Annotated in this window: 57 protein-coding genes (1 of these 57 running past the window's edge); 33 read left to right on the top strand and 24 right to left on the bottom strand. The window is 40.6% G+C overall.

The features are described 5' to 3' along the window. The 3 genes from cyoC to cyoE form a co-directional block, all read left to right on the top strand. A partial coding sequence (gene cyoC / locus B2727_RS02540) for a cytochrome o ubiquinol oxidase subunit III (protein ID WP_291347648.1) occupies positions 1 to 486 on the top strand: 486 nt, incomplete at its 5' end. Continuing rightward, positions 486 to 815 (top strand): cytochrome o ubiquinol oxidase subunit IV, encoded by a 330-nt coding sequence (locus tag B2727_RS02545; RefSeq protein WP_004806013.1) that lies wholly within the window; start codon positions 486 to 488, stop codon positions 813 to 815. The genes cyoC and B2727_RS02545, both read left to right, overlap by 1 nt. 10 nt (positions 816 to 825) lie before the next feature. After that, positions 826 to 1,704 carry a heme o synthase gene (gene cyoE / locus B2727_RS02550; RefSeq protein WP_241345132.1) on the top strand — a complete coding sequence of 293 codons (879 nt, stop codon included), beginning with the start codon at positions 826 to 828 and terminating at the stop codon, positions 1,702 to 1,704. Between the two features lie 158 nt (positions 1,705 to 1,862). On the opposite strand, the gene B2727_RS02555 is transcribed toward cyoE, so the two are convergent. Then, positions 1,863 to 2,357 carry a hypothetical protein gene (locus B2727_RS02555; RefSeq protein ID WP_033133676.1) on the bottom strand — a complete coding sequence of 165 codons (495 nt, stop codon included), beginning with the start codon at positions 2,355 to 2,357 and terminating at the stop codon, positions 1,863 to 1,865. A 173-nt stretch (positions 2,358 to 2,530) separates the two neighbouring features. On the opposite strand from B2727_RS02555, the gene rpsF reads away from it, so the two are divergent. The 7 genes from rpsF (at position 2,531) to B2727_RS02590 (ending at position 7,323) form a co-directional block, all read left to right on the top strand. Further along, positions 2,531 to 2,914 (top strand): 30S ribosomal protein S6, encoded by a 384-nt coding sequence (rpsF, locus tag B2727_RS02560; protein WP_004806006.1) that lies wholly within the window; start codon positions 2,531 to 2,533, stop codon positions 2,912 to 2,914. 11 nt (positions 2,915 to 2,925) lie between these two features. Then, complete coding sequence (rpsR, locus tag B2727_RS02565; RefSeq protein WP_000090661.1) at positions 2,926 to 3,153, top strand: 30S ribosomal protein S18; 228 nt, start codon at positions 2,926 to 2,928, stop codon at positions 3,151 to 3,153. A 12-nt stretch (positions 3,154 to 3,165) separates the two neighbouring features. Then, positions 3,166 to 3,612 (top strand): 50S ribosomal protein L9, encoded by a 447-nt coding sequence (rplI, locus tag B2727_RS02570; protein ID WP_004654410.1) that lies wholly within the window; start codon positions 3,166 to 3,168, stop codon positions 3,610 to 3,612. Positions 3,613 to 3,728: 116 nt separating this feature from the next. Continuing rightward, positions 3,729 to 4,028 (top strand): TM2 domain-containing protein, encoded by a 300-nt coding sequence (locus B2727_RS02575; protein ID WP_033133675.1) that lies wholly within the window; start codon positions 3,729 to 3,731, stop codon positions 4,026 to 4,028. A gap of 186 nt (positions 4,029 to 4,214) precedes the next feature. Continuing rightward, the gene (gene dnaB, locus B2727_RS02580) at positions 4,215 to 5,660 is read left to right on the top strand and encodes a replicative DNA helicase (RefSeq protein ID WP_004806002.1); all 1,446 of its coding nucleotides are present in this window, start codon (positions 4,215 to 4,217) and stop codon (positions 5,658 to 5,660) included. A gap of 57 nt (positions 5,661 to 5,717) precedes the next feature. Next, on the top strand, positions 5,718 to 6,791 hold the full coding sequence (gene alr, locus B2727_RS02585) for an alanine racemase (RefSeq protein ID WP_004805999.1): 1,074 nt from the start codon (positions 5,718 to 5,720) through the stop codon (positions 6,789 to 6,791). 61 nt (positions 6,792 to 6,852) lie between these two features. Next, positions 6,853 to 7,323: a DoxX family protein gene (locus tag B2727_RS02590; RefSeq protein WP_033133674.1), complete on the top strand. Its 471-nt coding sequence runs from the start codon at positions 6,853 to 6,855 to the stop codon at positions 7,321 to 7,323. Between the two features lie 49 nt (positions 7,324 to 7,372). Here B2727_RS02590 and B2727_RS02595 read toward each other — a convergent pair whose 3' ends face one another. From B2727_RS02595 to B2727_RS02610, 4 genes are all read right to left on the bottom strand, one after another. Next, a complete protein-coding gene (locus B2727_RS02595; RefSeq protein WP_004805995.1) occupies positions 7,373 to 8,107 on the bottom strand; it encodes a proteasome-type protease in 735 nt (244 codons plus the stop codon). Between the two features lie 16 nt (positions 8,108 to 8,123). Beyond that, positions 8,124 to 8,903 carry a transglutaminase family protein gene (locus B2727_RS02600; protein ID WP_033133673.1) on the bottom strand — a complete coding sequence of 260 codons (780 nt, stop codon included), beginning with the start codon at positions 8,901 to 8,903 and terminating at the stop codon, positions 8,124 to 8,126. After that, positions 8,900 to 9,502, bottom strand: a complete 603-nt coding sequence (locus B2727_RS02605) for an alpha-E domain-containing protein (protein WP_033133672.1) — start codon at positions 9,500 to 9,502, stop codon at positions 8,900 to 8,902. The genes B2727_RS02600 and B2727_RS02605 overlap by 4 nt, the downstream gene beginning before the upstream one ends. Positions 9,503 to 9,574: 72 nt before the next feature. Continuing rightward, positions 9,575 to 11,125 (bottom strand): circularly permuted type 2 ATP-grasp protein, encoded by a 1,551-nt coding sequence (locus tag B2727_RS02610; RefSeq protein WP_033133671.1) that lies wholly within the window; start codon positions 11,123 to 11,125, stop codon positions 9,575 to 9,577. A 212-nt stretch (positions 11,126 to 11,337) separates the two neighbouring features. On the opposite strand from B2727_RS02610, the gene B2727_RS02615 reads away from it, so the two are divergent. Beyond that, complete coding sequence (locus B2727_RS02615; protein ID WP_081406949.1) at positions 11,338 to 12,348, top strand: helix-turn-helix transcriptional regulator; 1,011 nt, start codon at positions 11,338 to 11,340, stop codon at positions 12,346 to 12,348. A 325-nt stretch (positions 12,349 to 12,673) separates the two neighbouring features. Here B2727_RS02615 and B2727_RS02620 read toward each other — a convergent pair whose 3' ends face one another. The 6 genes from B2727_RS02620 to B2727_RS02645 all read right to left on the bottom strand — a co-directional run bounded on the left by B2727_RS02620 (position 12,674) and on the right by B2727_RS02645 (position 17,972). Continuing rightward, positions 12,674 to 12,994, bottom strand: a complete 321-nt coding sequence (locus tag B2727_RS02620; RefSeq protein ID WP_033133669.1) for a putative quinol monooxygenase — start codon at positions 12,992 to 12,994, stop codon at positions 12,674 to 12,676. Between the two features lie 76 nt (positions 12,995 to 13,070). Further along, on the bottom strand, positions 13,071 to 14,390 hold the full coding sequence (locus B2727_RS02625) for an adenylosuccinate synthase (protein WP_004805984.1): 1,320 nt from the start codon (positions 14,388 to 14,390) through the stop codon (positions 13,071 to 13,073). Positions 14,391 to 14,447: 57 nt separating this feature from the next. Then, positions 14,448 to 15,614 (bottom strand): ATP phosphoribosyltransferase regulatory subunit, encoded by a 1,167-nt coding sequence (locus B2727_RS02630; protein ID WP_033133668.1) that lies wholly within the window; start codon positions 15,612 to 15,614, stop codon positions 14,448 to 14,450. Positions 15,615 to 16,029: 415 nt separating this feature from the next. Continuing rightward, positions 16,030 to 16,530 carry a GNAT family N-acetyltransferase gene (locus B2727_RS02635; protein WP_033133667.1) on the bottom strand — a complete coding sequence of 167 codons (501 nt, stop codon included), beginning with the start codon at positions 16,528 to 16,530 and terminating at the stop codon, positions 16,030 to 16,032. Positions 16,531 to 16,594: 64 nt separating this feature from the next. Then, positions 16,595 to 16,909: a hypothetical protein gene (locus tag B2727_RS02640; RefSeq protein WP_033133666.1), complete on the bottom strand. Its 315-nt coding sequence runs from the start codon at positions 16,907 to 16,909 to the stop codon at positions 16,595 to 16,597. Between the two features lie 37 nt (positions 16,910 to 16,946). Beyond that, positions 16,947 to 17,972 carry a type I glyceraldehyde-3-phosphate dehydrogenase gene (locus B2727_RS02645; RefSeq protein WP_004805974.1) on the bottom strand — a complete coding sequence of 342 codons (1,026 nt, stop codon included), beginning with the start codon at positions 17,970 to 17,972 and terminating at the stop codon, positions 16,947 to 16,949. 257 nt (positions 17,973 to 18,229) lie between these two features. On the opposite strand from B2727_RS02645, the gene alaS reads away from it, so the two are divergent. The 3 genes from alaS to csrA all read left to right on the top strand — a co-directional run bounded on the left by alaS (position 18,230) and on the right by csrA (position 22,768). Beyond that, a complete protein-coding gene (gene alaS / locus B2727_RS02650) occupies positions 18,230 to 20,920 on the top strand; it encodes an alanine--tRNA ligase (protein ID WP_171248657.1) in 2,691 nt (896 codons plus the stop codon). 66 nt (positions 20,921 to 20,986) lie between these two features. Beyond that, positions 20,987 to 22,267: an aspartate kinase gene (locus tag B2727_RS02655; RefSeq protein WP_004805971.1), complete on the top strand. Its 1,281-nt coding sequence runs from the start codon at positions 20,987 to 20,989 to the stop codon at positions 22,265 to 22,267. Positions 22,268 to 22,504: 237 nt separating this feature from the next. Further along, positions 22,505 to 22,768 (top strand): carbon storage regulator CsrA, encoded by a 264-nt coding sequence (gene csrA, locus B2727_RS02660; protein ID WP_004805969.1) that lies wholly within the window; start codon positions 22,505 to 22,507, stop codon positions 22,766 to 22,768. A 57-nt stretch (positions 22,769 to 22,825) separates the two neighbouring features. Here csrA and rnhB read toward each other — a convergent pair whose 3' ends face one another. Together rnhB and B2727_RS02670 are read right to left on the bottom strand one after the other, a co-directional pair. Then, a complete protein-coding gene (rnhB, locus tag B2727_RS02665; protein ID WP_033133664.1) occupies positions 22,826 to 23,392 on the bottom strand; it encodes a ribonuclease HII in 567 nt (188 codons plus the stop codon). 38 nt (positions 23,393 to 23,430) lie between these two features. Beyond that, positions 23,431 to 23,814: a hypothetical protein gene (locus B2727_RS02670; protein WP_004805966.1), complete on the bottom strand. Its 384-nt coding sequence runs from the start codon at positions 23,812 to 23,814 to the stop codon at positions 23,431 to 23,433. A 219-nt stretch (positions 23,815 to 24,033) separates the two neighbouring features. Between B2727_RS02670 and B2727_RS02675 the strand changes: the two genes are divergently transcribed. Further along, entirely contained in the window at positions 24,034 to 24,588 is a 555-nt protein-coding gene (locus tag B2727_RS02675) for a cytochrome b (RefSeq protein ID WP_005204736.1), read from the top strand. Between the two features lie 42 nt (positions 24,589 to 24,630). On the opposite strand, the gene B2727_RS02680 is transcribed toward B2727_RS02675, so the two are convergent. The 4 genes from B2727_RS02680 to B2727_RS02695 form a co-directional block, all read right to left on the bottom strand. Next, positions 24,631 to 25,629 (bottom strand): adenosine deaminase, encoded by a 999-nt coding sequence (locus B2727_RS02680; protein WP_005204754.1) that lies wholly within the window; start codon positions 25,627 to 25,629, stop codon positions 24,631 to 24,633. A gap of 125 nt (positions 25,630 to 25,754) precedes the next feature. Next, a complete protein-coding gene (locus B2727_RS02685; RefSeq protein WP_004805960.1) occupies positions 25,755 to 27,074 on the bottom strand; it encodes an NCS2 family permease in 1,320 nt (439 codons plus the stop codon). 325 nt (positions 27,075 to 27,399) lie between these two features. Continuing rightward, the gene (locus tag B2727_RS02690) at positions 27,400 to 27,585 is read right to left on the bottom strand and encodes a hypothetical protein (RefSeq protein ID WP_004805957.1); all 186 of its coding nucleotides are present in this window, start codon (positions 27,583 to 27,585) and stop codon (positions 27,400 to 27,402) included. 317 nt (positions 27,586 to 27,902) lie between these two features. After that, a complete protein-coding gene (locus tag B2727_RS02695; RefSeq protein WP_033133663.1) occupies positions 27,903 to 30,101 on the bottom strand; it encodes a TonB-dependent receptor in 2,199 nt (732 codons plus the stop codon). Positions 30,102 to 30,384: 283 nt separating this feature from the next. Between B2727_RS02695 and B2727_RS02700 the strand changes: the two genes are divergently transcribed. Continuing rightward, the gene (locus B2727_RS02700; protein ID WP_033133662.1) at positions 30,385 to 32,457 is read left to right on the top strand and encodes a TonB-dependent receptor plug domain-containing protein; all 2,073 of its coding nucleotides are present in this window, start codon (positions 30,385 to 30,387) and stop codon (positions 32,455 to 32,457) included. A 158-nt stretch (positions 32,458 to 32,615) separates the two neighbouring features. Beyond that, positions 32,616 to 32,837, top strand: a complete 222-nt coding sequence (locus tag B2727_RS02705) for a DUF6500 family protein (protein ID WP_033133661.1) — start codon at positions 32,616 to 32,618, stop codon at positions 32,835 to 32,837. On the opposite strand, the gene B2727_RS02710 is transcribed toward B2727_RS02705, so the two are convergent. The 3 genes from B2727_RS02710 to B2727_RS02720 are packed head-to-tail and all read right to left on the bottom strand — an operon-like array spanning position 32,834 to position 36,508. Continuing rightward, positions 32,834 to 34,303: a sulfite reductase subunit alpha gene (locus B2727_RS02710; protein ID WP_033133660.1), complete on the bottom strand. Its 1,470-nt coding sequence runs from the start codon at positions 34,301 to 34,303 to the stop codon at positions 32,834 to 32,836. The two genes, B2727_RS02705 and B2727_RS02710, sit on opposite strands and share 4 nt — an antisense overlap. Positions 34,304 to 34,312: 9 nt before the next feature. After that, positions 34,313 to 34,903, bottom strand: coding sequence for a PepSY-associated TM helix domain-containing protein (locus B2727_RS02715; protein WP_033133659.1), 591 nt, complete (start codon positions 34,901 to 34,903; stop codon positions 34,313 to 34,315). 33 nt (positions 34,904 to 34,936) lie between these two features. After that, the gene (locus tag B2727_RS02720) at positions 34,937 to 36,508 is read right to left on the bottom strand and encodes a DUF2271 domain-containing protein (protein ID WP_033133658.1); all 1,572 of its coding nucleotides are present in this window, start codon (positions 36,506 to 36,508) and stop codon (positions 34,937 to 34,939) included. Between the two features lie 315 nt (positions 36,509 to 36,823). Between B2727_RS02720 and B2727_RS02725 the strand changes: the two genes are divergently transcribed. The 3 genes from B2727_RS02725 (at position 36,824) to B2727_RS02735 (ending at position 39,555) form a co-directional block, all read left to right on the top strand. After that, positions 36,824 to 37,711 carry a DUF4198 domain-containing protein gene (locus tag B2727_RS02725; RefSeq protein WP_033133657.1) on the top strand — a complete coding sequence of 296 codons (888 nt, stop codon included), beginning with the start codon at positions 36,824 to 36,826 and terminating at the stop codon, positions 37,709 to 37,711. A 121-nt stretch (positions 37,712 to 37,832) separates the two neighbouring features. After that, a complete protein-coding gene (locus B2727_RS02730; RefSeq protein WP_291347811.1) occupies positions 37,833 to 38,834 on the top strand; it encodes an AraC family transcriptional regulator in 1,002 nt (333 codons plus the stop codon). A 97-nt stretch (positions 38,835 to 38,931) separates the two neighbouring features. Beyond that, the gene (locus B2727_RS02735; protein ID WP_241345134.1) at positions 38,932 to 39,555 is read left to right on the top strand and encodes a sterol desaturase family protein; all 624 of its coding nucleotides are present in this window, start codon (positions 38,932 to 38,934) and stop codon (positions 39,553 to 39,555) included. 63 nt (positions 39,556 to 39,618) lie between these two features. On the opposite strand, the gene B2727_RS02740 is transcribed toward B2727_RS02735, so the two are convergent. Together B2727_RS02740 and mnmG are read right to left on the bottom strand one after the other, a co-directional pair. Beyond that, the gene (locus B2727_RS02740) at positions 39,619 to 39,951 is read right to left on the bottom strand and encodes a DMT family transporter (RefSeq protein ID WP_005204777.1); all 333 of its coding nucleotides are present in this window, start codon (positions 39,949 to 39,951) and stop codon (positions 39,619 to 39,621) included. Between the two features lie 100 nt (positions 39,952 to 40,051). Further along, positions 40,052 to 41,932: a tRNA uridine-5-carboxymethylaminomethyl(34) synthesis enzyme MnmG gene (gene mnmG, locus B2727_RS02745; RefSeq protein ID WP_033133654.1), complete on the bottom strand. Its 1,881-nt coding sequence runs from the start codon at positions 41,930 to 41,932 to the stop codon at positions 40,052 to 40,054. Between the two features lie 252 nt (positions 41,933 to 42,184). Between mnmG and B2727_RS02750 the strand changes: the two genes are divergently transcribed. From B2727_RS02750 to B2727_RS02790, 9 genes are all read left to right on the top strand, one after another. Beyond that, the gene (locus tag B2727_RS02750; RefSeq protein ID WP_005204781.1) at positions 42,185 to 42,577 is read left to right on the top strand and encodes a hypothetical protein; all 393 of its coding nucleotides are present in this window, start codon (positions 42,185 to 42,187) and stop codon (positions 42,575 to 42,577) included. A gap of 176 nt (positions 42,578 to 42,753) precedes the next feature. After that, entirely contained in the window at positions 42,754 to 43,659 is a 906-nt protein-coding gene (gene prmA, locus B2727_RS02755) for a 50S ribosomal protein L11 methyltransferase (RefSeq protein ID WP_033133653.1), read from the top strand. A 14-nt stretch (positions 43,660 to 43,673) separates the two neighbouring features. After that, complete coding sequence (locus B2727_RS02760) at positions 43,674 to 44,537, top strand: DUF3426 domain-containing protein (protein ID WP_033133652.1); 864 nt, start codon at positions 43,674 to 43,676, stop codon at positions 44,535 to 44,537. A gap of 373 nt (positions 44,538 to 44,910) precedes the next feature. Next, complete coding sequence (fis, locus tag B2727_RS02765; protein WP_001086304.1) at positions 44,911 to 45,180, top strand: DNA-binding transcriptional regulator Fis; 270 nt, start codon at positions 44,911 to 44,913, stop codon at positions 45,178 to 45,180. Positions 45,181 to 45,262: 82 nt separating this feature from the next. Continuing rightward, positions 45,263 to 46,837, top strand: coding sequence for a bifunctional phosphoribosylaminoimidazolecarboxamide formyltransferase/IMP cyclohydrolase (gene purH / locus B2727_RS02770; RefSeq protein ID WP_033133651.1), 1,575 nt, complete (start codon positions 45,263 to 45,265; stop codon positions 46,835 to 46,837). A gap of 203 nt (positions 46,838 to 47,040) precedes the next feature. Further along, on the top strand, positions 47,041 to 48,327 hold the full coding sequence (gene purD, locus B2727_RS02775; RefSeq protein WP_033133650.1) for a phosphoribosylamine--glycine ligase: 1,287 nt from the start codon (positions 47,041 to 47,043) through the stop codon (positions 48,325 to 48,327). A 609-nt stretch (positions 48,328 to 48,936) separates the two neighbouring features. Then, positions 48,937 to 49,812, top strand: a complete 876-nt coding sequence (locus B2727_RS02780) for a MetQ/NlpA family ABC transporter substrate-binding protein (RefSeq protein WP_033133649.1) — start codon at positions 48,937 to 48,939, stop codon at positions 49,810 to 49,812. Between the two features lie 72 nt (positions 49,813 to 49,884). Beyond that, positions 49,885 to 50,913: a methionine ABC transporter ATP-binding protein gene (locus tag B2727_RS02785; protein ID WP_033133648.1), complete on the top strand. Its 1,029-nt coding sequence runs from the start codon at positions 49,885 to 49,887 to the stop codon at positions 50,911 to 50,913. Further along, complete coding sequence (locus B2727_RS02790) at positions 50,910 to 51,605, top strand: methionine ABC transporter permease (protein WP_033133647.1); 696 nt, start codon at positions 50,910 to 50,912, stop codon at positions 51,603 to 51,605. Before B2727_RS02785 ends, B2727_RS02790 begins: the two co-directional genes overlap by 4 nt. A 53-nt stretch (positions 51,606 to 51,658) precedes the next feature. On the opposite strand, the gene B2727_RS02795 is transcribed toward B2727_RS02790, so the two are convergent. Together B2727_RS02795 and B2727_RS02800 are read right to left on the bottom strand one after the other, a co-directional pair. Next, the gene (locus tag B2727_RS02795; RefSeq protein ID WP_033133646.1) at positions 51,659 to 52,525 is read right to left on the bottom strand and encodes a histone deacetylase; all 867 of its coding nucleotides are present in this window, start codon (positions 52,523 to 52,525) and stop codon (positions 51,659 to 51,661) included. Continuing rightward, entirely contained in the window at positions 52,519 to 53,505 is a 987-nt protein-coding gene (locus tag B2727_RS02800; RefSeq protein ID WP_033133645.1) for a hypothetical protein, read from the bottom strand. The genes B2727_RS02795 and B2727_RS02800 overlap by 7 nt, the downstream gene beginning before the upstream one ends. A gap of 360 nt (positions 53,506 to 53,865) precedes the next feature. On the opposite strand from B2727_RS02800, the gene gloB reads away from it, so the two are divergent. From gloB to metF, 4 genes are all read left to right on the top strand, one after another. Further along, positions 53,866 to 54,597, top strand: a complete 732-nt coding sequence (gloB, locus tag B2727_RS02805) for a hydroxyacylglutathione hydrolase (RefSeq protein ID WP_033133644.1) — start codon at positions 53,866 to 53,868, stop codon at positions 54,595 to 54,597. 298 nt (positions 54,598 to 54,895) lie between these two features. Next, complete coding sequence (locus B2727_RS02810) at positions 54,896 to 55,102, top strand: hypothetical protein (protein WP_004771531.1); 207 nt, start codon at positions 54,896 to 54,898, stop codon at positions 55,100 to 55,102. A gap of 566 nt (positions 55,103 to 55,668) precedes the next feature. After that, positions 55,669 to 57,051 carry an adenosylhomocysteinase gene (gene ahcY / locus B2727_RS02815; protein ID WP_005189859.1) on the top strand — a complete coding sequence of 461 codons (1,383 nt, stop codon included), beginning with the start codon at positions 55,669 to 55,671 and terminating at the stop codon, positions 57,049 to 57,051. Between the two features lie 72 nt (positions 57,052 to 57,123). Then, positions 57,124 to 57,671: the 5' portion of a methylenetetrahydrofolate reductase [NAD(P)H] gene (gene metF / locus B2727_RS02820; protein ID WP_033133643.1), read on the top strand. Its footprint extends 289 nt past the window's final position; the window shows 548 of its 837 coding nt (coding positions 1-548); it begins with the start codon at positions 57,124 to 57,126; its stop codon lies beyond the right edge, outside the window.

Consider the following 57,671-nt stretch of genomic DNA (forward strand, 5'->3'; position numbering starts at 1 on the left):
TTCGCTGTATTAAGCAGTCATATCCCGCCAGGAACCCCAAGTGCATATGACCTGTTCCATGATTCATTAGGCTTCGTGTTAACTGAAACATTTGCCTTATTGATTTCATCGGTAACATTTGGTTTTGCTGTACTTGCATCTTATAAAAAGAATGTAAATCAAGTGATCACTTGGTTGTTTGTTACATTCCTTTTTGGTGCATCGTTCATTGGTATGGAAATCTATGAGTTCCATCACCTTGTACACGAAGGCCATGGTCCAACTCACAGTGCATTCTTATCTGCATTCTTTACTTTGGTTGGTACACACGGTATCCACGTAACTTCTGGTTTAGTGTGGATGCTGGTATTAATCTACCAAATTAAAAAGAATGGTTTGACTTTACCGAATACACGTCGTCTTGCTTGCTTAAGCTTGTTCTGGCACTTCCTTGACATCGTTTGGATCTGTGTATTCAGCGTCGTTTACTTACTGGGAGTTCTCTAATGAGTAGTCATGACCATAATGCTGCAGGTGCGTCACACGGTAACTTTAAACAATACACGATTGGATTTATCCTATCTGTCATCCTTACCATCATCCCTTTCGGGATGGTGATGGCTGGTGGTTTTAGTCGTGGCATTTTAGTTACAGTAATTGCAATTACTGCTGTTGCTCAGGTACTTGTACAACTTGTGTATTTCTTACACATGAATACATCATCTGACCAACGTTGGAACCTTATTGCATTTATCTACACAATCTTATGTATCGCTGTACTTTTAGTCGGCTCTGTGTGGATTATGAATTACCTACACTACAACATGATGATCTAAACTGATCGTCATGTGGAAAAAGTACTTATTCCTGACTAAACCAGGAATTCTCTTCGGTAATTTTATTACCACCTTGGGCGGCTTCTTCTTAGCCGCCCAAGGCTCTATAGACTGCCTCTTATTATTACTTACTCTTCTCGGAACAACATTAGTGGTTGCTTCTGGTTGTGTAGTTAATAACGTAATTGATCAAGACATCGATCAGAAAATGCAACGCACCATGAACCGTGCACTTGTGACCAAAACCATTTCCCCTCCTGTTGCCATGTGCTATGCGCTGGTTTTAGGTGTGATTGGCTTTAGCATGCTCTGGTTTTATGTTAATGCTTATGCTTTTTTATTCGCTGTCATTGGTTTTGTCGTCTATGTCGGTTTTTATAGTTTGTGGAGCAAACGCACCACAATCCATCAAACCGTGATCGGTAGTATTTCTGGAGCGAGTCCACCTGTTATTGGTTATGTGGCTGTAAGTCATCAGTTCGATATGGCAGCCCTATTGATCTTTGTTGCATATGCTTTATGGCAAATGCCGCATTCATGGGCAATCGCAATTTATCGTTTTGACGACTATAAAAATGCAGGCGTTCCTATTCTACCTGTAGCCCGTTCAATCCTTAGAACAAAAATCGAATCACTGATTTATGTGGTTTTATTTACTCTATCGATGAATGCATTATATGTATATGGATACACCAATATCGTGTTCTTGGTCATCTGTAATATACTTTGCATTTACTGGTTCTACATTGCTATTTTAGGATTCAAGGCCGAAGATGATCAGCTTTGGGCCAAACGCTTTTTCCTTTTCTCAGTAATCCTCATTACTGTTATCAGTTTAAGCTTTAGCTTCACCTTTAAAAGCCCTGCACCATTCTTTCCTATTTTTTAAAAAGATAGAGAATGCTCTATCTTTTTATGCTCTCCCAATTTTTATCATTTCGTGCAATAAAAACATTTCGTTCTTTATTGCCTAAATGAAACAAGCCCAGACTAAATTCCAAATCAGTCGTTACATATAATCTTTAAAGATTAACCTGCAACACGACTCTAGCCAAAAAACTCACTGTCTGGCTCAAAACGTCTAAAAAATTGATCAATATTATGTGGATATTTTTGATCTAATTTTTGCCATACCTCTTGAGGTAACGGAATGAACTCCAAGGTATCGGACCCATCGGAAGCCACACAAAAACGGATTTCATAATCAGGCTGCAAAATTTGATTGAGTGCTTTTAAGGTGGTATCTCGATCTGCGCCCTCACCTTGATAAGGAATAATCAAAGTTTGATTCTGATAATAAACAGTAATGGTAAATCCTTGCAGGTTATCCGCATTTTGTATCTCTGCCCGCAAACTCCCCGTTTGTAAAATATTTTCGCAATATTCAATAATCGCCTCGTCCTCTTCACGCCAATCGACAATCATTAAGATTTGGTAAATGTTACCTTGGTATTGCTCAAAAGCGTCTAAATATGCCTCCTCAGTATTCGACTGCAAAATCGACTCAAGCAGGGCAACTGTCTTTATAAATTGTGGTTCCATTTTTATTGCCTATTTTTATTTAAAAAATATATCACAAAGACTATGGCAAATTTGCTTTATAGCGTCAATTTGCATATAATCCCCGCTTCGCAATTTGCGACATAACTTTTTAGTTATGACTCCTTGCTTCTAATTTTTTAATTAGGGGCTGCTTAAACCGTAAGGAGCTGACAATGCGTCACTACGAAATCGTACTATTGGTACATCCAGACCAAAGCGATCAAGTTGTAGGTATGGTTGAACGCTATATCTCTCAGATCAAAGAAGCTGAAGGTCAAATTCACCGTTTAGAAGATTGGGGCCGCCGCCAATTGGCTTACCCGATTAACAAAATTCACAAAGCACACTACATTCTTATGAATGTTGAATGTGGTCAAACGACGCTTGATGAGTTAGAAGAATTGTTCCGTTATAACGATGCAATTATTCGTAACATCATTATCCGTCGTGAAAACGCAATTACTGAAGAATCTTTGCTTGCTAAAAGTGCTGAAGAAAAACGTGCGCGTAAAGCTCAACGTGAAGAAGCACAACAAGCAGTTCCAGAAGCTGAATAAGGAGAACATCAATGGCACGTTTTTACCGTCGTCGCAAGTTCTGCCGCTTTACAGCTGAGAATGTTGCGTACATCGACTACAAAGATATCGACACATTAAAACAGTACATCACTGAAAACGGCAAGATTGTTCCTAGCCGTATTACAGGTACTAAAGCTCGTTATCAACGTCAATTAGCGTTAGCTATTAAACAAGCTCGCTATTTGTCTTTGATTCCGTACACTGACAACCATAAGTAAGTGAGGTGAGCTGTGGACGTTATCTTATTACAACGCATTAAAAACCTTGGTAAATTAGGCGACAAAGTATCAGTTAAAGCTGGTTACGGTCGTAACTTCTTGATCCCTCAAGGTAAAGCTGTAGCTGCAACAGAAGCAAACACTGCTGCTTTTGAAGCTCGTCGTGCTGAACTTGAGAAGCAAGAAGCTGAAGTATTAGCTGCTGCGAATGCACGTGCTGAACAATTGAACGAAGTTAACATCGTAATCACTGCGAAAGCTGGTGACGAAGGTAAACTATTCGGTTCTATCGGTACTCGTGACATCGCTGATGCTTTAACTAATGCTGGTCTTGTTGTAGACCGTGCAGAAGTTCGTTTACCAAACGGTGCGCTTCGTCACACTGGTGAATTCAACATCGCAATCCAATTGCACCATGATGTTGTTGCTGAAGTTCTCGTTACTATCGTATCTGAGTAATTTCTGCAAAGAAAAAGAGCATGTTTTACATGCTCTTTTTTTTTATCTCTAAAAAATACAAAAACATATCTAATTAAGTTTTAAATCTTATAATTTTCATCTCTATAGGACCACATATGCAAAATAAAAATCGTATCATCGCTTTGGTACTTGCCATGTTTTTAGGGTTCTTTGGCATAGATCGTTTCTATCTCGGAAAAAAAACCAGTGGCATTTTAAAATTAATTACTTTTGGCGGTTTAGGCTTTTGGTGGTTTATCGATACAGCCCTACTCCTGCTTGATGCTTTTCTCTATTCTTTAGGCAAAGACAATGGCTTTGTTAAAGATGCCCAAGAGAATAACCTTCGCTACGGCCTTTCAGCGTATCGCTTAAAAAATGGCAAATTTGTTCAGGACTGGTTTGTAAAACCTTAAAACAAAGTCTTTTATCTCAATCAATACATAAGAAGCACCATAACACTAGCTGTGATAGTAGAAGTGACTATCTATTATGCTATTGCATCACTTTCACAATTTTCACTGAATTAAATTGTGCCGACGACCTCCATTTGGATTAAGATAGTCATTCGGTTTTGTTTCATCTTTTTATTAGGTCTTGTTATGTCACAGGCGAATGCCAATTTTACAAAAAATTCTCCAAACACAGAGAGTAAAGTGAGTGACTCAGGTCAACTAAAAGAATTTCGCACTCCACCTCATAATCTTGCAATTGAGCAAGCGGTATTGGCAGCGTTAATGACGGTTGCTGAATCATTTGAACAAGTCAGCGACCTGCTTAAAGAAAATGATTTTTATGCGACACGTCACAAATATATTTATCGTGCCATCGAAAAACTAGCACAGGAAAACTCACCGTATGACGCTGTTTTGGTCAATGACTGGTTGCTCAAACAAAACCTGTTAGATGCCATTGGTGGTGAAGAATATCTGATGCAATTGATGGCAGACTCTCCATCAAGCTTCTACAACCTTGAAATTTATGCAAATAAAATCAAAGAGTTCTCAACTCTGCGTAACATGATCAAGATCAGCAGTGATATTTTACAAAATGCTTATGACACCAAAGGTCGTCCAGTCAGTGAAATTCTTGATTTAGCAGAAACCAGTATTTTCTCTTTGGCAGAACAGCACAATAACAATAAAAAAGATTCTGGGCCAAAATCAATCAGCTCTGTGACTGCTGACGTTATCACCAAATTAGATGAACTGTCTAAACTAGATGGCAACATTACTGGTTTAACCACAGGCTTCTTAGAGCTTGATAATAAAACATCAGGGATGCAGGCGGGAGATTTGATTATTGTTGCAGCACGTCCATCGATGGGTAAAACCACGTTCGCCATGAACCTGGTTGAAAGTGTACTGCAATACAACCGCCTACCTGCTCTCGTATTCTCTATGGAGATGCCAGCAGACTCGATTGCTATGCGTTTGATTTCAGCAATGGGTAAAGTCCATCAGGGCCATCTACGTTCAGGTAATCTCGATGCAGACGAATGGACCAAAGTCACTGGAACTATTCTTCAGCTACAAGAAATGCATCTCTATATCGATGACTCATCTGCCCTACCACCCACCGAACTACGTGCACGTGCGCGTCGTGTAGCTAAAATGCATGACGGTAAAATCGGCTGTATCATGGTCGACTACTTACAGTTGATGAAAGTCCCAGGCATGGGTGATAACCGTGTCGGCGAGATCTCGGAAATTTCACGAAGCTTAAAAGCTTTGGCCAAAGAAATGCAATGCCCTGTAATTGCACTGTCTCAGCTTAACCGTAGTTTGGAGAACCGACCAAACAAACGCCCAGTAATGTCAGACTTACGTGAATCGGGTGCGATCGAGCAGGATGCCGACTTGATCATGTTTATTTACCGTGATGAAGTCTATAACAAAGAATCTAAAGAAGCTGGTACTGCTGAAATCATTATCGGTAAGCAACGTAACGGTCCAATTGGTAGCGTACGTCTCGCATTTGAAGGTCAATATACGCGTTTTAGTAATCTCTCACCTGAGTTCTATGCTCAGTATGAAGATGACGAATAACATTCAAACTATTTCTATTTTATATACAATCCAAGTCGACCCAAAGGAGAACTCAGGGTGCGCCAAGCAACAGTTTATATTGACAGTGAAGCACTGCAATATAATTTAAACCGTGTTAAACAACTTGCTCCACATTCAAAAATCGTCAGTATGGTCAAAGCCAATGCTTATGGACATGGAGTCAAAAACTGTTTAGCCGCCCTTGAGGCCACGGACGCTTTTGGTGTCGCCTGTTTAGAAGAAGCACTGGAGATCAGGCAACTTGGATACACTCAGCCGATTACATTGATTGAAGGTGTATTTTCTGAAGATGAAATGACGCAAGTCATCGAGCAGAAACTTGAATGCATCGTACATCACAAACAACAAGTAGAATGGTTGATTCAACATAAAGCTGCTTATAATGCGTTGGGTTTAAAGGTTTGGGTTAAACTAAATAGCGGCATGAACCGTTTAGGTTTCAAAGTCGATGAAATCATTAACGTGATTCAACGTTTAAAAACTGAAGGTTTTACCTGTGTACTTGCCATGCATTTTGCCAATGCTGACGTAGACCACCCCTTAAATGAGCAACAAAAGCAACAATTCTTACAGGTAAAACAAGCCTGTGAACCGATCTTGGTATCTTGCTGTAATTCTGCTGCGATTTATAAATACCCTGAACTGCATTTTGATTTTGTTCGTCCGGGCATCATGCTTTACGGTGCATCACCCTTCGCGGATCGCAATGTACATGAACTCGATCTAAAGCCGGTAATGACTTTTAGTGCCGAAATTATTGCCCTCAATCAGATTCAACAAGGTGAGTTTGTCGGTTATGGCTCGACCTACTCAGCGTCATGTACGTCACAAATTGCCATTGTTTCGATTGGCTATGGTGACGGCTATCCACGCGCGTATATCGAGCAAAACTTTGTTGCCATCGATCAGCAACTTGTTCCTGTAGTCGGCCGTGTCAGCATGGATATGATCGCCATTGATATCAGCAATGTTAAAGCAGAAATTGGCACAAAAGTTGAGCTTTGGGGCCAATCTCGCCTGGTTGATGATGTTGCAGCAGCAAACGGAACTATCGGCTACGAGCTACTTTGCCGCCTCACCCAACGCCCAATACGTCAATTAGATAACTAAACATTACTTGATCAATTTTTGTGTTTTATCTCTAATAAGGTTTTAACCATTCAGATCCAGAATGCTCAAACTGATTTATGATAATCCGCTGTATAAAATGCCGATCCAGCAATTCGTGCTCTTTTTGATCCGAATTTCGATCGGCATTTTTTTCTTCACCACAGGCTTCAATAAACTTTTCGTTGAAAAAAATAAACTGATTATGCTGGAAACGATCATTGATGCAGGCATTCCATTTCCAGCAATCATGAGTAGCTTTGTGTCAGTCACTGAAATGCTTGCAGGTTTATTTCTGATTTTGGGCTTATTTACTCAGATCAGCAGTATTTTCTTGTTTATGATCTGCCTGACAGCACTATACACGGTTGGGATTCATACGATTCCAAGCGGCTTAGATCCGATAAGCTGGCTCAGTTGGTTCTTCTATATACATGACCTATTGTATATGCTCATTCTGGCGATATTGATTACATCTCGGCCAAGCATACTGTCGCTAGATCTTATTCTAAGCAAAAATATAACAACATCTTAGGATGATTCTCCCTCAAAAGGATCTATGCTTTTGAGGGAGTTTAAGGAAGTTATAAACCATAGTCCGCTGTTGGCTTTGGTAACTCTTGTAAACCACGGCGCAAGGTCTCAGACCACTGTCGACTAATCTGAGTAAAATAAGGATCATCCTCACCAATCCGCTTACCTTCTGGAATTTTAAAACTATCTTTATGGTAAACCAGTGCATCTAAAGGCAAACCCACTGAAACATTCGAGCGCAAAGTCGAATCAAAAGAAATAAGCGAACAGCGCAGTGCATCATCCAAAGGCATATCATAGTGTAAAGCACGATCTAGAATCGGTTTTCCGTACTTGCTTTCACCAATTTGGAAATACGGCGTATCGGTGGTTGCACAAATAAAGTTCCCTTGTGGATACACATTATAAAGCTGTATCTCCTCGCCTTGAATTTGCCCACCGACCAATATGCTACATGAATAATTCATCTGTTCTTGGGTGTCACTGGTAATATCTTCAAGCACTTTGCGTAGAGTTTTTCCAACCAATTCAGCCACTTCAAACATGGTATTGGCACTATACAAATTCGGCTCTTGATGCAAAGCCAAAGCATTCTGCAAATGCCCGATCACGGCTTGTGTCGTCGCCAAATTACCTGCTGTTTGCAAAGCAATAAAACGTTCACCTTCAACACCAAAGGTATGCAACTTACGAAATACAGAAATATGATCGACCCCTGCATTGGTTCGGGTATCACTAATCAATACCAAACCTTGCTCTAATCTTAATGCGCAACAATAGGTCATCTTTCTCTCTTTACATTCAACACGCCAAAACCTGCACCACAGACATCATACTTTCTACCCCGCCTTGCTCACGAATACCACGAACAGGCGCCACATCTAAATAATCACGTCCAACTGCAACGTATATATGGTTTTGGGGTGTAAATATCTGGTTACTTACATCGAAACAATACCACTCATTATCCACAAAAACCTCTGCCCATGCATGACTGGCGAGGTGTGGCTGATTTTCATCGTAGATATAGCCCGAAACGTAACGTGCAGGTAATTGTAACGCACGACACATGGCAATTAATATATGTGCGTGGTCTTGGCACACTCCCTGACCCGCATAAAAGGCATCAATAGCTGAGGTCGTAACCGAGGTACTTTCAGGTTGATAAGGCACTTGCTGTAAGATTTTTTCTGATAAAACAATCAAATGGTGGCGGTCTTTTACAGCAACAATCGAATGCGCAAAATCCGTCATGGTCAGGTCACAGCAGGTCATTGCCGTGCGTTGTAAAAACAGTAATGCTGAAATATCTGTCTCAAAATAACCCAACTCAGTCGCATGCAAATCCACTACACCCTGTGCCATGATCGTCAAATAACGATAATCATGGCGTTGCGTTGCTGTAATCCATAGGTTATTAAATGCATCACGTTGACACGAGTACTGTCCTGGCACACTAATATGCCAATTCTCTACACTCTGATGCCGTGAACTTTGTGGCATCATTTTGATGGATTGGACACTGTTCCGCGCAATCTCAGTATATTGATAATGCGTTTGGTGATTCACCATGAGTTTCATGAGGATACCTCAAATTGATTTTCCAATTTATAGGTAAATGCATAAAACTGATTTAAATATGGCTGTTCTTTTAATGTCTCCCAACACGGTTGTAAGTCTTGCCATCCCAAATGATATAACCGCTCAATGGTTGGATCAATCGCATCAAAAACAGCATGTGTATTGTGTTGAAATCTGAAATAGGTATCAATTTGCTCAATACATTGCCCAATATGAAAAAATAGAAAAATATCTTCTTGCTCAGCTTTCAGAATGTCGCAACAGCTATGCACCACATCCTGAATGGCTAATCCATCTGCTGCCACATTTTTGATCAGATAATTGAGTTCTGCATAGGCCTGTGCGGTTAATAATCCCCTCAACTCCTGAATATTGTCCCGCGCAATCTCAAGCTGACTCAATAAAGAATAAGGCTGCTGACGATCTAACATAAATTGATTCAAGTTTTCTGCATCATCAATATGCAAACAAAGTGCCTGTGCAAATTCTGATGCCTGATAATTATCATCAAAAGGCAAATGTCCAGCCACATGACCAATACGGAATAAATAACGTCCTAACCAATAAATATGTTGAGCGCTTGAGCTAAGTAAAAGCATAAATCTCCTCCCTTTTCTTAATCTTCAATCTCACAGCCCGCATTGTTATCATCTTCGGGCTGTGGATATGGTTCAGGAACGTAATGATTCAACCACCCATGTATCTTTAATTCCACCACCTTGAGAAGAGTTCACCACGAGAGAGCCTGCTTGCATGGCAACACGTGTTAAGCCACCCGGCACAATTTCAGTGCGATAAGGTGAGCTGAGTACAAAAGGTCTTAAATCAATATGTCGCTCAGCAACGCCTTCTGCTGTCATGGTTGGAGCAACGGAAAGTGCCAAAGTCGGTTGTGCAATATATAAATGTGGCGTCTCAATCAGTTTCTGTCTGAAACAATCAATCTGTTGTTGATCTGCTTGAGGACCAATCAACATGCCATAACCACCTGAGCCTTGTGCTTCTTTCACCACTAATTTTTCTAAATTACTAAGTACGTAATCCAGTTGCTCCGCTTCTCGACATTGATAAGTTGGCACATTATTCAAAATAGGTACTTCACCTAAATAGAACTGAATCATCTGATCGACATAAGGATAAATCGACTTGTCATCCGCCACCCCTGTTCCCGGTGCATTGGCAATCACAACATTGTGTTGTAAATATGCAGACATCAGTCCGGGTACACCCAAAGTGCTGTCAGGTCTAAAACTGAGTGGATCCAAGAATTCATCATCAACACGGCGATAGATAACGTCTACCTGCTGCCGACCACGAATAGTTTTGACAAAAACCTTATCATCTTCTACATACAGATCTCGGCTGGTCACTAGCGGTACATCCATTTCACGCGCTAGAAATGAATGTTCATAATAGGCACTATTAAAACGCCCAGGTGTTAGCACCACAATTAATGGCTGATCGACATAAGCATTTTCTTCGAGAATTGCTTTTAACAGACTTGGATATTGCTCAATCCCCTGTAAATTATTACTGCTACAAAGATCTGGCATCAATTTCTGACTGATTTTACGACTTTCCAGCATATAAGACACACCTGATGGTGTGCGTAGGTTATCTTCCAACACAAAGAAATCACCTTGCCCATCACGGATGATATCGATACCACTAATTTGTGAATAAACCTTGCCTTTCAACTGGTGCTTTAGCATATGCGGCTGGAACGCTTCGTGCGCAATCACCTGTTCTGCAGGAATCAAACCTTCTTTTAAAATATGCTGTCCATGATAAATATCATCTAGAAATAAATTTAATGCTTTGACTCGTTGTGCACAGCCCGTCGCGATCTTTTCCCATTGCTTCTTTTCAATCACACGCGGTATCAAATCATAAGGAATGGTACGCTCAGCACCCTCCTGATCACCGTAAACATTAAAAGTAATGCCTTGATATAAGAAATGCTGTTTTGCTTGTGCTTCTAGTGTTTTTAAATCATCAAGACTACGAATACTCAACCATTGCTCAATTTTTTTCGATGCTTCACCGTTAAAACTTTTGTCATCTAACATTTCATTGAAAAATTGTGATTTAAGTTGCTCAAATAAATTGGTGGTCACATTGAGCTGCGAAATAAATGTAGAGGTATCAACGGATGCTGCTGGATTGGGTTCTGGTGCGTAATAATCTGTGCTGATATGTAGGTTGTGTTCTTGTTCTGACATAGAAACCTCGTCTCATCATTTATTTATATCTAAAGGAAGCAATTTCAATGCCACTTATACAAAATGATCAATTTTCAACCAGACTTAGAATATTTAAGCAAAACTAGGGTCATTTCAGTCGTAAATACGTAATCTAGATAGGATGGACTTGATAATTAAGTATAGTTTTTTTATTGTGTCTGCTTTAGACCATTGAATTATGTATTTCGCTTATGTCATCCATACAAGAAAAAGAAACATCCAATAGCCTTTATCGCCAATGGCAAATCTTATCCCGCCTTTCTACTGGGAAATGGATGGGCACACGCGAATTACAAGAAATATTAGAACGCGAAGGCATTGATATCAGTCTGCGTACCATTCAGCGTGATTTAAATCAAATTGCTCAGCGTTTCCCAATCGAGAGCAATAAAACCGTACCACAAGGTTGGCGTTGGCGTTCAGATGCACCAATTCAAAGCTTGCCCCACATGACCAGCTCGCAAGCGGTTACGTTTATGATGGTCGAAGAGCATTTACGTCACTTGCTTCCACCAAGTTTATTAGAAGAAATGACACCTTGGTTTGATTTGGCCAAACGTAGCCTATCGACACAAAATAATGTTCGACAATGGATCAACCGTGTTCGTATTGTACCGGCGACACAACCCTTGATTCCGCCTGTTGTCGACAAACATGCACAACAAGCGATTTATGAAGGTTTATTACAAGACAAACAGATCGAATGTATTTATCTCGCCCGTACCCATCAAGGCGAAGATAAGACCTATATCCTCAATCCGCTGGCTTTGGTTCAAAAAGGTGCAGTGATTTATTTAATCTGTACCCGAAATGATAAAACTGAAGTACAAACCTTCGCCTTGCACCGCTTTAAAGCAGCAACGGTATTGGAAAGTCGCGCCTTACATCCTGTGAACTTTGAAATTGATAATTATATTGAATCAGGTGCATTGGGTTTCCGTGTTGACTACAGCAAGCCAACCGAACAAATTCATTTAAAACTGACCATGACCGAGAGTACAGCCAAGAGTTTCTACGAAAGCCAGCTGAGTAAGGATCAAATCATCCAACATCTAGAAGAAAACATTGTCGAAGTCTCTGCAACTGTTCCATTTACCTCACAACTGGTGTGGTGGCTCAGAAGTTTTGGTAAGAAAATGCTGAATATTGAACCCGCTGCCGTTTATAACGCAGTGAAAGAGATTGAAGAGCAAGCCCAATAAAAAAGAGAACCTTTCGGTTCTCTTCGATTTTTTATAAATTTTATTATCAAACACTCAATATTATTTTTATTGTTTAAATGTTCAAACCAACCTCTCTCCCCGCCTTGATCAAAATTGGTTTGTACCTTTTTAAGCGCTTAGATTTAAATTAACATCGGCACGCTAATTCATAGCCATTGTAGCGGATTCTCTTTTTGGTCATGGTTAAACCCTCTTTGTTTGAACGTAGAATCACTATAACGAGGATTTTTTAGACTGTGAAATAACAAAGATTGGAATCAAAATCTAATTTTTTGCTATCGCTGATCTTTGCGTCAAAATCAACTTATTCATCTTCTTTTTTATCAGATAATAAAACTTCGAAGCGATGCAAATGGGTAAAACGCCCAGCCTGTATTTGATATTGATCAATCTGAGGCACTAATTTCCGGAAATGCTCCGACTGTACATGTAAATCTAGTGCTTCACGATCAACCCATTCTTCGATAAAAACAAAATGCCCTTTTTGTTTATGGTCATGATAAAGATCATAAGCAATGCATCCTGCCTCGGCTTTAGTTTTCTCTACCAACTCTTGATAAAGCGCTAACACCTCATCAATTTTGTCTGGCTGGATATAGTCTTCAGCAATCAGTTTTAAGGTCATTTACCTCGCTCTCCCTAAATATTTCCCATAAAAAAAGCTCTCAAATTCATGAGAGCTTTTTTGTCATCAATTCAGCTTATGCTGAAAATGGATGACGCAATACGATTGTTTCTGCACGGTCAGGACCTGTTGAAACGATATCAATTGGGCAACCAATTAAAGTTTCAATACGACGTACATAGGCCAATGCATTTGCAGGAAGTTGATCAATTTGAGTCAAACCAACAGTAGACTCGCTCCAACCCGGCATGGTTTCATAGATCGGTTTCAAGCTTTCAAATGAAATCGCATCAGAAGAACCTGCACAGCCAGAATCTACATCTTCATAACCCACACAGATTTTTACTTCTTCTAAACCATCTAATACATCAAGCTTAGTTAGGCAAATACCAGATAACGAGTTCACATCAACCGAACGACGTAAAATCTCAGCATCAAACCAACCACAACGACGTTGACGGCCAGTAGACGCGCCAAACTCATGACCAACTGTACCTAAGTGACGACCAATCGCATCACCTGTATCTGTTGCTGCATCATAATGCAACTCAGTTGGGAACGGACCTGCACCTACACGTGTTGTATATGCTTTGGTAATACCCAATACATAGTCTAAATGCAATGGACCCATACCTGAACCAGAGCTTACGCCACCAGCAGTAGTATTCGAGCTTGTTACAAATGGATAGGTACCATGATCGATGTCCAGCAATGAACCTTGCGCACCTTCAAACATGATTGCCTTACCTTCTTTGCGGTAATTATGTAATACAGTCGTTACATCAATCACTAATGGAGCAAGAACTTCGCGCCATGCATCACAAAGAGCAAGTACATCTTCAAACTTAACTTCTTCAACGCCATAGAATTGAGAAAGTTGGAAGTTATGCAGCTCAAGCATTTCCTTGAGTTTTTCTTCAAGTAAAGCACCACCACGAATCAAATCTGCTACGCGTACAGCACGACGTGCAACTTTGTCTTCGTAAGCTGGGCCAATACCGCGACCAGTTGTACCAATTTTCGCGTTACCACGTTTTTTCTCACGTGCTTGGTCAAGCGCGATGTGGTTTGGCAAAATAAGTGGACAGTTTGGAGAAATACGTAAACGCTCTTTAACAGGTACGCCTTCTTGTTCCAAAATCGCCATTTCTTTAATCAAGGCTTCAGGAGAAAGAACAACACCATTCCCGATTAAGCACAATACGTTTTCACGTAAAATACCTGATGGAATGAGGTGTAATACAGTCTTCTTACCACCTACCACAAGCGTATGACCTGCGTTGTGTCCGCCTTGGTAGCGAACTACCGCAGCCGCTTGATCTGTGAGCAGGTCGACGATTTTACCTTTTCCTTCGTCGCCCCATTGGGTACCAAGTACCACAACATTTTTGCCCATAATAGCCTCATTACATCATGCTGTTAAAATTGGAAACCAAGTCTTAAAACTTGGCAATTAAATTTTTTCAATCACCCACTGCCCGTTTTGAGACACCAACTGATGGGTCGCATAAGGCACTGAGCTTAAATCATCATTACCCAACAACTGCACCACACGTGAACCTTTGCCACGTACATCTGCAATTGCATTTAATAAATCTTGATCATGGCCTTTCGGTGCAACCACAGTTTCAATTTCTACAAACTGAGTCGCGCCTAAAGCATATAAGTCACAACTAAATCCAGTTGCTGGACGCGCACGCCCAAAATGCTCACCAATACCATCATAACGACCACCTTGAGCCAGTGGTGCGGCACGATTCGGTGCATAAATGGCATACATCAAACCTGTATGATAGTGATAGCTGCGTAACTCAACCACATCTATCCCAATGTTCAGATTCGACCAACGTGACTGGATTTGCGCTAATGTAGATTTCAATGCATCTAATGCATTTTTGAAATCCGCATCATTTAAAATATCTTGGCTTAAATGCATTTCTAGTGCATCAAGGTCGCTTGCATAACGCCCTAAAGCATAAAAGTCCGCACCCATCGCTAAATCTTGCGTGAATTCTTCTAACTCTGGGAAAGCTTTACGCTGATATAAGTCAGAAAGTTCACTTTCGGTATTTTTATTTAAGCCAGCGCGTTTAACCAGACTACGGAATAAACCAACATGACCTAAATCTAAATGAGCGCCCTCTAAAGTATGAGTATGCTCAATTAACGCCAACATAACGTTGATCATTTCAACATCTGCTTCGATGCTGTCATGACCATACAACTCTGCACCTAACTGCAAAGGTGCACGGGTTGCATTGAAATTCTGTGGTTTGGTATGCAAGACTGAACCTGCATAGCAATAACGTGCTACACCTTCAATTGGTCGAACATGAGCATCTATACGCGCAACTTGCGGCGTCATATCCGCACGCACACCGAGTAAACGGCCAGATAGTTGATCAATAACTTTGAAGGTAACTAAATCTAAATCTTGATTAGATTCTGAAAGTAGCGAGAGCGATTCGATGTATTCAATAAATGGCGTATACACCAATTGATAACCTCGAACTGCGAGGAAATCTAACGCTTCTCGACGCAAGGTTTCAACCACTTGCGCTTGTTCTGGCAATACATCTGCTACCCCGTCAGGGAGCAACCATGTCTCTGAAATGGCCATGTTCCAAACCTAAAATCTGTTCAATGTGGAAGCATCCACACAAAAAGCAACCACATAAAAAAATCGGGTGAATGCCCGATTCAGCGTAGTGTAGCACGAAGATTTATGTGATGCACCTTCGAATTTGAATAAATCTTTCGGGTTTATTGATCAAATAACTTCACTAAGTAAGAAAAATTAACGAGTAGATTCAATAGATTGAAACTAATCACTGAGAGTATAAGTCCATGTTCTTGTCCCTAAGAACTGCCTAACATCTGAACTATTGCCCTGCTTGCAATTGATCAAGTTTGATTTTTACAACATTGATTGCTTGGGAGTCACATGCAAGACTGCCTGTCCGAAATTCCGAGCCTCTTAAGCAGCGATTACCCCAAATAAATGAAACACCTTAAGGTCTTGTTCTTAGTTTATATTAAAAAACACATTCCATTTTTTGATTTCTTTCACCTGAACTCAGGGCTAAAGATTCCCATTCAGGTATAAACACAAAATTGTGCCTAGAATATAAACACACTGCTCGCTCATTTTTTGGAGATACGCTTAATACAATCCTAGAATGACCTTTAGAAACGGCTAAATTCTTAATCGCAGAAATCAGCAGATCGGCTATACCACTGCCACGAAACATAGGATTAACCCACATCGCGATCACATTAAATTCACGTACAGCGTTTTGAGTTCCACCAATAATCCCAATTGCCCGATCCCCTTTAATTGCTAAAACATATCGAAATTTAGTCTTTTGTGAGGCACGGTCACGCCATTCTGATTCACTATATTTCTCTGTAGTCGCATAATTAGCAGCGAAAACATCAGGACTATCCAGTAGAGACTCTAAACGAACGGTTTTAAGGATTTTCCAATCCTCCTCGGTGGTGAGACGTACCACCAATTCCTCCAAGTCTGGACTCATTCAATACCTCTAACTTATCGCGAATCTGAATTTTTATAAAAGATTCTCAAAAATTAGCTTATATTTATTCAGTTCCTTTGCCGCCTTTTACTACGATTTCTAGCAAATTCACCATTTCAACATTTTGCTTTTCTAAAGCGGCAATATTTGCCACAGTTCGATCCAAAACCTCTTGTTGCACATGCATCTTCTTGGCCAGATCCTGCATGATTTCCAAACTCTTTTTTAGATGTAATTCTAAATGCACAACTTTTTCTTCAAGTTGCAAAACTTGAACATCTTGGTTTGGTACATCTACATTTTTAAACTGCAGCCAGAATAAAAATACAACCGCCGCCAATAAAATAGCAATTAATCCCCAAATCAACATCAATGTCATTCACTACTCCGAATTAATTTTTATATTATTTAAATCATTAATCACAAAAAGTTTCACACAAATCGAGTAAGCGATTTGCATATCCCCATTCATTATCATACCACGCAAAAACTTTCGCTTGATGTCCCACCACCATGGTTTGAGTTAAATCCACAATCAGAGAATAAGGCGAATGATTAAAGTCACTAGAAACCAGATCTTCATCTGTCACTTGCATGATCTGCGCATAATCATATTGCGCCGCCTTGCTCAAAACTTCATTGATTTTATGCACAGTAATCGGTGAATGCGAAACAAAAGTGAGATCAATGGCAGCCACATTAATGGTCGGTACACGAATGGAATAGCCATTGATCCGATCTTCCATTTTCGGCATGACTTGTTTCAATGCACCCAAGGCACTTGATGTGGTTGGAATAATATTTTGCCCAGATGCACGTGCACGACGTAAATCCCGATGCGCGTGATCCAAAACCGATTGATCGGCTGTGACCGCATGGATTTCTGTCATTAATGCGGTATCAATACCAAAGGCATCATCAATAATTTTAACCAACGGCACTAAGGCCTGTGTGGTACATGAGACACTGGAGATGATTTGATCTGTGGCCTTTACGTCATTATGATTAACACCATAGACAATCGCCGCATCCACAGAATCAAAAGGTGCAGCACCAATAATCACACGCTTTGCACCTGCCTCAACATGGCGTGTAGCATCAGCACGTGAACGGAATAAACCGGTACATTCAAGCACCACATCAATATCTAAGTCAGCCCAAGGCAATAATTCTGGCTGAGCCTGCTTAAAAACCTGTAGTTTTAACTGACGCTGATTGGACTGGATATTCAAAAAAATATGTTGATTTTCAATTTGAATTTCAACTTGACCTGCAAAACGACCATGCGTGGTATCGTATTTGAACAAATGCACCAAGGTCTGCACATCTGCGATGTCATTAATGGCAACAATATCAAACTGAAATTGCTTAGGACTCTCAAACCACGCACGTAATACATTCCGACCAATTCGACCAAATCCATTGATAGCGATACGTTGCATGTAGGGTCCTTATTCATCAAAACATCATCTTTTCTATGCTATATGGTAAAACATCAAGCACATTGTTGAATATAGATTTTTAGCTTAAACACAGTTTTATATGATATTGCTTGTAAAATCGTTGGTGAGGCAGGTATTTTCCGTTATAATTTAGCACTTTTAAAATCTATGCCACGCACTGGGTTCGATTGTAGAACGTTAGACACAACGTACCTTGTTGCATATAGCCAAATTCAAAATTATGGAGTGTCTTGGTTGTGAGTACTCGCTTTATGACATCAGCTGAAATCCGTGAAGCATTTTTGCGTTATTTCGAATCGCAAGGGCATACACGTGTCGCTTCGAGTTCTCTCGTTCCCGCCAACGACCCAACTTTGCTGTTTACCAATGCTGGTATGAACCAGTTTAAAGATTGTTTCTTAGGTTTAGAAAAGCGCGACTATGTTCGTGCTGTTTCATCTCAAAAATGTGTCCGTGCCGGCGGTAAGCATAATGACCTCGACAACGTAGGTTATACCGCACGTCACCACACTTTCTTTGAAATGTTAGGCAACTTCTCTTTCGGTGATTATTTCAAACAAAATGCACTGAAATTTGCTTGGGAATTTTTGACCAGCGAACAGTGGTTAGGCTTACCGAAAGATCGTTTATATGTCACGGTTTATCATACCGATGATGAAGCATTTGATATCTGGAACAAAGAAATTGGTATCGATGCTGAACGTATTATCCGTATTGGCGATAACAAAGGTGGCCAATACGCATCAGATAACTTCTGGGCAATGGGTGATACAGGTCCTTGTGGTCCTTGTTCTGAAATTTTCTATGACCATGGTGACCATATCTGGGGTGGCTTACCAGGCACACCAGAAGAAGATGGTGATCGTTTCATCGAAATCTGGAACAACGTTTTCATGCAGTTCAATCGTACTGCTGATGGTGTCATGCACCCTCTTCCAGCACCTTCTGTTGATACAGGTATGGGCTTGGAGCGTATTTCGGCTGTACTACAACATGTCAATTCAAACTATGAAATTGACCTGTTTCAACACTTATTAAAAGCTGCTGCTGAAATCATTGGTTTAGATACCACTGCCATTGAAGCTGAAGCAAAAGCACAAAATAAACCAGTTGAATATCCTGCATCGTTAAAAGTGATTGCTGACCATGCGCGTTCATGCTCATTCTTGATTGCTGACGGTGTTAACCCTTCAAATGAAGGTCGTGGTTATGTGCTACGTCGTATTATTCGTCGTGCCGTGCGTCATGGTAACAAGTTAGGTGCAACAGGTTCATTCTTCTATAAGATGTTACAACCGCTAATTGAAGTCATGGGCGATGCCTATCCTGAACTTGCAGCGCAGCAAGCACGCATCGAAGCACAGCTTCTTAAAGAAGAAGAGCAATTCGCGAAAACACTTGAGCAAGGCTTGAAGTTGTTAGAAGGTGAATTAGCACAACTGAAAGGCAATGTGATTGCTGGTGAAACCGTATTTAAACTATACGATACTTACGGCTTCCCGACTGACTTAACCGCTGATATCGCACGTGAACGTGATCTTACCATTGACGAAGCCGGCTTCGAAGTTGAAATGGCTGCGCAACGCCAACGTGCACGTGATGCAGGTAAATTTGCAGTTGACTACAACAGCATTGTCAAAGTTGAAGGCGAAACTCAATTTGATGGTTATGAAGCGACTCAAGGCCAAGGTCAAATCGTTGCGATCTATAAAGATGGCGTGCAAGTTGATGAAATCAACGAAGGTGACGAAGCACTGATCGTATTGAACCAAACCCCTTTCTATGCAGAAAGCGGTGGTCAAATCGGTGATACAGGTATCTTCAAAAACGATACTGGTATTTTTGAAGTTCAAGATACTAAAAAATCTGGTGGTGCATTTGTCCATCAAGGTATCGTGACCATGGGTAGCCTCAAAGCCACTCAAAATGTTGAAGCAACGGTTAAAGCAGACATTCGTGCAGCAACAGCGCGTAATCACTCAGCGACTCACCTTCTACATGCGGCTTTACGTCAGATTCTTGGTGAGCATGTACAACAAAAAGGTTCTTTGGTTGCCAGCGATATTTTACGTTTTGACTTTGCCAACGACCAACCTGTTTCGTTTGAACAATTGCAACAGATTGAGCGTTTAGTCAATGCCGAAGTCATTGCGAACAGCCCTGTAACAACTGAATTACTTGATATTGAATCAGCAAAAGCCAAAGGCGCAATGATGCTGTTCGGTGAGAAGTATGGCGAAGAAGTTCGCGTACTTTCTATGGGTTCTATTATTGAAGAAAAAAACTTCTCTATCGAACTTTGTGGTGGTATTCACGTTAAGCGCACGGGTGATATTGGTCTATTTAAAATCACTTCTGAAGGTGGTGTTGCTGCGGGCGTTCGTCGTATTGAAGCCGTGACTGGCACCAAAGCGCTTGAAGTGGTTCAAAAAGCAGAAACAGATATCCAAATCATTAACGGTTTGTTGAAAGCGCAAAAAGACCAAACTGTAGAGAAAGTTGAAGCAATTGTTGAAACTGCTTCTAGCCTACAAAAGCAAATCGAACAATTGAATCAAAAATTAGCGAGCTTCCAAGCGGCTGAGCTTTTAGATCAAGTCACAGAAATTGCGGGTCGTCAAACGCTTATCACATCGGTAAAAGGTTTAGATGCCAAATCATTACGCAATCTTCATGACAGCGTAAAATCAAAATTAGAAGATGCAGTCATTATTTTAGCTGGTGTTGAAGGTGATAAAGTGAGTTTAATCGCTTCCGTCGCTAAACAATACGCTGCAACTCTAAAAGCAGGTGACATCATCAAACACTTGGCTCAAGAGCTGGGCGGTAAAGGTGGTGGTAAACCTGACTTAGCACAAGGTGGCGCGCCACTTAACGAGAAGTTTGATCAAGTCATCGCAGCATTACCTGCTTGGCTTGCGCAATAATAAAGACTTCACTTTTGTGTAACTGACCCTGATGCCTCTCAGGGTCATGGCTTATATGGAACAACTATGGCTTTAATCGTTCAAAAATATGGCGGTACCTCTATGGGTACTCCTGAGCGCATTTTAAATGTTGCTCATCGTGTCAAGCGTTGGCATGATCATGGTCACAAGGTGGTCGTGGTTGTATCAGCAATGAGTGGTGAAACTAACCGCTTACTTGCGCTTGCCAAAGCCATTACTAGCACCCCTGACCCACGCGAATTAGATCAAATGGTGTCAACGGGTGAACAAGTAACGATTTCCATGTTAGCTATGGCACTTAATTCTATTGGTGTAGAAGCTAAATCATATACAGGTCGTCAAGTTGGTATCAAAACTGACAGCGCGTTTACCAAAGCACGTATTGAATCCATTGATACTGATGTAATGACCGCTGATCTAGATGCTGGTCGTGTCATCGTCGTTGCCGGTTTCCAAGGTTATGATGCCAATGGCAATATCACAACTTTAGGTCGCGGTGGTTCAGATACTTCAGGCGTTGCACTTGCAGCAGCACTAAAAGCAGATGAATGCCAGATTTATACCGATGTAGACGGTGTTTATACCACTGACCCTCGTGTAGCGCCTAAAGCAAAGAAAGTTGACCGTATTTCTTTTGAAGAAATGCTAGAAATGGCATCTTTAGGTTCGAAAGTTTTACAAATTCGCTCTGTTGAATTCGCAGGCAAATATCAGGTGCCATTACGTGTATTATCAAGCTTTGATAACGATAATGATGGCGCATTTGATGAAGATTTCAAACAAAACGTAGGTACACTAATTACGACTGAGGCGGAAGACGATATGGAACAACCAATCATCGCAGGTATTGCATTTAACCGTGACGAAGCAAAACTCACTATTTTAGGTGTTCCTGACGAACCAGGTATCGCATCTAAAATCTTATCACCGATCAGCAATGCCAACATCGAAGTGGATATGATTATCCAGAATGTTGAAGAAGACGGTACAACAGATTTTACTTTTACCGTGAATCGTAACGACTTGGCGAAAGCAAAAGCAATTTTAGAACAAACTGCAAACAGCATCGAAGGTTGTGAAGTTGTGACGCGTGATGACATCGTAAAAGTGTCAATCGTAGGTGTTGGTATGCGTTCTCACGCAGGTGTAGCGAGCAAAATGTTTACTGCATTAGCTGAAGAAAGCATTAATATTCTCATGATTTCTACATCAGAAATCAAAGTTTCTGTGATCATCGAAGAAAACTATTTAGAATTGGCAGTTCGTTGTTTACATACAGCTTTTGGCCTAGATCGTGAACACGGCGAAAGCAGTGCACGTGCTTAATTAATAGCTGCTTAAACATATTTACTCGCAAGTAAATAAGAAAAAAAACAGAGCCACTATAGTTTTTCTTATAGTGGCTCTGTTATATTAGCCTTGAGGTTTTTAAAAAGACTCTCACAGAACTTACGAAAAAAAATGTTTTTTACATATTTCTGTTAGAGTTTTCTGTATATTAGGCTGTGCTTTCAAACAATGAATTCCCTGTCGCAAGTTTAAGCGTTTAGCAAGGAGATAAACATGCTGATTCTGACCCGTCGTGTCGGAGAAACATTAATGATTGGGGATCAAGTCAGTGTTACTGTGCTTGGCGTAAAAGGCAATCAGGTGCGTATTGGTGTAAATGCTCCAAAAGAAGTTTCTGTGCATCGTGAGGAAATTTACCAACGTATCCAACATGAACGTGCCATGCATGAGCATCTGCAACATCTTGATCAAGATTATCAACATTCTTATGAAGAAGAGAATAATGATTTTTCTCAACATAATAACTTCAATCGTTAATATGCCGCATTCTTCTCGAATGATTAAAGCGACTAAAATTAGTCGCTTTAATTGTTTTTACAGCCCTAAAGCTTTCTTGACAGGCGCATAACTACGGCGGTGTTGATCAATGACACCATGAGCCGCAATCGCTTCAAAATGTGCTTTAGTTGGATAACCTTTGTGTTTAGCAAACCCATAGTCAGGATATTGCTGATCTAACTCATGCATCTGACGGTCACGGGTCACTTTCGCTAGAATACTGGCCGCACTAATTTCTGCATGGCTAGCATCCCCCCCCACAATCGCCTCACACGGAATGGTAATTCCTTTTGGAATCTGGTTACCATCTACAATTACTTTTGCAGGAGAAGCCGCTAATCCCTCTACTGCACGACGCATTGCAAGAAAAGTGGCTTGCAAAATATTCAATTCATCAATTTCAGCATGGCTTGCTTCAGCAATTGACCAAGCTAAAGCTTTTTCTTGAATCTCCAAGAACAGCTTTTCCCGTTTTTTTTCGGTTAACTTTTTAGAATCATTTAAACCCTCAATCGGATTATTCGGATCTAAAATGACTGCGGCAGCAACAACAGAACCCACTAATGGTCCTCGCCCAGCCTCATCTACACCAGCAACTCTCATATAAAATCTCTAAAGGCCGATGACTCAGCCTTATCTTATTAACCCGCTTTCTTGAAAGTTTCAGCCACACATGCATTTACAGTTTGAGAAACCACTTGAGTCACAATCGTCGCGCGTGCTGTTGGATCAATAGCTGCGGTAGCCAATTCTACTGCTGTTACGCTATTTGGTGCTTTTTCACTAACACAGCCACAAACTTCAGTTTGAATATTTTCACGTTGTTCTGCGGTCATTACACGTGTCGCTGTTTTCCACGCTGGCAGCGTATTAATTTCATTAATACATTTCGCATTTACAGCAACTTTCAATGCAGCCATGCCTAACTGTTGTGAAGTTGTACCCACTGAGTTATTTCCATCTGGAGTAACACAGCCTGTTAAAGCTAAAACAGCAGGAGCTACAATAAGTACCAACTTTTTCATGATTTCTATTCCGTATCTAAATTTTGGCAGGCGTATTGTGCCTAAATGACACGTTTTATGATATGACCCTGTGCTATCTTTACATAATATAACAATGATAAATGATTTATAAGTACTACAACGTTCCACTCATAAAACGCTCCGTTACATTTACACTGTATGAGTAGGAAAAAGCGCTATTTAAAATCAAAGAACTCATATCACAGCTAGGATGTTGCGATGCCAACCTCAGCACAATATTACACACGCACTGCGCAAGTTTTACATTGGCTCATGGCTGCTATTTTTATCATTGCGTGGCTTATCGGTTTTTATAGTGGTAATTTTCTTAGCTACGATGCCGATGGGAGTTTCAAAGGAACCGTCATTACCCTACATAAAAATATAGCAACCACCATTATCTTCTTAGTCGTTATCCGTATTTTTTGGCGCTATACCCACCCTGTACCTGAACTACCAAACACCATGTCGCCGCTGATGAAAATGTTGGCGCATGTTGGACATTTATTCCTTTATTTAATGTTATTAGCGTTGCCAATTACTGGCTGTTTATTTAGTTGGAGTGCTGGCCACCCTGCTCCAGTTTTATATTTATTCGAAATTCCACGTTTAGTACAAGACAATCCAGAATTACTAGCAATTGTTAAACCTCTACATATTTATCTTTCATGGTTCGCTGGCCTACTCGTTGCCGGACATGCTTTGGCTGCCATCAAACATCATCTGATTGATAAAGATAATGTCTTGCTCAGTATGCTACGCCAGCCCAAATAATTCTTCAGATATAAAAAAACCGCTTTACGCGGTTTTTTTAATTTAGATCTTTTTCACTTCTGCAATCCACTTTTGCTTTTCTTCATCCGAAATGAATGAAGCTTCAAAAGAGTTGATTGCCAGTTGCTTTAATTCATCATTGCTTAAATCCAAAGCTTGCTGAATCGCCACAAAGTTATCATTCATATAACCACCGAAATATGAAGGATCATCTGAGTTCACAGTAACATGTACGCCCTGCTGCAATAAACGGCGGATGTTGTGCTCACCCATGTCTTTTACAACACAAAGCTTTAAGTTACTTAAAGGACAAACTGTTAAAGGCATTTTCTCAGCGATTAAACGCGCCATTAAGCGCTCATCTTCTTCAGAACGCACACCATGATCAATACGGTTTACTTTTAACAAGTCTAAAGCTTCCCAAATATATTCTGGTGGGCCTTCTTCACCCGCATGTGCCACGATCAAGAAACCAGCTTCACGGGCTTTAGCAAATACACGCTCAAATTTTGCTGGAGGATGTCCAACTTCGCTTGAGTCTAAACCGATCGCAATAATGTCATCTTTGAATGGCAATGCTTGCTCAAGCGTTTCAAATGCTTTTTCTTCACTTAAATGACGCAAGAAACACATGATCAACTGAGAACTAATTCCTAGCTTTGCTTGTGCATCTGTACAGGCACGTTTTAAGCCAGCCAACACAGTTGCAAATTCAACCCCACGTTCAGTATGCGTTTGTGGGTCGAAGAACATTTCGGTATGTACCACACGATCTTCAGCACATTTCTCGAAATATGCCCAAGCAAGATCATAAAAATCTTGTTCAAGCACCAGCACATTTGCGCCCGCATAATAAATATCTAAGAAAGATTGAAGATTATGGAAGTTATACGCTTGCTTCACTTCTTCAACCGACTGATAGGGAATCTGAATCTGATTACGCTGTGCAATTGCAAACATCAGTTCTGGTTCAAAAGTCCCTTCAATATGCACATGCAATTCGGCTTTGGGTAAAGCACGAATCAGCTCGATTTGATTCATATTAACTCCACGTCTAAAGAAAAAAGGGTGTTATCGAAATAACGCCCTTTTAGGCTCTCTTCACAGAAAGAGCTGTTATTCAAACAGCTCACAAAGAGAATGATAAAATAATAATAACGATTTGCTTAGCCGCCAAATGCAACAAATTTAAACACCCACAGTGCCGCAATAATCCAAACCATATAAGGAACTGTCTTTGCTTTTCCTGTCAGTAGTTTCACCAATGCATAGCTGATAAAGCCCATCGCGATACCATCTGCAATTGAATAGGTAAATGGCATAAATACGATGGTTAAAAAGGCAGGAACAGCTTCAGTAATATCATCCCAATCGATATGTGTGATCCCTTGGATCATCAACACACCAATAAATAACAATGCGGGTGCTGTTGCAAAACCTGGAACTGATTGAGCCAATGGTGCCAAGAACAAGCAACCAATGAATAGGAATGCAACAACGACTGCGGTTAAACCCGTACGTCCACCTGCCGCAACACCTGAAGCTGATTCAATATAAGGTGTAGTTGACGATGTACCTAAAGCAGCACCCGCTACGATTGCAGTTGAATCTGCAAATAATGCCTTCTTCAAACGTGGTAATTTACCATCTTGAAGCAGGCCTGCGCGATGTGACACACCAACTAAGGTACCTGTACTGTCAAATAAATCGACAATAAAGAAGACGAAAATCACCCCAACCATACTGGCGGTAAATAGACCTTCGAAGTCCATTTGCATAAAGGTAGGTGCTAGAGAAGGAACTTGACCGACAACACCCTTGAACTCATTCAAGCCCATTGCAGTTGCAATCGCAGTCACAACCAGAATACTAAGAATGATCGCACCACGTACTTTAAACTGATGCAAAACTACTATCATTAAAAAACCAAATAAGGCCAATAAGACTGTTGGCTGTTTGATATCGCCTAGACCAACCAAGGTCGCTGGATTATCAACAATAATGCCTGCATTTTTCAGTGCAATTAAAGCAAGGAATAAACCAATACCACCACCAATTGCAAATTTCAGAGACATTGGAATTGCATTGACAATTGCTTCACGAATTTTAAAGAAGCTAATTGCAAGGAAAACCAACCCTGACACAAAAACTGCAGCTAAAGCAGTTTGCCAAGGCACGCCCATGCCTAAACAAACAGAATAGGTAAAATAAGCATTTAAGCCCATTCCAGGTGCAAGTGCGATTGGATAGTTCGCAATAATCCCCATGACCAAACACCCAATTGCCGCAGCCAAACAGGTTGCAACAAACACAGCACCATGATCCATGCCAGTTTCAGAAAGAATGAGTGGGTTTACAATGATGATGTAACACATCGTCAAGAATGTAGTTACACCTGCTAGAACTTCCGTTCTAAAGTTGGTTTTGTTTTCGCTCAGCTTAAATAAGCGTTCTAACAAACCAGCCGAAGCATTAGGCGTTGTCATAACATAGCACCTGTTGAAATCTAAGATCGTAGAATATGAAATCTATACGTTTGTGTTTGCAATCTTTTTTGAATGTACACAAAAAGGTATACAAGGCTAAAAGCAATCTATATGCCAGCTTTGCGCTTGTTACACAGAAGATATGTATAAATTCGATTCCGATATCAAAACGTAAAAAGCCGCATATCAACATGCAGCTTTTTATTTAATGGTAAATATTTTAACAGATTCTACTCAAAACTTGAGTATCACAATACAAAAAAAGCGTATTTCACGATCAAACTCAGATGATTGAATCAGCAATGCTCTTTATTGGCACATAAAACTACTGATTACGCTGATAAGAGGATAAATGCGTATGTTGATTATGCTGTATCGTATTCAAGCTGTTTTCGGCATCTTGAACAATTTTCATTAGCTCTTGGCGTTTCTTGGTTTGGGCATCAACATAGGTGACATAACCCAAAATAAATACAGAAAAAGCCAAAGCGATTGCAATCTTAATCTTCATTATTATTATCTCTATTATAAAGTTTTCTTTAATGCTAACAAAAAAGACTGAAAAGGAGAACAAAAACGCATATTAAAATCACAAATGATAACCACATCACAATTATACAGTTATTCTAATAAGTTTTTTGCTTAATTTTCACTCAATCAAATATTAGAATATTCCAGTTTTTTTAGCAATGACATTTTATATAATTCAATAAGATAGATATAAACTATATCTTTATAACAGAAAAAACTGTTCATTTTCAGCAGCTAAAAACAAGAAAGCACTTTTGTCTAGACAAAAGTGCTTAAAGTCACATTAACGTGTTTAGATTAGAACTGGTAGTTCAAACGCACCAAGAAGTTGCGTGGTGTACCTGGCATTGACTCTGAACGCCAATATTCTTTATTGGTCACATTATTGACAGCGAATGTAATGTTCCAAGGATCTGCACTATAGCCAATCGCAGCATCTAGTCGAGTAAACCCAGCAAAGTCAGTTGGTTCTCTATCTAGGTTTCCGTTTGGATAAATTTTGGCATCACCGACATAAGTTGCCCCCACTTCACCATAAATCTTATCTGTTGGTAGATAACGAACAAAGAGATTACCAGTATGGTGAGGCGTATTATTTAACTCTTTTCCAACATTTTGTGGCTTGGGATCTTTAGAAACCTCCGTGTCCATATAGCTATAACCACCACGTACAAACAGATTATCTAAAGCACGTCCAATAAAGCTAAATTCAATCCCCTTGGACTGGTGCTGCGCACCAACAGCCCACTTTTCTGGCTCATCTGGGTTTGGCTGGTAACGGATATTGTTCTTACGGATGTCAAATACAGAAAGCTGGGTATTTAAACGATCATTCAGCCAATCACTTTTTATACCAACTTCGTATTGTTCATTGTATTGTGGTTTAGCATCAAATGTATCTACATCTGTATTTGCTGAAACAACACTTACTCCCACTCGCCCACCAAATGGCGCGAAGCTTTTACTATAAGAGGCATAAAAGCTCTGACTTTCTACAGGTTGCCAAATAAAACCTATATTTGGGCTAAAGCTCTCACCATCAATACGACGATGATAGTCCAGAGACTCACGTGATTTTAAACGGTTGGTGGTTTCAGATTGATAATAGTCATAACGACCACCCAACATGACTTTAAAATAATCATTAAAACTAATGAGGTCTTGGATGAATACACCATAACCTTCACCTTGGTTATAGTTATGTGTATTTAATATTAAGTTACCCGAACCTCTAGAACTGCTGCGCTCACCAGTTAACGGATTTACATAGCCATAGATAGCACCACCATCTTTCTTATTGGCTAAAAGCGGCTCACGTTGTTCATAAGTCCAGTCTGCACCAACCAATAAATTATGTTTAATACTGCCTGTATCAAACTCACCACGGATATCAAAAGTATTGCTAGTGGTTTTATTATCGGTTTTCTGCCAATAATAAATTTGTGAGATATCACCGACATGGCCTTTACATGTTCCAGCATTAGTTACCGTTGTACTTTCTGTCGCACATAATCCACCCGCATAAAAGTGATCAAAGTTTTGCTCTGCTTGACGATAACTTAGTGCCCAATGAAAATTCCAATTTGGTGCAAACTCGTAATTCAGGTCAGAACGCGCAACTTGTAAAACATCATTTACATAGTCTCCATCTTGGGCAAAACCTGTTTTAATCGAGGTTCCCTTCGGAAGTGCTGTATAAGATGGTCCACGATCCGGCACACGATGTAATTTATCGTAGGTATATTGCATGGTCCAAGTTAAACCCTCATCATTTTTATAAGTAAAACTTGGTGAAAGCATTTCGATTTTATTTTCAATGCCTGAACGGAAACTATCTGACTCTCCATATTCTCCAGTTAAACGTACAGCAACGTTATCTGTGAGCACTTGATTGAAATCTACTGTTGTTCCATAGTTATCATATGAACCACCGTAGATACCCACCGAGCTTTTTGAATCAAAATTGGCGAATTTACTCACCATATTGATTACGCCACCACCCGAACTACGACCATATAGAACCGACGCAGGGCCTTTTAAGATTTCAATACGTTCGATATTTGCTGTGCTACGGCGAACCTGACCGCTTTCACGAATACCATCACGATAAATATCGCCTGTATCTGCATTAAATCCTCTTAAGTTAATCCCGTCACCGCGCATGTCATAACTGGTTGATACACCTGGTGTCCCCTGTAGCATGATACTCAGATCATTGGCGCCATAAATTTTATATTTTTGCACATCAATGGTATCGATGGTCTGTGGAATATCTTTTTTCTTAAGACCATTTCGGGTCACACTTGCCTGATCATAATCGATATAACTTTTGATCGGATCAAGCTCGCTCATTGCTTCGATCTTAATGGTTGGCATCACTGCTGTTGGTGTTGGAGCCTCATTGGCAAAAGCATACTGTGCTTGCAACAGCATCATGGTTAACAAGCTAAATTTGAAAATAGGCTTGTGATGCATATTTAAGGGTAAAGAACGCATAAAATTTCTCAAAAAACTCAGACAAAAATTAAAAAAATATTAAAAACAAAAAAACGCTACAATTTTAATAAAAATCATTCTCATTTTCATCATTTTTTGCATTAATTTTTAACTAAACAGGCCATTTATTATTCATTTAAAATTTATGCTTCATTTTCACCTTCAAAGACAATTCTGAAAATAATTTTTAAATCTTTGAGTTCTTAGGAATAAATTCCATTTTTCTACACAATTTTACATTAGGCTACACAGAAAATAATTTGATCATTTTTGGGGTTTGATAATGAAAATTTCTACGTGTTATGGAAAACTGAGTGTACTCAGCTCAGCTTTACTCAGTATAAGTGCATCAATTTATGCTACCGAACCCCAAAGTGAGACTCCCGCTTCCACGGTATCTGAATCAAGTACTCAGGTTCTACCTACCCTTTCATTCAAAGCTTCAGCAGAACCTCAAAAAGCCAAAGATGATGATATTAGTGCTGTACCTAAAACCATCATTACTCAAGAAGAAATGCTGCAATATGGCGACCAGTCGGTTATGGATGCTTTGCGTCGTGCTGCTGGTTTCCAGATACCAAGTTTTGGCCAAGGACCACGCGGCGGTGGTGGCGCTTCGGGCATGCGTTTTCGTGGTGGCGGCGCACCCACATTTTTGGTCAATGGCGAGCCCGTGCAAGGTGGCCCACGTGGTGGTATGTCGGTTATTGATACCATTACACCTGAAATGATTGAACGTATTGAAGTGGTCAAACAACCCAGCGTTGCCCAAGCCTCTGTTGCATCCTCAGCGGTAATCAATATCATTTTAAAAGAACCTCTAGATACCCGCTTAAATGGCTCAGTGAAGCTCGGCTATGGCTTACGCGATAGCGGTGAACAACAATCTGAACGCAAGCAAATCAACATTCAAGCAGACGGTCGTGAAAACCAGTGGTCTTATAGTGTCTCTGCCAATCAAATGTGGATGGACAACACCTCGATCACCAAAACTGAAACAGCAACTGGAACACGAGAACAACTCCGTACCGTAAACCGTACCATGCAGATGTTTTCGCCCCGTTTGCAATACGATCTCGATGATCAACAAAAGTTGATTGCAGAATTGTTCTATCGCAATATTAAAATGGATGGCTATTCATCCAATCAGACTCAAGATGACAAGAACGATAGTATTCGCTTAAACACGCGTTATGAACGTAAAGACAAAGATCTGAGTGATAAAATCCGCTTGTCTGTTGAACGTCAGACAGAAACACAGCTCACCCGCTCGCCACAAAACACAATTTATACCGATGAAACAGTAAATGAGTACGGTCTTGCCTATGATGGGGTCCGTAAATTAGATAAAGACCGTCAGATTAAATTTGGTTTTGATACTCGCAGTAATGAACTCGATAGTAATGTCAGCAAAAGTCTGGATGAGCAACGTTATGCTGTTTATGGTGAAGGTAGCTGGCGTTTTACAGACCGCCAAACGGTGACTTTAGGTGCGCGTCAGGAATGGCTGAATCGTTCAGGCTTGGTTGATTATCAAGATCAACATTTAAGTCCAGTTTTGGCTTATCGTTTTGACCTCACTGAGCAATGGTCAATTCAAACTAACTTGAGCCAAGCATTTAAAAGCCCAAATACCGATCGACTGGTTCCGAACGTGACTGTCTCTACAGACAGTGATGCAGGTAGCTTGAATAATCCTGATCGTGGTGGCAATCCAAACCTAAAACCAGAAAAAATCCGTGCAGCTGAATCCACCCTTGCCTATGATTCTGCGAGTGGTGGTGTGAGTGTTACGGCCTATCATCGTGAAATTAAAGATTACATCGAGAAAGTCATCGCACTTGAAGGCACACGTTATGTGGAGCGCCCACAAAACCAAGATCAAGCGACCACTTATGGCGTTGAGTTGTCTGGACGCTATGCACTCAAACAAACCGAAGCTGGACATGCGTTTATGCTCAATGGGCAAGTGTCAACAGTTCGTGCCAAAATCGAAGATGGGCAACACCGTGAACGCTTAGCCAGTGATGTTGCACCTTATAATACTAGTGCGGGCTTATCCTATAGCTATAAACCATGGCAACTCTCAACCAGCGTGAACGTCAGTTACACGCCTGAATTTACCCGCGCCTTAGATGGTCAACCCTATGATCGCACCACCAATGAACGTTTTAGTTTAGATTTGAGCGCAACCAAACGCTTTAGTCATGGCTGGGCAGCGAGTCTTAATCTCAATAACGTCTTGAGTACCCATTATAAGGAACGCCTCACCAATCAAACAGATGGCAGCTTATATCAGGCGAGAACCAATGAAAGCATTCCATCATTACAGTTCAGCCTTGAGAAAAAATTCTAATTTTCTTGCGCTTTAAAATGATTGAAGTACCGAAAGTCAGCTTAGCTCAAGCTGACTTTTTTAATTTCAAAACAAATATTAAAACTAAATGATGACAATCACTTAGGTTTAGGATGCTATGATCTGCACCAAATTCTGATTAACCACTTAAAAACAAGATGAAAACCGAATTAAAAGCGAAGATCGTTCATATCTGCGATGAAAAAATGGCCAAGAAAGGCAACAATGTCGGACTTTCATTTTATGCTTTCTTTGCCAATAAAAATGATGATCCTGAACTTCTCATGGAGGCTGCTAAATGGTGGATTATGGAGCATCGACTGGATCATTTTGAAAAAGCCAGCAAGATTAAAGCACTGGTTCTAGCTGAATCCGATTAATACACATCGCGTTGATAACGCTGTTGTTGTTTAAGCTGCTCCAGCAAATCAAGACCTAAAATCTCTTTTAAGGCATGATCAACGCCACCCGCCATACCCTTAAGGCTACCACAGACATAAATTGCTGCGCCCTGTGCAACCCAAGTCTGTAATCGAGTGGATTGTGCTTTTAAACAATCTTGTACATAGATTTTTTCGGCTTGATCACGGGAAAATGCATAGTCAACTTGATCAAGAAAACCATGCTGTTGCCAATAATGAATTTCCGTCTGATAAAGATGATCAAATTGCTGCTGTCTTTCACCAAAAATCAGCCAGTTTTGTTTATAACCCCAATGCTCTCTCTGACGTAGATGTGCCAGCAAACCCGCAATCCCCGTACCATTACCAATCAAGATCAAAGGTCGTGCATCATGCGGCAAATGAAAACTTGGATTATGACGAATATGAGCTTGTAAGATTTGGTCTTGCTGCAAGCCTTGTGTCAACCAGCCCGAACCCAAGCCTAAACCTGTTGCCGTACGTTGCTGTCTGACCACCAATTCAATAAAGCCGTTTTCAGCCAAGCTGGCAATCGAATACTCACGCTTAGGTAAGCGCTCAAATTGTGTTAACCATTGCTGAAAAGACTGCTCTGCTTTGCTCGGTAATTTTCTTAAATTCAGCGTGCTTAATTGAGCGATCAACTTAGCATTGATGGGCTGTTGCTGTGATTGCAAAAATGCCTCAACATCATCCAAATTGTTTTCGCATTGAATCTCTAAAATATCACCTGATGACCAAACCAAGTCCTCATCACCAATCAATTGAACTTTATAAATGGGTTCACCGATACTACCTTTATTTAAGCACTGCCGATGCGCAAACTTTAATTGCAGCCTCTGTTCAGAATGGGTTAAATCACTGAACTGCATTGAAGTTAGCTGCTCTAACCCATTCAACCATTGTTCTAAATCACGGCTATTCATTTGATCTACTAAAACCGTATTAAATAAAGCCTGCGCCTGTTGTTGAACTAACCATTGTTCCAGTCGCTGCCCAAACTGACAGAAGTGAGCATAGCGCCGATCTCCCAATGCCAAGATTGCAAAAGATAGATGGGATAAATCTAGGCCTTGAGTAAAAGCTTTATTGATAAAGGATTGTGCACTATCCGGCGCATCCCCTTCACCATAAGTACTGACCACCCATAGAATCCGTTGTTGCTCGCTTAAATCATGGAGACTTAGATCTTGAATATTTCTGACCGCAATCTGATCATCAACTAAACGTAATTGCTCAGCGGTGTGTCTCGCCCAGATTTCGGCATGTCCAGACTGACTGGCATAGACCACCAAATAAGCAGGATGCGATTGCAGCAGTGATTTTGAATTTCTTTGCTGCCAATATAGCCACACAATCACAAAAAGATGCAGACTCAATAATATTGCCAATATAGCAATAACGATCAGCACAGCCTGAGTCATGATGTCCCCTTAAATGGCAAACCAAATGAGTAAAATAATTGCCGCTAAACTGCCTGCTGTGAGCAGCAAATGCGTAATTAAACGGGTTTTAATGGTTAAAAATAAAATATAGCCCGCCAAGGACAATAAAATGATGATGATCGCACTAATATCAATGAGCCAATGCCATGTTGCACCGACATTTTTACCGCGATGTAAATCATTGAGCAATGAAACAGTGCTTGCTGGTTTTTGGGTAATTTCAACTTGACCTTCATCCATCAACACCCAGAGATCTGTTGAACCCGCAGGACTCTCTAAACGAATCATCACCTCCCCATCCATCACTTCACTGCTTTTATAACGCCCAATCAGCGGCTGCTTGTCTCGAACAAAATCCAGAATCGCCGGAGTTGGATTCTCTTGTTTTTGGATGGCACTGACAAAAGCAGCAGGTAAAGTGAGTTTTACAATTTGTTCATCGTTGGGTGATTTAAACCAATCGGGATTATTCAGTAATAGTCCTGTGGCAGCAAAAAAAATCAGTACGATGAAAGCAAATGCAGAGAGCCAGCCATGCACATAGCGTGCATGGCGGTAAAAATCACGGCGTTGATACAAGAGATAAGCCTCGTAAATAAGTAGGGCTTTTAATTAAGCACCACGTTGGAAGTTTAGTTTCAGCGTACCAATTTCTGCCTGTGCAGGAAGTGTTTTTGTTACCGCTTTCGGCCCGACTTCTAATTCAAAACTTTGGTATGAATGATCACCATGCTCACGAGAGGTCTCAATATGGATTAAATATTTACCTGCATCGACAGCTTTACCAGCTTCATCTTTACCATCCCAAGCTAAACGGTACTGTCCTGGTTGGCGTGATGGCTTAGCCACCGCATCCAAGTTTGGCATTTGACGACCATAGCGACGCCACCACACATAATTTGAATTGATCCATTTCTCATCTTTACCCCAAACCGCAAGGGTACGCACTAATTTTTTATCGCTATCCGTCACCCATACTGAAACATAAGGCGCGCGATAATTATCAACAGCGAGCTTAGGAATATTCACTTCAACTTGTGCCTGATAACCTTTAGGCCAAGCGGTTGCTGCACCATTAGCTGCCACATGTCGCATGATCGCAGGTTGATTGGCATCTAAAAGTGTAGACCAACCTGAGCTTTGATAACGACTGCCATCAGTCGCCACCAATTGCGCTTCAAAACCAACCAATTGTTCAATCAGCTGCATGCCTTCCTGAGGCGACATTGCGGTTAAAGCCGTTGCCAAAGCATCCGCATCTGCAGCGCATTGTCCTACGACGACACATTGCTCTACGGTTTGAATTGGCATACCTGTTTGCGGATTAAGCAAATGCGATTGGCCTGCCAACGAACGATAACCTTGCCCACTAAAAGCAACAGCTTGGTCTTTAATATTTAAAACTTGTGTTGGTGCTGTATTATCAAAGCGTTCATTTGGATTCTGAATACCAATTTTCCAGCCCGCTTGTTGTGGTGATTGACCCCACACACGCATATCGCCACCAATATCGATCAAAATCCCCTGTAAATGTGGCACAGCTTGTTTTGCCGCAATCAAGGCACGATCAATGACATAGCCTTTGGCATAGGCATCAGGTGCAATTTTAATGGCTGAATCGAGTTTAATCTGTCTGGTTTTCGGGTTTAACTCAATACTTTGAGTTTTTAATTGGCTTAATAAAGCTTCTTGCGTTTGATCATCCAGATTGTGTACCTGATGACTTTGTTCCCATAACTGAATCAATTGGCCTAAACGTGCATCAAAACCACCACAGCTCGCACTGCGCCATTGTTCACAAGCAGCAATTACCTCATAAAGTTCAGAGGAAGCTTCGATCTGTTGTTCACGATTGAGCTGACTGATTTCACTATCATCACGCCATACCGATAAAATCTGGTCCAATCGTGCCACTTCGTTCTGAATTGCCTGTAATGCCTTTTCTGCATCTTTTTGATGTGCAGTGGTCACAACCACATCCAAAGACGTTCCTAAAATATGATCTTGATGAAAGCTATAACTTGGTGTTTGAATGGGTGCTTGTAAGGTCTGAGCATCTTTTACAGTAGTTTCATTGGCCTGAACTATCGTGACTGGAGACATAAATACAGCAATGGCTGCCATCAACGGAGATAAACGAAATATGAGTAGAACGGGGCGAAAAATTTGTTGCGTTGATGACATCGTTAAGCTTCCATTTTCTAAGATTTAACTCGGCCGACCTACTGACTTTATGCACAGTCAATCGCTCGGCTTCTCACATGAATTACAGCCAAAAGAACATGGAAATGAAATGATTTTATTCTGAATAAAATCAAAAACATTTGATTCATTTGCGACACGCATTTGGGAGATAAAAAACTTCTTAATCTTTGTCTGCCCAATGGCATAAAAACGATTAAAATTTTATCGAAATAATATTGCAACTGATACTCGTTATCAAGTAAATTGTAGCAAATCTTTTGCATTTTTGTTTATTTCTCTTTTAAGGAATTCTTCATGCGTCATCTACTCACTGTTGCTCTATTTTCTGCGCTACCAACTCTGAGCTTTGCTCATACAGCAAGCCCTTTTTTATTGCCAGAAGTGTTCGACAGTAAGGCCGATAGCGTTAGCTTCCAAAGTGGAATTACCGTTGAAAAATTCTTTGTAGCAAGTCGCAACTTTAAAACTGATTATCAGGTGACAACGCCCGAAGGAAAAACCGAAACCATTAAAGCAGCAGCAGAATTAAAAAAATTCAATATTGCAGAAGTCAATTTAACCACGGATGGCACCTATCGTCTTCGTACTGAAAATGCGACAGGCAACCCAACCAAATATGCATTGATTGATGGTCGTTGGTTACGTGTTCGCCCTCAACGCCCTGCCAATGCAAACCCGATGCAGCCACAAGGTAATAATGCAGAGCAAAAAGCAGCTCAAGCACCAGCCAATCAACCGCCACGTTTTATTGCTGAAGACCAAATTCCTGCCAACGCAAAAACAGCACAAACTAGCAATACCTATATTGCTGAAAGTTTTATCACTAAAGGCAAACCAAGTGCTGTGCCTGCTGTGAGCAACAAAGGTTTCGAGTTTAAGTTCCTCACTCATCCAAATGAGTTGTTTGCAGGTGAATCTTTTAAAGCACAAGTGCTCATGGATGGTAAGCCTGTTCCAAATCTAGAAGTTGATGTGTTTAAAGGTGCTAGCAGCTATCAACCCAATGCAAAACGTGAACAACCACATGTTAAAACCAACACCAAAGGCGAGGTTGAAGTGAAGTTTAGTGAAGCTGGTATTTACCTGATTACCACCGCTTATCCTGAAACGAATGCTGACAACACCAAACCACCCATCGCGCAATCTTATACCTACAGTGTAACGGTTGAAGTGACTGAATAAGCCTTTTGACTAAGGTGCTTATCAACGTATAAGTACCTTTATCCTCTGATTTAGTTGCAATCTATTTCTATCTCAAAAAGAACAGCGTATATTGTTTTAAAACACATCTTTAGCCTGTTTTATGACTTCAAAAAAAACCAGTGATGCGGGCATCTTTTTATGGATGGTTTATCAAACCATGCAAAAGATGAATTTAGATGCCGCTGCCATCTTTGCGCGTGTTCATTTACCCGATCAGCCACCTGATAAGTTTGTCCGTCGTGACAACGCCACACAGCAACGCTTTTGGCAAGCCGCAGAACAAATTAGTCATGATCCCGATATTGGTTTACATGTTGGGCACAATGTTCCACCCTTTCGTGGACAAGTGATTGAATATCTTTTTCTCAGTAGTGCAACATTTGGGGAAGGCCTCAAACGAACCATTCGATATCAGGCCTTACTCACTGATGCCATGTCATTTAACTTAGAAATGATAAATGAACATAGAGTGATGATTTCAGGGCTCAATCATCCTGTTCGACACTATTTGGAATGTGCGATTGGTATTTTGCTTAATTTCTTTAAATATATTAGTGACGGAACTTTTACGCCGACTGAAATTGGCCTGCCATATCTAGACGGAGCGGATCAAGAGGAATACCAGAAAATCTGGGGATGTCCTGTCAAACTCGGGCAAGATAATGGCTATATTTGCTTTGATTCAGCACAATTAACGACGCCCTCTGCTGCTCATGAACCAGAACTGTTAAAAGTACATGAACATCATGCCGCCTCACAGCTTGAGCTATTAAACAGACACCAGCTTATAAACGAAATCGAAAAAATCTTGGCCAGTGGTTTATTAGAGTCTGGTGAATTTGATCAGAACATCATTGCCGAACATTTAGGACGTAGCGCTCGTAGCTTAAGAGCAGATTTACAACTATTAAATACCCGCTATGAAAAAGTCATTGCCCATTATCGTGAACGTCTTGCTCGTCGCTTACTTTCTCAAACCGAAGAAAGCATCGACCAGATTGTTTATCTGACTGGTTTTTCTGAACCCTCAGCATTTTCCAGAGCATTTAAACGCTGGACTGGTGAGACCCCAAGCGCATATCGACAGCGTAAACAGACGTAAATTGATTGGATAGGCAGCTTAAAACTGTCAGATCAGTCAAAACTTTTAGCCCTTCTCTTTTTAAAATCCGATCTATGTTAGACGAGGTAATCCAAGCATGATCGGTTTTCCAGTAGGTGTTTTTGTTGCAAATGGTATGGAGTGGTATTTCCACAAAGTCTGGTTACACGAATTTCCAAGCAAAAATAGAAACAGTCCGTTCTTTACCCATATTGCACATCACAAACGTGCTCGCTTAAATGGCTTTCATGATGAAGGCTATGCAGAGTCGATGTTTAAAAACTCTGAAATGTACAATGAAAAATCAGCGCTCATCGGCTTAGCTGCCGCATCCACCATTTTTCTACCGGTTGCGCCGTTCTTTACCGCAGGTCTGTACTACGGCATTTGGAATTATTGGAAGGTACATGCCAAATCACATCTCGATCCAGAGTTCGCTAAAAAACGAATTCCTTGGCACTATGATCATCACATGACCAGCAATCAAAATGCCAATTGGAGTGTGACTAAGCCATGGTTTGATTACATTATGGGAACGCGGGTAATGACCGATGAATCGGTAACAGAAACCAATCCATTGGCGATCAACATGCCGAAATGGCTAGAAAAAAGAGTGAATCGCGTAGCACGCCGTCTCTTACCAAAAGCCTATGCTCAAATTGATGCCAATACACAATTTGATCAACAGAATTTACGCCAAGGGATTGAGGTCGCGTTATAAATACGTTGAAGTAGAAGATTAATTCAAACCGAGTTATGCATGACTCGGTTTTTTGTGGCAAAGCTAATGCGAGCTGGTTTTAGACAGTAAATTAAGAATCAACACACCACTCATAATCAAGACTATCCCAATTATTCCCCAAATATCCAATTTTTGGTCAAATACAAACCAAGCCACAGTCGTAATCAAAACAATCCCAACGCCAGACCAAATCGCATAAGCAACGCCTACAGGAATCGTTTTTAAGGTTAGAGACAAGCAGTAAAATGCAATCACATAACCCACTACAACCACGATGGAAGCAACTGGTTTGGTAAAACCTTCACTACTTTTTAAGGCAGAGGTTGCGATCACTTCTGCAGTAATCGCAATGAATAAAATTATCCAATTGTTCATTTACTCATCCCCTTCAATTAAACAGAATTTGCTTAGCAGAAAAAAACACCCTTTGTAGAAGGGTGTTTTTAACATTTACGACAATAGACGAAGCAGGCAATTAAGCCGATTTCTTCGCCATATTGTTTTTACGGATCGTAATCATCAGTAACTGTACCGCAGCTGGTGTAACACCAGGAATACGACTTGCTTGCGCTAAGGTTTCAGGGCGAACCGTGTTTAACTTTAATGTGATCTCACGTGACAAACCCGAAATACCCTCATATTCAAAATCAGCAGGAATTCGGGTTTCTTCAAGACGTTTTAATTGTGCAACATCTTCATGCTGGCGATTAATATAGCCTTCGTATTTCACCGCGATTTCAATCTGCTCACCCACATGCTCAGACACTTCTGAACCTGTTAATTCAGCAATTTGGCTAAAATTGATATTTGGACGTTTCAGTAAATCGATCGCACTACATTCTTTACTGAGATCTGCACCTGTCATTTCAACGAACTTTTTACCCATTGGGTTATTTGGTGCAGCCCACAAATGTTGTAAACGAGAAGTTTCACGCTCAACCGCTTCCATTTTTTCGCTATATGCAGCCCAACGCTCATCATCAACTAGGCCAAGTTCACGACCAATTGACGTTAAACGCTGATCGGCATTGTCTTCACGTAACATCAAACGGTATTCCGCACGTGAAGTAAACATACGATACGGTTCTTTAGTACCCAAAGTGATTAGATCGTCGACCAAAACACCCATATAAGCTTGATCACGTTTTGGTGTCCACTCTTCTTGTTCCCACGCACGGCGTGCAGCATTCAAACCTGCAAGCAAGCCCTGTGCCCCCGCCTCTTCATAACCCGTGGTACCGTTGATTTGACCAGCAAAGTACAAGTTTTGAATAGCCTTGGTTTCAAGTGTGAATTTCAACGCTTGTGGATTGAAATAATCATATTCAATCGCATAGCCTGGACGCAAGATATGCGCATTTTCCATACCACGAATTGAACGAACCAAATTGAACTGCACGTCAAATGGCAATGAAGTCGAAATGCCGTTTGGATAAAGCTCATGGGTATCTAAGCCTTCTGGCTCCAAGAACACTTGATGTGAATCTTTATCGGCAAAACGATGGATCTTATCTTCAATTGATGGGCAATACCGTGGGCCAACACCTTCGATCACACCGGTATACATTGGTGAACGATCTAAACCGCCACGAATAATTTCATGGGTTTTTTCACTGGTATGCGTGATATAGCAATTCACTTGTTCAGGGTGCATAGATGCATCACCCATAAACGACATCACTGGCGATGGGAAATCACCCGGTTGTGGTGTCATGACAGAAAAATCAACTGTGCGTGCATCAATACGAGGCGGAGTACCTGTCTTTAAACGCCCAACGGGTAATTTAAGTTCACGTAACCGATGCGCTAAAGCAATTGATGGTGGATCACCTGCACGACCACCACTTGAATTTTGTAAGCCGACATGAATCACCCCACCCAAGAAAGTTCCTGTCGTCAATACTACCGTCTTGGTATCAAAACGGATACCCATTTGGGTCACAACACCTTTAACAGTATCGCCTTCAACAATTAAGTCGTCTGCAGCTTGCTGGAAAATATCCAAGTTCGCTTGATTTTCTAAAGTATCGCGAATCGCTGCTTTATAACGTACACGGTCCGCTTGCGCACGTGTTGCACGCACAGCTGCACCTTTACGAGAATTTAGAATACGGAATTGAATACCACCTTTATCCGCTGCGAGTGCCATTGCACCACCGAGTGCATCGATCTCGCGGACAAGATGTGATTTACCAATACCACCAATCGCTGGGTTACAGCTCATCTGCCCCAAAGTTTCAATGTTATGCGTTAACAATAATGTTTGTCTTCCCATACGTGCCGCAGCAAGTGCTGCTTCCGTACCAGCGTGACCGCCGCCAATTACGATAACGTCGTAAACTTTAGGATAGTGCATAGTGGTAAATGTGTATTCAAAAAATGACAGAGCATTATACAGGAGTTTTGCATTAAATTGCCAAAAACAGTCAAGATTGTTGAGGCTTGCAAGCCCCTGTTCTGACTACAGAACATACAAAAAGAAACCTTATGTTGCATTTTCCTCTTAGACTGCACACAGCGATTCATCACTATTAACTTGAACACCACTGTTTTATCTGCCCAGTTTCTTATCCTAAAAAGTGTATAAAAAATACTTTAGGACAATGATATGAACTCAAAGCTTTTATTTTCATCTCTAATTTGTAGTCTATGTTTTAGCGTAGCTGCGCATGCAGATACCAAAGCAAGCCAAGACCAACAGGCCAAGAAATATCAACAGGTCTGTAAAGGCAAAAAACAAGGTGATCCAGTTTCATTTGCATTTAAAGGCGTTGTTTTCAATGGTTCATGTGAGCCTAATGAAGCTGGTAAGTTAGCATTCCAACCACCAACACCTGCATCTAATGCTGCCGTTGAGACTCAAAGTCGTCTCTCAGAAACGCAATCGGCACCTCGCCCAGTCAGTAGTGCACCAGCAGACAATAGCACTGCACCTATGGAATCACCCGCTATCGCTCCTGCACCACCAGTAGCACCTGATGTCGAACAGACTGCACCTTAATGCATAAATGATATAAAAGAAGGCCTAATTTGGCCTTCTTTTATATAAAAACAATATAATAGATTGCATGAGGACAAAATATTTCATCTTAAAATTGTAATCTGTCTACTTTATAATCCCTTTAACAAGCACGAATCCATTACAATAAGCACAAATACATTTATTTAGGTTTTCCTGTGAACTGGCTACAAATTCATATTACTGTTGATCAAAACCAAGTCGAACTGACCGAAACATTACTCCTGTCATTAGGCGCGGTGAGCGTAACTTTAGATGATGCTGAAGACCAAGCCTTACTTGAGCCATTGCCAGGTGAAACGCCACTTTGGAATAAAGTCATCGTCACGGGGATTTATCAACAAGAAGAAGATGATCCAATTGATGTCGATACTTTAGAAGCCTTCTTAAAAGCACAACTTCCAGATGTACCAATGCGCCATGAATACTTGGAAAACCAAGTGTGGGAACGTGCTTGGATGGATTATTATGAACCGATTCAAATTGGTGAAAAATACTGGATCGTACCAGAATGGTTAGAACCACCTGAAGCTGATGCAACCAATATTAAGCTAGATCCAGGCCTTGCCTTCGGTACTGGAAACCATGCAAGTACCTTCTTATGCTTACAATGGCTAGGTAAAACTGATGTTAAAGACAAAGTTGTGATCGACTATGGTTGTGGCTCAGGCATCTTAGGTGTTGCGGCTTTATTACTCGGCGCTAAAAAAGTTTATGCGACTGATATTGACCCACAAGCGGTACTTGCGACAAAACAAAATGCAGAATTAAATGGTGTACTGGATCGTCTTTCTGTAGGATTACCCGAAGAGTTTGATCAAGAATTTAAATCACAACAAGCAGATGTCCTTGTCGCCAATATTTTAGCGGCACCATTAATGGCACTTGCGCCTGAATTCTCAACTTTAATAAAAAATGAGGGCGAGTTCGCACTTGCTGGTGTAATCGAAGAGCAAGTTGCTGATGTTTCTAGTGTTTACTCACAGTTTTTTGATATATTAGAGATCGAAAAGCGTGAAGAAAACTGGTGTCGCATTTCGGGAAAACGTAAAACAACAATTTGAGAACATTGTTACTTATGAGTGAAAAACAAACCCGCTGCCCTAAATGTTCAACTGTGTACAAAGTGACCCTTTCACAACTCAGTGTTGCACAGGGTATGGTTTGTTGTCCGAAATGTGTCATTAACTTTAATGCATTAACCAACTTATTAGAAACAGATAGTGAAGCGATTCCGACACCTGTCAATCGCTCACTTTTTTCTTCAATTCAACCTGACAGCTCGTTTGCAGAAAAACAAATGCAGATTTTGAGCATCTTTGATCAGAAAATTGAAAACTCAAATATTGATTTATTGACCTATCTCAACAACCTCAATTATTTCAATACCGAACCTGTTACTGCCCTACCTAATTTAAATCTGTCTGAAGATACTTTACAAATTGACCATGAGAATAATAATGATAAACAACATGGTTGGCTGTATTACACGCTTTGGGGGCTCGGTAATATTGCTTTAATTTTAGTATTTGCTTTTCAGATTTTATGGTTCAACCCAAAACTGATGCATGAAAGCCCAGCCTTGAATCAGATGTTTAATTATGCTTGCGGCATTTTCTCGTGCAAAACCAGTGATGAACAATATAAATATCTTAGTTTTGAAAAAGTAAAAATTAAACGTGGAGAAAAAGATGCTACTGTTTTTTCAGGTGTACTTCTAAATCATAATGAGAACAGCGTGGCACTGCCTCCTATTAAAGTCGTGCTCAAACAAAACGACGAAGCCGTTTTTAACGTAATGCTCAAACCACAAGATTATTTAGTTGACAGTTTGAAAACGATTCAACGCATTCCAACCAACAGCCCTTTTCGCTTCGAATTTACCCTTCCAAAAAGTAAAAATAGCTTCAATGACTATAGTTTAGAATTTGTACAGCCCTAAAAGCTCAAAAAAGTGACAAAAAAACAAAAAAAAGTGCAGTTAATTTGCTCACTTTTTCGCTGACAGTGGTATGATACGCGCCACGAATGCTTGACCTACTTACTCCTCGTAATTTATAGACAATAAAATCGTTAAACGAACTGTGCTTTTACCCAATAAGCGCATTGTTGGTTTTTTTGTTTTTAAAAGTAGGCGGTAACAAATATTTAACTATTGTTACGCTTATTTTTTACACAGCTCGAGGATTTGTGGCAAGCTAATAGTCCTTTTGTTTTAGAGTCACTGTTTTAGGATCTAAAACGGGGCTCAGTAATTTAGACCACATTTATATCACTTTACCCAAGTGATATTTTGATATTTCGGATTAACACGCATGAATAGCAAATCTCCTATTTTTACGGCTCAATCTGATGTCGCTCTTCGCATCCATGTAGATCGCGCAGTTCGTCATTATTTTGCACAATTGCAAGGTGAGCAACCATCTCAAGTTTATGACATGGTTTTAGCAGAAATGGAGAAACCTCTTTTATCTGTGGTCTTAGAATATACTCGCGGTAATCAAACACGTGCCGCTGAGATTTTAGGCCTTAACCGCGGAACTTTACGCAAAAAGTTAAAAGCTCACGGTTTAATGAGTGAATAATTGATAAAATGCTCACGTTCTCGTGGGCATTTTTTTTGCCTTTTATTTTTAATCTGTAGACTTCAAACTGTTGACTAAAATCATGACTATCAAACGTGCTTTAATCTCTGTATCTGATAAAACCGGAATCGTTGAATTCGCTCAAAATCTTGTAGCTCTAGGGGTAGAAATTTTATCTACGGGCGGTACATATAAGTTGCTTAAAGACAACAATATCGCCGTAGTAGAGGTTTCTGAACATACAGGTTTTCCTGAAATGATGGATGGTCGTGTAAAAACATTACATCCAAAAATTCATGGAGGCATCTTAGCGCGTCGTGGTCTGGACGAAGCAGTGATGCAAGAACACAACATCGATCCGATTGATCTAGTGATTGTAAACCTGTATCCATTTGCAGCAACAGTAGCAAAACCGAACTGTTCACTTGCAGATGCAATCGAGAATATCGACATCGGTGGTCCAACGATGGTTCGTGCCGCTGCAAAGAACCATGCTTCAGTAGGCATTATCGTGAATGCAGCTGACTACGACACAGTCGTTGCTGAATTAAAAGCAAATGGTGCGCTTTCTTACGAAACTCGTTTCGACTTAGCGGTAAAAGCATTTGAGCACACTGCACAATACGATGGCATGATCGCATCTTATTTAGGCGCACGCGTTGGCAAAACTGAAGGCGAAGCGGATCTGTTCCCACGTACCTTCAATACCCAACTGAATAAAGCACAAGATTTACGTTATGGTGAAAATCCACACCAAAACGCAGCTTTCTATGTTGAAGCGACTGCTCAAGAAGCATCTGTTTCTACTGCGAAACAATTACAAGGCAAAGAACTTTCTTACAACAATATTGCAGACACCGATGCAGCGCTTGAATGTGTGAAATCATTTGCGAAGCCCGCTTGTGTCATCGTTAAACATGCAAACCCTTGTGGCGTTGCTGTTTCATTGGACGGCATTAAAGCAGCTTATGATCTTGCTTATGCAACCGATCCTGAATCTGCTTTCGGTGGCATCATTGCATTCAACCGTGAATTGGACACTACGACTGCACAAGCGATTGTAGATCGTCAATTTGTTGAAGTGATTATTGCACCAAGCATTGCGGATGGTGTACTTGAAATCACCGGTGCGAAAAAAAATGTACGTGTGTTGGTATGTGGTGAGCTTCCAGCAATTGACGCTCGTGCAGCACAGCTTGACTATAAGCGCGTGAATGGCGGCTTATTGGTTCAAGACCAAGACCTAGGCATGATCACTAAAGATGATCTTAAAGTTGTGACCAAGCGTGCACCAACTGAGCAAGAAATTGATGATTTGATCTTTGCTTGGAAAGTTGCGAAATATGTGAAATCAAATGCAATCGTTTATGCCAAAAACCGTCAAACGATTGGTGTAGGTGCTGGTCAAATGAGCCGCGTCAACTCAGCACGTATTGCAGCGATTAAAGCGGAGCATGCTGGTTTAGTGGTTGAAGGAGCTGTGATGGCATCCGATGCCTTCTTCCCTTTCCGTGATGGTATTGATAATGCGGCTAAGGCTGGTATTAAATGTATTATCCAACCAGGCGGTTCAATGCGCGACGAAGAAACCATTGCAGCAGCGGATGAAGCTGGTATTGCCATGGTGTTCACAGGCATGCGTCACTTCCGTCACTAATACTACTTTAAAAATTCCGTCTTATTTACCTCCCTCTAAATCTCCCTCCTAAAAGGAGGGAGACTACACCAATATCAATATGGGTTCCCTGTCCTCTTAGGAGATGAGGAACGATTGTAGTTCCGCAAGGGAGAGGTTAAGAGGGACTTTTTTATTCTGAACAGGTATATTCTTAGATACTGAAAAAGGGAAATAACTTAATAATGAATATTTTAGTTTTGGGTAGCGGTGGCCGTGAACATGCACTTGCATGGAAAATCGCACAAGATGCAAAAGTCACTCAAGTGTTCGTTGCACCGGGTAATGCAGGGACAGCAACTGAAGACAAATGTAAAAATGTTGAGCTCGATATTTTAGACAATCCAGCGATTATTGAATTTGCCAAGGCAAATGATGTTGCTTTGGTCATTGTGGGTCCAGAAGCACCATTAGTGAATGGTGTGGTGGATGCAGCACGTGAAGCAGGCTTAAAAATCTGGGGACCAACCCAGTATGCTGCACAGCTTGAAGGCTCTAAAGCATTTGCCAAGCACTTCTTAAAGCGTCATAACATTCCGACGGCTTTTTATGATGTATTTACTGAAGTTGCTGCGGCTAAAGCCTATGTTGAACAACACGGTGCACCAATCGTAATTAAAGCAGATGGTCTAGCTGCAGGTAAAGGCGTGATCGTAGCAATGACCAACGAAGAAGCCTTTGCTGCGATTGACGATATGCTTGCAGGCAACAAATTTGGTGATGCAGGCTCACGTGTAGTGATTGAGCAGTTCCTTGCGGGTGAAGAAGCTAGCTTTATTTGTATGATCGATGGCAACAACATCTTGCCAATGGCCACCTCACAAGATCACAAACGTATTTTTGAAGGCGATGAAGGACCAAATACAGGTGGTATGGGAGCTTACTCTCCTGCACCAGTGGTAACGGCAGAAGTCTTTGAACGTGTCATGAAAGAAGTGATGCGCCCTACGGTTGATGGTATGGCTGCAGATGGTCATGTTTATACAGGTTTCTTATACGCTGGCTTAATGATTGATGAACAAGGTCAACCGCGTGTAATCGAATTCAACTGTCGTTTTGGTGACCCTGAAACCCAACCAATCATGATGCGTTTAAAATCATCTTTGGTTGATTTAGTGGAAGCAGGTATTGCAGGTAATTTACCAAGCGAAGCTGAATGGGATGAACGTAAATCGATTGGTATCGTGCTGGCCGCTGGCGGTTATCCTGAAACGGTTCGCAAAGGCGATGTGATTTCAGGTCTTGGTCAATCTCCAGAAGACACCAAGATTTTCCATGCAGGTACGGCAATGAGCACAGATGGTCATGTCATTACTGCTGGTGGTCGCGTACTTTGTGTGACTGCACTGGGTGATACTGTGCTAGAAGCGCAAATCAATGCCTTAGAAGTTTGTGGTCAAGTCACATTTACGGGGATGCAATACCGTAGTGACATCGGTTACCGTGCCATTGCACGAGAAAAAGCTGAATAAGCTTTGTTGAGCAAAAAAGCCTTCTTCGGAAGGCTTTTTTATTCCATAAACCGCATAAATATGAATTCTATATTCATTATTTAAATATAAAATTCAGAAAAATATATATTTATTATTCAATTGATTCCTCTCTCTATATTTTTGGAAAAATTCATAAAACTATCATTTATTTATATTTACTTAGACCATAATTATCTTCTAGCAAGTAGGTTATTAAGCTTCAAAGTACAAGCTGTTCCACTATAACCGCCCATAAATTGTTGCTATGATTGCCGAAATTTTAGATGTTGTTTTTATGTTAACTGTATATTCTTTTTCATTATTTTTAAATGTCTAGAATATTGAACCTAACAAAACAAATTGCAGCTAAATCCAAATTTGATTTGAAAATGAGATGAACAGTTGGTTCCTATCTGTATATACTGAATCGGAACATGAATATTCATCTACTTTTCGGATGTTGTAGATCTATCACACTTGTTCAAACTTTAAGAATAATTCAGGGATTGTTTTGAGTGCGATGTCAATTTACAACATACAAACCTATTGCAATCATTAATGCTAGAGAAATGATGATTTTCTCGCCATTTTTCCGATTAGGATTTATACATGAAAAAGCTGATTAGTCTTTTTTTAAGTGTATCTGTGTTATTACTTGCGGCATGCAGTAAACAACCAGATACCGCATCTACCGAACAAAAAGGTGATGCTGCTGCATTACAAACCGTTGTAATCGCTTCTACAGGTTCAGACGCTGATATTTGGCGTTATATCGCAACATTACCAGAAACTAAAGCCGCTGGACTTAAACTCGAAATCAAGAACTTCACAGACTACGTTGCAATGAACACTGCAGCCGCAAATAAAGAAGTTGATTTGAATGCATTCCAATCTTACGCTTACCTTGTCGCATTCAATGCTGCAAATAAAGACAAGATTGCACCTGTTTCAACCACTTATTTAGAGCCAATGGGTATTTACTCAAGTAAAGTGAAAAAGGTTGAAGAGTTTGCTGAAGGTGCAACCATTGCGATTCCAAATGATGGTGCAAACGAATCACGTGCATTATTACTTTTACAAAGTGCTGGCTTGATCAAGTTAAAAGCTGACTTCGATCCAGTCAAAGGCACGCCTGCTGATATTATTGAAAACAGCAAAAAAATCGTGATCAAACCAATTCAAATGGCAACAGCAGTTCGTGTTAAAGACGAAGTTGATGCAATTTTATTGGGTAACACGCTTGCGATGGAAGGCGGTTTAAACGTACTTAAAGACGCAATCTTCTATGAACCAGTGGACCAAAGCACTAAATTAAACGTAAACGTATTAGCAACTGCAGAATCTCGTAAAGATGATCCTGTGTTACAAAAAGTTGGCGCGCTTTATCATACTGAAGCAGTGAAGCAATATGTTCAAGAACACTTTGCTGGTACGAAAGTTGACGTGAACAAACCAACAAGCTACCTCACAGAAGCAAATTCGTAATATAATGCTCTCAAATAAAACAGGCAAAGTGATTTTGCCTGTTTTTTCTTTTCTGCCATAGTACTGACGAACATGATCCAATTTAAAAACATTTCGAAACACTATCAGTTGAAAGGTCAAACGATCAATGCACTGGACCAGATCAATTTAGAGATCCCGGACGGTAGTATCTTTGGCATTATCGGCTATAGTGGTGCAGGTAAAAGTACGCTGATCCGTTTGATTAATTTGCTTGAACGCCCGACGCAGGGGCAAGTCATTATCAATCAAAAAGACTTTACTGCTATGGACGCGCGAACACTTCGTCAAGAACGTGCAAATATTGGCATGATCTTTCAGCACTTCAATCTCCTTCAGACTAAAACCGTGTCTGAAAATATTGAAATGCCACTTAAATTACTTGGGCATAGCAAAGCTGAACGTGAAAAACGTCTGGCTGAACTACTTGAGTTTATCGATCTTAAACATAAAAAAGATGCCTACCCTGATGAGCTTTCAGGGGGGCAAAAACAACGTGTTGGTATCGCACGTGCGCTGGCAAATCATCCCAAGATTTTACTCTGCGATGAAGCAACTTCTGCCCTTGATCCACAGACCACAAAATCTGTTTTAGCACTATTAAAAAAGATTAATAAAGAACAGAACATTACTATTGTGATGGTCACCCATGAAATGGATGTCATCGAATCAGTATGTGATTATGTGGCGGTCATGGAGTCAGGTCATGTGATTGAAACTGGCCCGACACTGGATATTTTCAGTCAGCCACAGCATCCAACCACCAAAACCTTTATTCAAACGGTATTGCAACAACAGTTGCCGATCAATATTCTGAATAATCTTGAGCATAAGCATCACAATAGCATCTATAGCTTGCAGTTCTTAGGTACATCAGCACAAGAAACTGTGATTCAGGCAGCGATTAAGCAGTTTGATATCAGTTTGAATATCCTATTTGCCAACATGACCGAAATTAATGGCACGGTGATTGGCCAAATGTTTATCCAACTGCTAGGCGACCCGCTTATGATCCAAGAAACGGTAAAGTTCCTTGAGCTTCAAGGTGTGAAAGTTGAACAGTCTGGAGTGGTTAGCCAATGAGAGATTTAATTGTACAATGGCTGACTCAAATCACAGCACCATTTTGGCATAGTTCACTTTCAATTGACCAGTTTGTTACCGCCCTGCAAGAAACCTTTCAAATGGTGTTCTTTTCTCTGCTGTTTGGCTGTATTTGGGGACTTATCCAAGGCATTACCTTAGTGGTTACCCGCACAGGTGGTATTTTACAAAATCGCGCGATTTATTATTTCCTCAATCCGATTGTGAATGCACTGCGTTCCCTTCCCTTCATTATTCTGCTGATTGCCGTTATTCCACTGACCAAAATGCTGGTTGGCACTTCAATTGGAACATGGGCAGCGATTGTGCCTTTGACTATTTATGTGGGCCCATACTTAGGTCGTTTAATTGAAACTTCGTTACTTGAAGTGAATGAAGGCATTGTCGAATCCGCTCAAGCAATGGGTGCTTCACCTTGGCAAATTATCTTTAAATTTATTATCCCTGAAGCACGTAGCTCTCTGATTCTGAATTTAACTACGGGTACGATCTCGCTCATCGGTGCAACTGCAATGGCAGGTGCTGTTGGTGCTGGTGGTATTGGTGACTTGGCAATTTCTTATGGTTACCAACGTTTCGACACCAGTGTGGTGATTTTAACGGTCATCGTGTTATTACTGTTGGTTCAGATGGTACAAATGCTCGGTGATTGGTTAGCAAAACTGCGATAGAAAAAATAGAAAAAACGCTCAGCTGAGCGTTTTTTTATGTCTTGTATTTTTACTTAAGGAAAATAGATTTCATTCGCCGCTTTAAAAGTATTGACATGCAATGGCACTAAATCATCCAATGCTTGATATCCTCCAGCCAAAACGAACAGTATTGGAATCTTCATTTTCTTGGCCATCTCAAAGACAATTCTGTCACGTTCAAATAATAACTCAGTGCTAAACCATTTAGAGCCGTATTTATCATGTTGATGGCAGTCCATGCCTGCTTGATAAATAATTAAATCTGTATCCCAACGCGAAGCATATTGGAATGCCTCAAAGATCGCTTCACGATATAAATCGAAATTACCTTGTTTGGGGTGAATATAACGGGTCAAACTGCGCTCACTAGCCTTACAGCCAAAACGAATGCCAAAAATTCCAAAATTAATCAGATTGGTCATACGATTGGTGAAAATAGCTGTGCCATCTCCACCATGTTGATCACAATCCAAAACAAAGATTCGTTTTTCAGGATATTGCTTAGCAACCAGCGCTAAGCCATTAAAGGTACAATAGGCTGCACCAGATTCATAACTGGCATGATGAAAACCTTGAGCAATATTTGCTGCAATCCCCTCATTCAAAGCAATTTCAGCTCCAACTAACTGTCCAGCCTGAACCGATAAAATTGCATCTCTCAGTTGTTCATTCCACGGCTTAAATCCTTGTATGGTGGCAAATGCTGACTGTCCCGATAAAAACGCCTCCACATACTGTGGATTATGCAATTTCTTTAACAGCTCAACATCAATACTGCCAGGATCGATCAGTTCAGCCATCTGTTGAGCACGTAATACATCCGCAACAGCAGTGAGTTTTTCCATACTATTGGTATGCGTTCGTGCAAAATAGCGTGGAGAGTAACAGGCTTTTAGCATGGATGTCCTACGTAAATCTGATCACGCGCAATTTCCATCAGCTGACTCAATTCGGTTGTATCAGGTCTAAATAATCCATTGTCGACCTGTTGTTTAAAGTGATATCCAAATGCCCGAGCACGATTTTCAGGTGACACAGCCAAAGTTGTTAAACGTAAAAACCAAAAACCATTCATCTCGGCAATCGGGATCACATAGCCTTTATATTGCTTATTTTTATGCTTCTCGAGTTGCTCGATTTCATAATGTGTTGAAAACAGACTTCCGGCAGGTAAACGAACACCATTCATCATTAAGGGAACTAAGCTGATGCAAGAGTGGTTATCCCCCATATTTAACTTTTCCATCATGATGGGTTGATCATGCTCATCCACAAAAATATTGATTTCGCCCTGCCTTAATAAACGGTGGTGTGCAATACGCAAGAAGAATTTTTCTGCCATTGGACAAGAGCCGACCTTAGGCTTTTCCTCTAAAGCCTGACACTCAATCATGCCAATCTGCTGTGCTTTTTGCGGCAGAATAATATCGCTAAGAAGCTGACAAATCAGCTGACTTTCTTCAAGTTCTGCATATTGATGAATGGTTCTTAACTTGGCTTGAAACTCAACTTCCTGCTGTAAGCTCTGTGCAAAACTTTCTTGTGGATTTATACGCTGCAAGCATTGCTGGACGTTTAAATTGGTATCCAAATTACGCCATGTTTCTAACTCTAAACCATAAGATGAGCTTTGATTAAGAATATTACGCAAAGCTTTGGTCTCGTATTCTTCAAAAATACGCAAATCCTGAAACCCGATTGGATCCCGAACTTGAGAAACAAACTCTGCAATAACACGCGTCGCCTGCGTATAACCGCAACCCCGACGTTCAGTCTGATGACTAAAATGCTCATTCAGCATTTCTGTAAGTTTGGCAGAGAGCGGATATAAATACTTTTTAAAGATAACGACCACTTCATGATCGATCAGCTCAGACATAACGCCCCCTCTTGTTCTTCAGATTTATCACTTTTCACTCATCGCAAAAGATCTGTATTTCTCTTTTTAAATTTAATCATTGAAATTATTTAACTTTACTTCAATATTTTTATACGACTAAAGATAAATCATTAACTTATAAAACTTTTATCACATCTTTATTGAAAAAATAACACTTGTCAACGATTAAGATATCTATTGAAAGTGGCTGTCAAAATCTGCCCGATAAAGTCATTATTCAGCCCTATAAATCAGTAGGAATTTTGCACTGAACTGCATTTGCACTTACACTACAAATAGGCACTTATATGAGTACCCAAACCGTAATAACCTCACGAAACAAAGCTTTAGGATTCGGCTATGCATTATAAGATTCATGCAATTGACGTAAAAAATGCCTTAAAAAACTATATTTGGTTATTGGAAGATACAGATACACAAGAAGTCGTTGCCATTGACCCCACTGAAGCTGGTTTAGTTACTGATTTCTGTGAGCAGCATGGTCTACAACTTAAACAAATCTGGCTGACGCACTGGCACCGTGATCACACTGGCGGTGTTGAGGGTTTACTCGCCGATCAGAATATAATGGTCTACGGTCCGCGTGATGAGTTGAGTAAAATTTCACTCATCTCCAGCCCTTTGCAAAATGACGATCATTTTCATTTTAATGACCTCAAAGTTGAAATTATTGCGACGCCTGGTCATACCCTTGGCCATATTACTTATTTTATTGAAAAAATTGAAACGCTGTTTAGCGGTGACACCTTATTTGCAATGGGCTGTGGTCGTCTATTTGAAGGTACAGCGGAGCAAATGTATCACTCATTGAATCGGTTGGCTGCGTTACCTATTCAGACCAAAGTATACTGCACCCATGAATACACACTTGCCAATGCTGAATTCGCTTTAACTGTTGAACCAAATAATGTCGCGCTGCAAGAGCGCATGCAACAAGTCAAAGCACTAAGAGAAGCAGATCAAATTACCCTTCCAAGTACGATCGAATTAGAGCTTGAAACCAATCCCTTCCTGCGGACTGAAAGTGCAGAAGAGTTTGCCCGAATTCGTAGTCTGAAAGATCAATTTTGATTAAATCCCATCGCTTCGACTGATTCATTTTCTACTTTCACAGCAAAGTAGAAAATGAAATCATTTTTTACATTTGCTTCAAGAATATTTTCCCTAAAACTTGATTTTCACCACATTTATAAAAAATATTTTTTATAGTAAATTCAACAAACTAACAAAAACACAGATAAGATTCTATCTATAAAAATTACGCTAAATTTACATTACTTACATGTGGAAAAATAAATCTATGCAATCCCCCTTTAAAAAAATTTAACTGACCCTTATTAATAAATACATGTTCACAAGGAGATCTGTCATGAAAAACAGAGTTGTTAAAGCAAAAAACGTATTGGCTTTCCGTATTTGGTTAGAAAAATTAGGATATTCGGTTAAAAATCTGACAGATAACCGCGGTTTCACATTTAGCTTCAAAAAAGAATATGGTTTAGTCACAGGCGATTTATCTGGCAATGCTTTAGCAATGCAACTGGGTGAAGAGTTTGAAGATCATTTAAAAGCCTAATGGCAAATTTCCCTAGATATCAGGGTTTCAAAGGGATTTGGAATCCTTGATTGATGCTCATAAAAATAATTAAGACGTATCTCTCATTTAATCCTTCATTTTCTAACCATTTCAAACAAAATCCTAGGGTCTGCTGATGTTTCACAGATACTTGCGCCAGAGGATATTTTTTAGACGACACAAGGCGGGTTTTGCGTAACTTAGTATTCTAAGTAAGCGAAACGTAACGTGGTAGCGGCAAAAAATATCCCTGTCCCAAAGGGTTATTGGCTAAAACTTCCCTAAACTGTGTTATGAAACTTGACAAGGGGTCCGCCATTGCCAGCGTTTCATGCCTTGTTTATGTCGTTTTAACCAATAACGCAATGTATGGATGAAACTTCAGCAGCCCCTCTTGGAACAAACGCAATTTCCAAGTATCATTATGCCCAGTCGAGGGATGCTGCGACAATTGATCGGCACTAAAGATCAATTTGCCAGGCTCGACGATCGGTTAGACACTCGTTTTAACCAACAACGGCATCCGCGAACAGAATGATCCATACTATTTTTTCTAGGAGATCCTGATGAACGCGGTGAATGCTTCATTTACAGATTATAAAGTTGCTGATATTTCCCTTGCTGACTATGGTCGTAAAGAGATCAAACTTGCTGAAGCAGAAATGCCAGCTTTGATCGGTTTACGTAAACGTTATTCAGCAGCTAAACCACTTGCTGGCGCAAAAATCTTGGGTTGTATCCATATGACAATCCAAACCGCTGTTTTAATCGAAACTTTAGTTGAACTCGGTGCAGAGGTGCGTTGGACTTCTTGCAATATCTTCTCTACTCAAGACCATGCTGCAGCTGCAATTGCTGCAAGCGGTGTTCCTGTATTCGCGTGGAAAGGCGAAACTGAAGAAGAATATGTGTGGTGCTTAGAACAGCAAATCAATGTCAACGGTCAGCCTTGGGATGCCAACATGATCTTGGACGATGGCGGTGACTTAACTGCTCTTGTTCATGACAAATACCCTGCGCTTTTAGAACGTATCCACGGTATTACTGAAGAAACAACAACAGGTGTACAACGTCTGTTGGAAATGTGGAAAGACGGTTCGCTTAAAGTACCAGCGATCAACGTGAACGATTCGATCACTAAATCGAAGAATGACAACAAATACGGTTGCCGCCATTCATTAAATGATGCCATCAAACGTGCAACTGACATGTTACTTTCTGGCCGTCGTGCACTAGTCATTGGTTATGGCGATGTTGGTAAAGGTTCTGCGCAATCTTTACGTCAAGAAGGCATGATCGTTCGTGTAACTGAAGTTGATCCAATCTGTGCAATGCAAGCATGTATGGATGGATACGAAGTCGTATCTCCATATAAAAATGGCGTACAAACTGGCAAAAAAGAAGATATTAACCAAGACTTATTAGGCAATACTGATCTTGTTGTCACGACAACTGGTAACTACCATGTATGTGATTCTGCAATGTTAGATAGCTTAAAAGCGGGTGCTGTAGTGTGTAACATCGGTCACTTTGATACAGAGATCGACACTGCATACTTACGTGGTTACAAGTGGGTTGAAGTGAAGCCACAAGTACACCAAGTGTATCGTTCAGAAGACGAAAACAACTACCTCATCCTTCTTTCTGAAGGTCGTTTAGTGAATCTTGGTAATGCAACAGGCCACCCATCACGTGTGATGGACGGTTCTTTCGCTAACCAAGTGTTAGGTCAAATGCATTTATTTGCTGAAAAATTTGCTGACTTACCTGCTGAGCAAAAACAAGCAGCGATTCGCGTAGAAGTTCTTCCTAAAAAATTAGATGAAGAAGTTGCCGCTGCAATGGTCCTTGGCTTTGGTGGTGTGTTAACACAATTAACGCAAGTACAAGCAGATTACCTTGGCGTTCCTGTAGAAGGTCCGTTCAAATCTGACGCTTATAAATACTAAGAAAATCAGGGCAGACGTTTTACGGACTGCCCTTTTTTCTAAAATTCCAAGCGATTTTAAAAAGGATTTGAAATGACAAAACGTGTTCCTATTTCTTTTGAATTTTTCCCACCAAAAACTGATGCGGGCGCGGAAAAATTAAAAACTGTTCATCAAGAATTACAACGATTAAACCCAGAGTTTTTCTCGATTACCTATGGTGCAGGTGGCTCTACACGCGAACGTACTCTAGCTGCGATTAGTGACTTTAACGGCAAAGGTACACCAGTTGCGCCTCACCTTTCTTGTATTGGTGATGACAAAGCACGTATTGCTGAGCTCTTAGATTTATATAAATCTCAAGGGATTGATCGTATTGTCGCTTTACGTGGTGACTTACCATCAGGTCAGGTCGGTTTGGGCGAACTCCCTTATGCCCAAGACTTAGTTCGCTTTATCCGCGAGCATTCAGGCGATCATTTCCACATTGAAGTGGCTGCCTATCCTGAAATGCATCCACAAGCTGATACCTTTGATAGTGATATTCAACGTTTTGTTGAAAAAGTAAATGCAGGCGCGAATGCAGGTATTACTCAATTTTTCTTCAATCCAGATGCGTATTTCTATTTTATTGAACGTAT

This window comes from Acinetobacter sp. UBA991 (assembly GCF_002292065.1).
GTDB classification, from domain to species: Bacteria; Pseudomonadota; Gammaproteobacteria; order Pseudomonadales; family Moraxellaceae; genus Acinetobacter; species Acinetobacter higginsii.

What these genes read in the sequence shown, in the direction of transcription:
- B2727_RS02645 (WP_004805974.1), bottom strand. Translation starts at nt 17,972, where the DNA reads ATGCAACGTATCGCTATCAATGGATTTGGTCGAATTGGTCGGAATGTA.
- purH (WP_033133651.1), top strand. Translation starts at nt 45,263, where the DNA reads ATGACTATCAAACGTGCTTTAATCTCTGTATCTGATAAAACCGGAATC.
- gloB (WP_033133644.1), top strand. Translation starts at nt 53,866, where the DNA reads ATGCATTATAAGATTCATGCAATTGACGTAAAAAATGCCTTAAAAAAC.
- B2727_RS02735 (WP_241345134.1), top strand. Translation starts at nt 38,932, where the DNA reads ATGATCGGTTTTCCAGTAGGTGTTTTTGTTGCAAATGGTATGGAGTGG.
- rnhB (WP_033133664.1), bottom strand. Translation starts at nt 23,392, where the DNA reads ATGAGAGTTGCTGGTGTAGATGAGGCTGGGCGAGGACCATTAGTGGGT.
- B2727_RS02695 (WP_033133663.1), bottom strand. Translation starts at nt 30,101, where the DNA reads ATGCGTTCTTTACCCTTAAATATGCATCACAAGCCTATTTTCAAATTT.
- B2727_RS02750 (WP_005204781.1), top strand. Translation starts at nt 42,185, where the DNA reads ATGAACTCAAAGCTTTTATTTTCATCTCTAATTTGTAGTCTATGTTTT.
- B2727_RS02705 (WP_033133661.1), top strand. Translation starts at nt 32,616, where the DNA reads ATGAAAACCGAATTAAAAGCGAAGATCGTTCATATCTGCGATGAAAAA.
- dnaB (WP_004806002.1), top strand. Translation starts at nt 4,215, where the DNA reads ATGTCACAGGCGAATGCCAATTTTACAAAAAATTCTCCAAACACAGAG.
- B2727_RS02595 (WP_004805995.1), bottom strand. Translation starts at nt 8,107, where the DNA reads ATGACCTATTGTTGCGCATTAAGATTAGAGCAAGGTTTGGTATTGATT.
- B2727_RS02630 (WP_033133668.1), bottom strand. Translation starts at nt 15,614, where the DNA reads ATGGCCATTTCAGAGACATGGTTGCTCCCTGACGGGGTAGCAGATGTA.
- fis (WP_001086304.1), top strand. Translation starts at nt 44,911, where the DNA reads ATGAATAGCAAATCTCCTATTTTTACGGCTCAATCTGATGTCGCTCTT.
- B2727_RS02760 (WP_033133652.1), top strand. Translation starts at nt 43,674, where the DNA reads ATGAGTGAAAAACAAACCCGCTGCCCTAAATGTTCAACTGTGTACAAA.
- B2727_RS02575 (WP_033133675.1), top strand. Translation starts at nt 3,729, where the DNA reads ATGCAAAATAAAAATCGTATCATCGCTTTGGTACTTGCCATGTTTTTA.
- rpsR (WP_000090661.1), top strand. Translation starts at nt 2,926, where the DNA reads ATGGCACGTTTTTACCGTCGTCGCAAGTTCTGCCGCTTTACAGCTGAG.
- B2727_RS02780 (WP_033133649.1), top strand. Translation starts at nt 48,937, where the DNA reads ATGAAAAAGCTGATTAGTCTTTTTTTAAGTGTATCTGTGTTATTACTT.
- B2727_RS02795 (WP_033133646.1), bottom strand. Translation starts at nt 52,525, where the DNA reads ATGCTAAAAGCCTGTTACTCTCCACGCTATTTTGCACGAACGCATACC.
- cyoE (WP_241345132.1), top strand. Translation starts at nt 826, where the DNA reads ATGTGGAAAAAGTACTTATTCCTGACTAAACCAGGAATTCTCTTCGGT.
- B2727_RS02670 (WP_004805966.1), bottom strand. Translation starts at nt 23,814, where the DNA reads ATGAAAAAGTTGGTACTTATTGTAGCTCCTGCTGTTTTAGCTTTAACA.
- B2727_RS02810 (WP_004771531.1), top strand. Translation starts at nt 54,896, where the DNA reads ATGAAAAACAGAGTTGTTAAAGCAAAAAACGTATTGGCTTTCCGTATT.
- B2727_RS02690 (WP_004805957.1), bottom strand. Translation starts at nt 27,585, where the DNA reads ATGAAGATTAAGATTGCAATCGCTTTGGCTTTTTCTGTATTTATTTTG.
- B2727_RS02600 (WP_033133673.1), bottom strand. Translation starts at nt 8,903, where the DNA reads ATGAAACTCATGGTGAATCACCAAACGCATTATCAATATACTGAGATT.
- B2727_RS02710 (WP_033133660.1), bottom strand. Translation starts at nt 34,303, where the DNA reads ATGACTCAGGCTGTGCTGATCGTTATTGCTATATTGGCAATATTATTG.
- ahcY (WP_005189859.1), top strand. Translation starts at nt 55,669, where the DNA reads ATGAACGCGGTGAATGCTTCATTTACAGATTATAAAGTTGCTGATATT.
- B2727_RS02730 (WP_291347811.1), top strand. Translation starts at nt 37,833, where the DNA reads ATGACTTCAAAAAAAACCAGTGATGCGGGCATCTTTTTATGGATGGTT.
- B2727_RS02785 (WP_033133648.1), top strand. Translation starts at nt 49,885, where the DNA reads ATGATCCAATTTAAAAACATTTCGAAACACTATCAGTTGAAAGGTCAA.
- B2727_RS02680 (WP_005204754.1), bottom strand. Translation starts at nt 25,629, where the DNA reads ATGAATCAAATCGAGCTGATTCGTGCTTTACCCAAAGCCGAATTGCAT.
- B2727_RS02555 (WP_033133676.1), bottom strand. Translation starts at nt 2,357, where the DNA reads ATGGAACCACAATTTATAAAGACAGTTGCCCTGCTTGAGTCGATTTTG.
- B2727_RS02635 (WP_033133667.1), bottom strand. Translation starts at nt 16,530, where the DNA reads ATGAGTCCAGACTTGGAGGAATTGGTGGTACGTCTCACCACCGAGGAG.
- B2727_RS02790 (WP_033133647.1), top strand. Translation starts at nt 50,910, where the DNA reads ATGAGAGATTTAATTGTACAATGGCTGACTCAAATCACAGCACCATTT.
- B2727_RS02720 (WP_033133658.1), bottom strand. Translation starts at nt 36,508, where the DNA reads ATGTCATCAACGCAACAAATTTTTCGCCCCGTTCTACTCATATTTCGT.
- B2727_RS02685 (WP_004805960.1), bottom strand. Translation starts at nt 27,074, where the DNA reads ATGACAACGCCTAATGCTTCGGCTGGTTTGTTAGAACGCTTATTTAAG.
- B2727_RS02640 (WP_033133666.1), bottom strand. Translation starts at nt 16,909, where the DNA reads ATGACATTGATGTTGATTTGGGGATTAATTGCTATTTTATTGGCGGCG.
- B2727_RS02620 (WP_033133669.1), bottom strand. Translation starts at nt 12,994, where the DNA reads ATGACCTTAAAACTGATTGCTGAAGACTATATCCAGCCAGACAAAATT.
- B2727_RS02725 (WP_033133657.1), top strand. Translation starts at nt 36,824, where the DNA reads ATGCGTCATCTACTCACTGTTGCTCTATTTTCTGCGCTACCAACTCTG.
- B2727_RS02605 (WP_033133672.1), bottom strand. Translation starts at nt 9,502, where the DNA reads ATGCTTTTACTTAGCTCAAGCGCTCAACATATTTATTGGTTAGGACGT.
- csrA (WP_004805969.1), top strand. Translation starts at nt 22,505, where the DNA reads ATGCTGATTCTGACCCGTCGTGTCGGAGAAACATTAATGATTGGGGAT.
- rpsF (WP_004806006.1), top strand. Translation starts at nt 2,531, where the DNA reads ATGCGTCACTACGAAATCGTACTATTGGTACATCCAGACCAAAGCGAT.
- mnmG (WP_033133654.1), bottom strand. Translation starts at nt 41,932, where the DNA reads ATGCACTATCCTAAAGTTTACGACGTTATCGTAATTGGCGGCGGTCAC.
- purD (WP_033133650.1), top strand. Translation starts at nt 47,041, where the DNA reads ATGAATATTTTAGTTTTGGGTAGCGGTGGCCGTGAACATGCACTTGCA.
- B2727_RS02615 (WP_081406949.1), top strand. Translation starts at nt 11,338, where the DNA reads ATGTCATCCATACAAGAAAAAGAAACATCCAATAGCCTTTATCGCCAA.
- B2727_RS02655 (WP_004805971.1), top strand. Translation starts at nt 20,987, where the DNA reads ATGGCTTTAATCGTTCAAAAATATGGCGGTACCTCTATGGGTACTCCT.
- B2727_RS02545 (WP_004806013.1), top strand. Translation starts at nt 486, where the DNA reads ATGAGTAGTCATGACCATAATGCTGCAGGTGCGTCACACGGTAACTTT.
- B2727_RS02800 (WP_033133645.1), bottom strand. Translation starts at nt 53,505, where the DNA reads ATGTCTGAGCTGATCGATCATGAAGTGGTCGTTATCTTTAAAAAGTAT.
- B2727_RS02625 (WP_004805984.1), bottom strand. Translation starts at nt 14,390, where the DNA reads ATGGGCAAAAATGTTGTGGTACTTGGTACCCAATGGGGCGACGAAGGA.
- B2727_RS02590 (WP_033133674.1), top strand. Translation starts at nt 6,853, where the DNA reads ATGCTCAAACTGATTTATGATAATCCGCTGTATAAAATGCCGATCCAG.
- B2727_RS02740 (WP_005204777.1), bottom strand. Translation starts at nt 39,951, where the DNA reads ATGAACAATTGGATAATTTTATTCATTGCGATTACTGCAGAAGTGATC.
- B2727_RS02700 (WP_033133662.1), top strand. Translation starts at nt 30,385, where the DNA reads ATGAAAATTTCTACGTGTTATGGAAAACTGAGTGTACTCAGCTCAGCT.
- B2727_RS02610 (WP_033133671.1), bottom strand. Translation starts at nt 11,125, where the DNA reads ATGTCAGAACAAGAACACAACCTACATATCAGCACAGATTATTACGCA.
- B2727_RS02675 (WP_005204736.1), top strand. Translation starts at nt 24,034, where the DNA reads ATGCCAACCTCAGCACAATATTACACACGCACTGCGCAAGTTTTACAT.